General features: G+C 64.8%; 51 protein-coding genes (2 of these 51 only partly in view). 20 read left to right on the top strand and 31 right to left on the bottom strand.

The features are described from left to right. The 4 genes from hflX to trkA all read right to left on the bottom strand — a co-directional run. Positions 1-664: the 5' portion of a GTPase HflX gene (gene hflX, locus PVU19_RS09410; protein ID WP_050661586.1), read on the bottom strand. 614 nt of this gene lie to the left of the window's left edge; the window shows 664 of its 1,278 coding nt (coding positions 1-664); its start codon is at positions 662-664; its stop codon lies off the left edge, out of view. Then, the gene (gene hfq / locus PVU19_RS09405; protein ID WP_008283145.1) at positions 661-900 is read right to left on the bottom strand and encodes an RNA chaperone Hfq; all 240 of its coding nucleotides are present in this window, start codon (positions 898-900) and stop codon (positions 661-663) included. The genes hflX and hfq overlap by 4 nt, the downstream gene beginning before the upstream one ends. A 117-nt stretch (positions 901-1,017) precedes the next feature. Beyond that, entirely contained in the window at positions 1,018-2,541 is a 1,524-nt protein-coding gene (locus tag PVU19_RS09400) for a TrkH family potassium uptake protein (RefSeq protein ID WP_050661587.1), read from the bottom strand. Between the two features lie 4 nt (positions 2,542-2,545). Beyond that, complete coding sequence (trkA, locus tag PVU19_RS09395) at positions 2,546-3,925, bottom strand: Trk system potassium transporter TrkA (RefSeq protein WP_050661588.1); 1,380 nt, start codon at positions 3,923-3,925, stop codon at positions 2,546-2,548. 98 nt (positions 3,926-4,023) lie between these two features. On the opposite strand from trkA, the gene PVU19_RS09390 reads away from it, so the two are divergent. The 3 genes from PVU19_RS09390 to PVU19_RS09380 all read left to right on the top strand — a co-directional run bounded on the left by PVU19_RS09390 (position 4,024) and on the right by PVU19_RS09380 (position 6,108). Then, positions 4,024-4,500: a hypothetical protein gene (locus PVU19_RS09390; RefSeq protein ID WP_152911586.1), complete on the top strand. Its 477-nt coding sequence runs from the start codon at positions 4,024-4,026 to the stop codon at positions 4,498-4,500. Positions 4,501-4,809: 309 nt separating this feature from the next. Beyond that, positions 4,810-5,637: a LysR family transcriptional regulator gene (locus tag PVU19_RS09385; protein ID WP_050661590.1), complete on the top strand. Its 828-nt coding sequence runs from the start codon at positions 4,810-4,812 to the stop codon at positions 5,635-5,637. A 54-nt stretch (positions 5,638-5,691) separates the two neighbouring features. Next, positions 5,692-6,108, top strand: a complete 417-nt coding sequence (locus PVU19_RS09380) for a hypothetical protein (RefSeq protein ID WP_152911587.1) — start codon at positions 5,692-5,694, stop codon at positions 6,106-6,108. A 20-nt stretch (positions 6,109-6,128) separates the two neighbouring features. Here the strand turns inward: PVU19_RS09380 and phoB are convergent, their stop codons facing one another. From phoB to PVU19_RS09330, 10 genes are all read right to left on the bottom strand, one after another. Beyond that, the gene (phoB, locus tag PVU19_RS09375; RefSeq protein WP_050661592.1) at positions 6,129-6,818 is read right to left on the bottom strand and encodes a phosphate regulon transcriptional regulator PhoB; all 690 of its coding nucleotides are present in this window, start codon (positions 6,816-6,818) and stop codon (positions 6,129-6,131) included. 17 nt (positions 6,819-6,835) lie between these two features. After that, positions 6,836-7,564, bottom strand: coding sequence for a phosphate signaling complex protein PhoU (phoU, locus tag PVU19_RS09370; RefSeq protein WP_050661593.1), 729 nt, complete (start codon positions 7,562-7,564; stop codon positions 6,836-6,838). Positions 7,565-7,586: 22 nt separating this feature from the next. Then, positions 7,587-8,387, bottom strand: coding sequence for a phosphate ABC transporter ATP-binding protein PstB (pstB, locus tag PVU19_RS09365; RefSeq protein WP_050661594.1), 801 nt, complete (start codon positions 8,385-8,387; stop codon positions 7,587-7,589). Between the two features lie 15 nt (positions 8,388-8,402). Beyond that, the gene (pstA, locus tag PVU19_RS09360; RefSeq protein WP_050661595.1) at positions 8,403-9,731 is read right to left on the bottom strand and encodes a phosphate ABC transporter permease PstA; all 1,329 of its coding nucleotides are present in this window, start codon (positions 9,729-9,731) and stop codon (positions 8,403-8,405) included. Next, the gene (gene pstC / locus PVU19_RS09355) at positions 9,728-11,200 is read right to left on the bottom strand and encodes a phosphate ABC transporter permease subunit PstC (protein ID WP_050661596.1); all 1,473 of its coding nucleotides are present in this window, start codon (positions 11,198-11,200) and stop codon (positions 9,728-9,730) included. The genes pstA and pstC overlap by 4 nt, the downstream gene beginning before the upstream one ends. Before the next feature lie 92 nt (positions 11,201-11,292). Next, positions 11,293-12,333 carry a substrate-binding domain-containing protein gene (locus PVU19_RS09350; RefSeq protein WP_050661597.1) on the bottom strand — a complete coding sequence of 347 codons (1,041 nt, stop codon included), beginning with the start codon at positions 12,331-12,333 and terminating at the stop codon, positions 11,293-11,295. A 148-nt stretch (positions 12,334-12,481) separates the two neighbouring features. Then, positions 12,482-13,519 carry an ATP-binding protein gene (locus PVU19_RS09345; protein ID WP_050661598.1) on the bottom strand — a complete coding sequence of 346 codons (1,038 nt, stop codon included), beginning with the start codon at positions 13,517-13,519 and terminating at the stop codon, positions 12,482-12,484. 6 nt (positions 13,520-13,525) lie between these two features. Further along, entirely contained in the window at positions 13,526-14,047 is a 522-nt protein-coding gene (locus tag PVU19_RS09340) for a gamma carbonic anhydrase family protein (RefSeq protein ID WP_050661599.1), read from the bottom strand. Beyond that, positions 14,044-14,685, bottom strand: a complete 642-nt coding sequence (gene gmk / locus PVU19_RS09335; protein ID WP_050661600.1) for a guanylate kinase — start codon at positions 14,683-14,685, stop codon at positions 14,044-14,046. The genes PVU19_RS09340 and gmk overlap by 4 nt, the downstream gene beginning before the upstream one ends. Before the next feature lie 63 nt (positions 14,686-14,748). Next, entirely contained in the window at positions 14,749-15,639 is an 891-nt protein-coding gene (locus tag PVU19_RS09330) for a YicC/YloC family endoribonuclease (RefSeq protein ID WP_050661625.1), read from the bottom strand. Between the two features lie 273 nt (positions 15,640-15,912). Here PVU19_RS09330 and PVU19_RS09325 point away from each other — a divergent pair, with 273 nt between their 5' ends. After that, positions 15,913-16,548 (top strand): PAS domain-containing protein, encoded by a 636-nt coding sequence (locus PVU19_RS09325; RefSeq protein ID WP_050661601.1) that lies wholly within the window; start codon positions 15,913-15,915, stop codon positions 16,546-16,548. A gap of 100 nt (positions 16,549-16,648) precedes the next feature. Here PVU19_RS09325 and PVU19_RS09320 read toward each other — a convergent pair whose 3' ends face one another. Continuing rightward, on the bottom strand, positions 16,649-18,019 hold the full coding sequence (locus tag PVU19_RS09320; RefSeq protein ID WP_050661602.1) for a class II 3-deoxy-7-phosphoheptulonate synthase: 1,371 nt from the start codon (positions 18,017-18,019) through the stop codon (positions 16,649-16,651). A gap of 174 nt (positions 18,020-18,193) precedes the next feature. Between PVU19_RS09320 and PVU19_RS09315 the strand changes: the two genes are divergently transcribed. Beyond that, on the top strand, positions 18,194-19,195 hold the full coding sequence (locus PVU19_RS09315; RefSeq protein WP_050661603.1) for a GlxA family transcriptional regulator: 1,002 nt from the start codon (positions 18,194-18,196) through the stop codon (positions 19,193-19,195). A gap of 67 nt (positions 19,196-19,262) precedes the next feature. On the opposite strand, the gene PVU19_RS09310 is transcribed toward PVU19_RS09315, so the two are convergent. The 4 genes from PVU19_RS09310 to PVU19_RS09295 are packed head-to-tail and all read right to left on the bottom strand — an operon-like array spanning position 19,263 to position 23,452. After that, entirely contained in the window at positions 19,263-20,351 is a 1,089-nt protein-coding gene (locus tag PVU19_RS09310) for a PQQ-dependent sugar dehydrogenase (protein WP_050661604.1), read from the bottom strand. 33 nt (positions 20,352-20,384) lie between these two features. Further along, a complete protein-coding gene (gene dxs / locus PVU19_RS09305) occupies positions 20,385-22,313 on the bottom strand; it encodes a 1-deoxy-D-xylulose-5-phosphate synthase (protein ID WP_050661605.1) in 1,929 nt (642 codons plus the stop codon). Between the two features lie 24 nt (positions 22,314-22,337). Further along, entirely contained in the window at positions 22,338-23,204 is an 867-nt protein-coding gene (locus PVU19_RS09300) for a polyprenyl synthetase family protein (protein ID WP_050661606.1), read from the bottom strand. 5 nt (positions 23,205-23,209) lie between these two features. After that, a complete protein-coding gene (locus PVU19_RS09295; RefSeq protein ID WP_050661607.1) occupies positions 23,210-23,452 on the bottom strand; it encodes an exodeoxyribonuclease VII small subunit in 243 nt (80 codons plus the stop codon). 101 nt (positions 23,453-23,553) lie between these two features. Between PVU19_RS09295 and PVU19_RS09290 the strand changes: the two genes are divergently transcribed. After that, entirely contained in the window at positions 23,554-24,528 is a 975-nt protein-coding gene (locus PVU19_RS09290; protein ID WP_050661608.1) for a phosphotransferase, read from the top strand. A 3-nt stretch (positions 24,529-24,531) separates the two neighbouring features. Here the strand turns inward: PVU19_RS09290 and PVU19_RS09285 are convergent, their stop codons facing one another. The 4 genes from PVU19_RS09285 to PVU19_RS09270 all read right to left on the bottom strand — a co-directional run bounded on the left by PVU19_RS09285 (position 24,532) and on the right by PVU19_RS09270 (position 27,434). Next, the gene (locus tag PVU19_RS09285) at positions 24,532-25,497 is read right to left on the bottom strand and encodes a DUF3179 domain-containing protein (RefSeq protein ID WP_050661609.1); all 966 of its coding nucleotides are present in this window, start codon (positions 25,495-25,497) and stop codon (positions 24,532-24,534) included. Between the two features lie 92 nt (positions 25,498-25,589). Continuing rightward, positions 25,590-26,381, bottom strand: a complete 792-nt coding sequence (locus tag PVU19_RS09280; RefSeq protein ID WP_050661610.1) for a DUF4336 domain-containing protein — start codon at positions 26,379-26,381, stop codon at positions 25,590-25,592. 5 nt (positions 26,382-26,386) lie between these two features. Further along, positions 26,387-26,935: a peptidylprolyl isomerase gene (locus PVU19_RS09275; protein ID WP_050661611.1), complete on the bottom strand. Its 549-nt coding sequence runs from the start codon at positions 26,933-26,935 to the stop codon at positions 26,387-26,389. Beyond that, the gene (locus PVU19_RS09270) at positions 26,928-27,434 is read right to left on the bottom strand and encodes a peptidylprolyl isomerase (protein WP_050661626.1); all 507 of its coding nucleotides are present in this window, start codon (positions 27,432-27,434) and stop codon (positions 26,928-26,930) included. The genes PVU19_RS09275 and PVU19_RS09270 overlap by 8 nt, the downstream gene beginning before the upstream one ends. A gap of 133 nt (positions 27,435-27,567) precedes the next feature. On the opposite strand from PVU19_RS09270, the gene PVU19_RS09265 reads away from it, so the two are divergent. Then, positions 27,568-28,758 (top strand): phosphoglycerate kinase, encoded by a 1,191-nt coding sequence (locus PVU19_RS09265; RefSeq protein ID WP_050661612.1) that lies wholly within the window; start codon positions 27,568-27,570, stop codon positions 28,756-28,758. A gap of 363 nt (positions 28,759-29,121) precedes the next feature. Continuing rightward, positions 29,122-30,015 carry a fructose bisphosphate aldolase gene (locus PVU19_RS09260; RefSeq protein ID WP_050661613.1) on the top strand — a complete coding sequence of 298 codons (894 nt, stop codon included), beginning with the start codon at positions 29,122-29,124 and terminating at the stop codon, positions 30,013-30,015. A 12-nt stretch (positions 30,016-30,027) separates the two neighbouring features. On the opposite strand, the gene PVU19_RS09255 is transcribed toward PVU19_RS09260, so the two are convergent. Beyond that, on the bottom strand, positions 30,028-30,633 hold the full coding sequence (locus tag PVU19_RS09255) for a response regulator transcription factor (RefSeq protein WP_050661627.1): 606 nt from the start codon (positions 30,631-30,633) through the stop codon (positions 30,028-30,030). A 243-nt stretch (positions 30,634-30,876) separates the two neighbouring features. On the opposite strand from PVU19_RS09255, the gene PVU19_RS09250 reads away from it, so the two are divergent. The 6 genes from PVU19_RS09250 (at position 30,877) to PVU19_RS09225 (ending at position 42,358) form a co-directional block, all read left to right on the top strand. Beyond that, a complete protein-coding gene (locus PVU19_RS09250; protein WP_152911588.1) occupies positions 30,877-31,371 on the top strand; it encodes a putative pterin-binding protein in 495 nt (164 codons plus the stop codon). Positions 31,372-31,402: 31 nt separating this feature from the next. After that, the gene (locus tag PVU19_RS09245) at positions 31,403-33,967 is read left to right on the top strand and encodes a hybrid sensor histidine kinase/response regulator (RefSeq protein WP_050661615.1); all 2,565 of its coding nucleotides are present in this window, start codon (positions 31,403-31,405) and stop codon (positions 33,965-33,967) included. Between the two features lie 176 nt (positions 33,968-34,143). Next, positions 34,144-35,253 carry an efflux RND transporter periplasmic adaptor subunit gene (locus tag PVU19_RS09240; protein WP_050661616.1) on the top strand — a complete coding sequence of 370 codons (1,110 nt, stop codon included), beginning with the start codon at positions 34,144-34,146 and terminating at the stop codon, positions 35,251-35,253. Beyond that, positions 35,250-38,345 (top strand): efflux RND transporter permease subunit, encoded by a 3,096-nt coding sequence (locus PVU19_RS09235; protein WP_050661617.1) that lies wholly within the window; start codon positions 35,250-35,252, stop codon positions 38,343-38,345. The genes PVU19_RS09240 and PVU19_RS09235 overlap by 4 nt, the downstream gene beginning before the upstream one ends. Positions 38,346-38,444: 99 nt before the next feature. Further along, positions 38,445-40,262, top strand: a complete 1,818-nt coding sequence (locus PVU19_RS09230; RefSeq protein WP_050661618.1) for an autotransporter assembly complex protein TamA — start codon at positions 38,445-38,447, stop codon at positions 40,260-40,262. Next, positions 40,262-42,358, top strand: a complete 2,097-nt coding sequence (locus PVU19_RS09225; RefSeq protein ID WP_050661619.1) for a translocation/assembly module TamB domain-containing protein — start codon at positions 40,262-40,264, stop codon at positions 42,356-42,358. Before PVU19_RS09230 ends, PVU19_RS09225 begins: the two co-directional genes overlap by 1 nt. Positions 42,359-42,549: 191 nt before the next feature. Here PVU19_RS09225 and PVU19_RS09220 read toward each other — a convergent pair whose 3' ends face one another. Next, complete coding sequence (locus tag PVU19_RS09220; RefSeq protein ID WP_274789781.1) at positions 42,550-43,902, bottom strand: IS1380 family transposase; 1,353 nt, start codon at positions 43,900-43,902, stop codon at positions 42,550-42,552. A gap of 93 nt (positions 43,903-43,995) precedes the next feature. Here PVU19_RS09220 and PVU19_RS09215 point away from each other — a divergent pair, with 93 nt between their 5' ends. Together PVU19_RS09215 and PVU19_RS09210 are read left to right on the top strand one after the other, a co-directional pair. Then, positions 43,996-46,179 carry a translocation/assembly module TamB domain-containing protein gene (locus PVU19_RS09215; RefSeq protein WP_235575919.1) on the top strand — a complete coding sequence of 728 codons (2,184 nt, stop codon included), beginning with the start codon at positions 43,996-43,998 and terminating at the stop codon, positions 46,177-46,179. Between the two features lie 92 nt (positions 46,180-46,271). Continuing rightward, positions 46,272-47,861, top strand: a complete 1,590-nt coding sequence (locus PVU19_RS09210; protein ID WP_082238053.1) for an FMN-binding glutamate synthase family protein — start codon at positions 46,272-46,274, stop codon at positions 47,859-47,861. 288 nt (positions 47,862-48,149) lie between these two features. Here the strand turns inward: PVU19_RS09210 and PVU19_RS09205 are convergent, their stop codons facing one another. Genes PVU19_RS09205 through PVU19_RS09195 form a run of 3 tightly spaced genes read right to left on the bottom strand, consistent with a single transcriptional unit; the run spans position 48,150 to position 51,142 of the window. Beyond that, a complete protein-coding gene (locus PVU19_RS09205; RefSeq protein WP_050663271.1) occupies positions 48,150-49,292 on the bottom strand; it encodes a trans-sulfuration enzyme family protein in 1,143 nt (380 codons plus the stop codon). Further along, positions 49,293-50,042: a maleate cis-trans isomerase family protein gene (locus PVU19_RS09200; protein WP_050663272.1), complete on the bottom strand. Its 750-nt coding sequence runs from the start codon at positions 50,040-50,042 to the stop codon at positions 49,293-49,295. Beyond that, on the bottom strand, positions 50,042-51,142 hold the full coding sequence (locus tag PVU19_RS09195; RefSeq protein ID WP_050663273.1) for an anhydro-N-acetylmuramic acid kinase: 1,101 nt from the start codon (positions 51,140-51,142) through the stop codon (positions 50,042-50,044). The genes PVU19_RS09200 and PVU19_RS09195 overlap by 1 nt, the downstream gene beginning before the upstream one ends. Positions 51,143-51,205: 63 nt before the next feature. Here PVU19_RS09195 and tyrS point away from each other — a divergent pair, with 63 nt between their 5' ends. Beyond that, entirely contained in the window at positions 51,206-52,495 is a 1,290-nt protein-coding gene (tyrS, locus tag PVU19_RS09190; protein WP_050663274.1) for a tyrosine--tRNA ligase, read from the top strand. A 186-nt stretch (positions 52,496-52,681) separates the two neighbouring features. Here the strand turns inward: tyrS and aroB are convergent, their stop codons facing one another. Continuing rightward, entirely contained in the window at positions 52,682-53,800 is a 1,119-nt protein-coding gene (gene aroB / locus PVU19_RS09185) for a 3-dehydroquinate synthase (RefSeq protein WP_050663275.1), read from the bottom strand. Beyond that, on the bottom strand, positions 53,797-54,378 hold the full coding sequence (locus PVU19_RS09180; protein ID WP_050663276.1) for a shikimate kinase: 582 nt from the start codon (positions 54,376-54,378) through the stop codon (positions 53,797-53,799). Before PVU19_RS09180 ends, aroB begins: the two co-directional genes overlap by 4 nt. Before the next feature lie 90 nt (positions 54,379-54,468). Here PVU19_RS09180 and PVU19_RS09175 point away from each other — a divergent pair, with 90 nt between their 5' ends. From PVU19_RS09175 to PVU19_RS09165, 3 genes are read left to right on the top strand one after another with little or no spacing between them, the layout of a single operon-like run. Continuing rightward, positions 54,469-54,618: a hypothetical protein gene (locus PVU19_RS09175; RefSeq protein WP_162838261.1), complete on the top strand. Its 150-nt coding sequence runs from the start codon at positions 54,469-54,471 to the stop codon at positions 54,616-54,618. Beyond that, positions 54,605-56,134: a hypothetical protein gene (locus tag PVU19_RS09170; protein WP_235575852.1), complete on the top strand. Its 1,530-nt coding sequence runs from the start codon at positions 54,605-54,607 to the stop codon at positions 56,132-56,134. Before PVU19_RS09175 ends, PVU19_RS09170 begins: the two co-directional genes overlap by 14 nt. Further along, a complete protein-coding gene (locus PVU19_RS09165; protein WP_050663278.1) occupies positions 56,131-57,102 on the top strand; it encodes a tyrosine recombinase in 972 nt (323 codons plus the stop codon). Before PVU19_RS09170 ends, PVU19_RS09165 begins: the two co-directional genes overlap by 4 nt. Here the strand turns inward: PVU19_RS09165 and PVU19_RS09160 are convergent. Further along, positions 57,039-57,671, bottom strand: the 3' portion of a protein-coding gene (locus PVU19_RS09160; protein WP_050663279.1) for a metallophosphoesterase family protein. 186 nt of this gene lie beyond the right edge of the window; 633 of the gene's 819 nt are visible here — the last part of the coding sequence; its start codon lies beyond the right edge, outside the window — the gene reads right to left on this strand; the stop codon is at positions 57,039-57,041. The two genes, PVU19_RS09165 and PVU19_RS09160, sit on opposite strands and share 64 nt — an antisense overlap.

Raw genomic sequence — 57,671 nt, 5'->3', positions numbered from 1 at the left:
GATTGAAAAGCGTGGACTTTCCGGCGTTTGTATAGCCGACCAGGGCGACGATCGGAAACGGCACCTTGGCGCGCGCGGCACGGTGCAGGGTGCGGGTTTTGACGACCTTTTCCAACTGCCGCCGCAAGCGCACCAGTTGCTCGTCGATGGCGCGCCGGTCGGCCTCGATCTGCGTCTCGCCGGGGCCGCCGACAAAGCCCAAACCACCACGCTGCCGCTCGAGATGGGTCCACGCCCGCACGAGGCGCGTGCGCTGATAGCTGAGTGCGGCCATCTCGACCTGCAGCACGCCCTCGCGGGTCGCCGCCCGGTCGCTGAAAATCTCCAAAATCAACCCGGTCCGGTCGAGGATCTTGATATCCCACGCCTTTTCCAGATTGCGTTGCTGCACCGGTGTCAGGGGCCCATCGACCAGCACCAGATCAGCCTCGGCGGCGGTGATCGCCTCTTTCAACTCCTCACGCTTGCCCTTGCCAAAGAGCCGCCCGGCATCGGGCTTGCGCAGCCGCACGACCTGTGCGCCCGCGACCTCCAGATCCGGCAGTGCATGGGCGAGCGATACCGCCTCTTCGAGCGCCAGTTCAGGGTCGCGCGCCCTATCGGCGCCGACAATCTCGGGGTGGATGACCCAGGCCCGGGTGATCGGGCGAGCATGTTCCTTCAATTGGCGTCGTCACCGTCATAGAGGTTCACGGGCTGCGACGGCATGATCGTCGACACGGCATGCTTGTAGACCAGCTGCGATTGACCGTCGCGCCGCAACAGAATGCAGAAATTGTCGAACCAGGTAATCACACCTTGCAGCTTGACCCCGTTGATCAGGAATACCGTGACCGGGATCTTGGTCTTGCGCACCTGATTGAGAAACGCGTCCTGCAAATTTTGCCGATCAGAAGCCATTCAATATCCTGCCTTTTTTCTTGCGCACGCCGCGTATCGGCGCGTCTTTCAACCCTGACACGCAAGCGAGTATGTCCTGCCAGCGCGTGAGTTTCCAGCCCAAAATTGCGCGCCCGGTCAATCCCGCCAGACCGTGGGGTTGAGGAGCGCGATCAGCGCGAGCGTCTCGAGCCGACCCAGCACCATTGCCGTCGCATAGACGAGTTTCGCCCCCTCGCCCAGCTGTGCCAGCCGGATCGGCTCTTCGCTGGCGGCATGGATCAGCGGGCCGGTGGTCGACAGGCCCGACAGGGCGAGGATCAGCGCGGATTCGAAGGTCTGACCAAACAGCGCCAGCACGGCGGTCAGCGCGGTCAGCGTCAGCGCAAACAGCATGAAGAAGATCCACGCGATATAGGCGCCTTGCCGCCGGATGCGCCGTCCCGGCCCCGAGGCGCGCCCGACCGAGGAGGGATGGATGAGCCGCTCCACCTCGCGTTGGCCATGCAGGTAGAGGGCATAGACCCGCAGCAGCTTTACCCCGCCCGCCGTGGTGGCCACGCCGCCGCCGACCAGCGCCAGCCCCATCAGGATGAGCCCCGGCGTCTTGAGCCCGGACCAATCGCGGGCCGCCTGCCAGTCGGCGCTCTCGAAGCCGGTGGTCGACAGGAACGACAGCACCGTGAACACCGCCCCCCAGAGCGAGCGCAGCACGCCCTGCCAATCGGCAGGGTCGGACACCTCGAAGGCGCCGATCCAGTGCCGCAGGAACAGCAGCATCGGCACCCCCGCCACGATCATCAGGCCCAGCCGGAACTCGGGGTCGTAAAACAGCCCCTGCCGCACCGTCGGCACTGTGTCCGACGAGAATGTGAGCCGCGACAACGAGAAGATCAGGAACAGGAAGATCGCGAATTCCCCGGCAAAACCCGAAACCCCGTTCTGCAAACCACCGATCGAGGAAATACCGCTGGTCGACATCGTCGACATCGCGTGCACGGCGGCCACGAAGGCGCGCTCGCCGCCCGCCATGAGAATGATCCAGAGCGCCGCTGTCAGCCCGATATAGACCGGCCCGAGGGTCAGCGTGATCTGCGCCAATCGTCGTGCCGGGCTTGCCCGCTGGAACCGCCCCAGCAGGGCGTCATCCTGCCCCGGTTCAGCGCGTACCGTGACCTCAAAGCCCCCGAGGCTCATCGGCGCGAGCACGGCGGAGGCGGAAATCCAGATCAGCAATCCCCCCGACCAGCCGACAATGGCGCGCCACAGGTGCAGGCTGTCCATGATCCGCCCCGGCACACCAAAGAGCGTGGCCCCGGTGGTGGTGAAACTCGACACCATCTCGAAATAGGCGTTGAGATATGTGGTCGTCTCGACCCCTTCGTAGAACGGCAGCGCCAGATAGACCGGCAGCAGCAGATAGGCCAGCAGCAGCGAGGCGAGGTTTTGCGCGTCGGTCATCTCGCGCGCCGCATCGCGCCCCGACATCGCCAGCCCGATCACCACGACCAGCGCCAGCCCCAGGAGCCCCGAATTGCCAAACGCACGCGCCACGCTGCTATCGCCGCGCATCAGCGCATCGACCATCGGCAGGAACATCAACAGACCGGCAACACCGGCGAGAATGAGGATCAGGGGAAATCGCAGGAGACGCGCGGTCATCGGATCAGAAATAGTCGATTGAGACCTGCAGCAGCTTTTCGACCGCTGCCACATCCGCCGCAAGCGCGAAGATCACCACCGCGTCGCCCGCCTCGATCCGCAATCCGCCGCGCGGTTTATGGATCTTGTCACCCTTTTTAACGCCGCCGAGCAGCACCCCTTCGGGAAAGTCGATATCGCGCAGCGCCGCCCCGGCGATGGACGAGGTCGACATCACTTCGGCCTCGATCACCTCGGCCTCGGCATCGCCGATGGAATAGACGCCACGCACCCTCCCGTGCCGGATATGCCTCAGGATCGAACTGACGGTTGTGGCGCGCGGGTTGATATAGGCGTCGATGCCCAGTGGATCGAGCAACGGCACCATCGTGGGATCGTTGATCAGTGAGATCGCAAAGGGGCAGCCTTCGGACTTGGCGCGCACGGCGGCAAGCATGTTGGTCTTGTCATCATCAGTCACCGCCAGCACCGCATCCGCGCGCGCAATGCCTGCCTCAGCCAGCAGCGCCGCGTTGAGCCCGTCGCCATTCAGCACGATCGTCCGTTCCAGCGCATCCGCCGCGCGTTCGGCGCAGGCGCGGTTCTTTTCGATCACCTTGGCGCGGATACGCCCGCCGGGTCGCTTTTCCAGCGCCTGCGCCACCGCAAGACCGATATTGCCACCGCCGATGATGACCACGCGCTCCTGCTTCTTTTGCGATTTACCGAAAACCTCAAGCGTACGCGGCACGTCATCCACCGGCGCGAAGATATAACACTCGTCGCCCTCGAACAGCTGATCGCCGGATTCAGGCGCAAAAAGCCGCCCCTCGCGGCGCACCGCAAGCACCACGACCCGCAGCGTCGAGAACAGGTCACTCAGCTGCCGCAGCGGCGTGTTGAGCACCGGGCAATCCTCTTCCAGGCGGATGCCCATGAGCTGCGCGCTGTCGTCCATGAAGGTCACGGTATCGAAGGCGGCAGGGGCTGCCAGACGCTGCAGCGCGGCCTGCGCGACCTCGCGCTCGGGGCTGATCACCACGTCGATGGGCATGTGATCGCGGCGGTAGAGATCGGAGTAGATCGCGTCGAGATAGGACTGGCTGCGCAGGCGGGCGATCTTGCGCCGGATGTCAAAGACCGAATGCGCCACCTGACAGGTCACCATGTTGACCTCGTCGGAATAGGTGGCGGCGATGATCATGTCGGCGTCGCGCGCGCCTGCACGGTCCAGCACGTCCGGATAAGAGGCAAAGCCGGTAAGCCCCTGCACGTCGAGCGTGTCGGTGGCCCGGCGCACCAGATCGGGATTGTTGTCCACGACCGTGACATCGTTGCGTTCGCCCGACAGATGCCGCGCGATCTGCCAGCCCACCTGACCGGCCCCGCAGATGATGACCTTCATGTCTCTTGCCTCATCCTGTCTGACGCCGTTGCATGACAGAAGGGCCAGATGCGGTCAATTGCTTTGTCCCCGGCGCGCGGCCCGGCTATGATGCGTGCATGACCCGTATCGCTCGCCTTTCTCTCGTCTGCCTCGTGCTGCTTGGTGCCTGCGCACCGCCCGCGCTTTATCACAAGCCCGGGGCCGCCCCCGCGCAGATCGAGGCCAACCTGACCGCCTGCCTTGTCTCGGCCCTGAACCAGGTGCCGCGCGACATCCGCACGCGCTACATTCCCGCGCAATATGCGCCCTACCGCTACTGCAATTCGCATGGCCGGTGCTACACGCGCCACCGGTTGATCAGCCCGGCACGCACCGAAAGCTATGATGCCAATCAGGGCCTGCGCGCCCGCGTCACCGAGCAATGCATGGCGCAGGCGGGGTATCGTCCGGTGTCGCTGCCGCAATGCGACCCGGACCGGGTGCGCGCGGCTCAGATCGCCACGGACGCCCCGCAACCGCGCCTGGACGCCACAAGCTGCACGCTGCGCCTGCCGACGGGCGAGTGGCGGATCGTGACGCCGGGCGGCGCGTAGGCGCAACCGGCGCTTTTCCGATACAATCCGTCGCTGTGCCGCAGGCGCCTTGCGCAACCATGCGGTAATCACGTAAATGTGATTTTGTCTTCGTTCCCCGGTGCGACGCTGCATACCGGGTATGCACAGACGCCGCTTGTAGAACGAAGCGCGACCGCCATATGCGGCTCACTTTAAGTGTTTCCCAGTTCCGAACAATCTTCACATGAGGTTCCCCAAGGTTTGCCCACAACGTCCTCGCCGCCCCCTTCTTTCGCGCGCATTTACGATGACTTGCGCGTTGTCCTGACCGTTCAGCGCTGCGGGTCAATGACCAATGCCGCAAGCGAGATCGGCACCACCACCTCCACGGTGTCGCGCCAGATCGCGCGGCTACGCGAGACGCTTGGCATCTATCCGTTCGTGAAAGCCGATGGCGATTGGCACCTCAACCCCGCGCTGCGGGATCTGGTGACGGCGTTCGAACAGGCTGACGGTATGCTTGAAAGCGAACTGGCCCGCCTGCAAAGCTATCAACCGACCGCGAAACGAGACGTCAAGATCGGTGCGCCCCCCACGGTGCTGTCGCATATGCTGAGCCAGGGCATACGGGAGTTCGTGAAGACCAGCCCCGGCATTCGGCCGGTTCTGGAAAGCCGCGTGCACGAAAGCGGGCTTGGCACCACGGATATCAGCGTGGTCTTCTACCCGCCCGAATCCGGGCGCGTACGGGTCAAGCGCTGCGGCGTGCTGGATTTCGCCCTCTTCGCCCCCAAAGGCTGGCGCAATGGCGATGGATGGGTCAGTCTGGGAGAGCGCGTGGCCGGGCCTTATATCGAGGCGCGCCGGCATTTCTTCAACAGCGATCCCACCGTCCTCGTTGACAGTTTCCCACAGGCCATACGCGTCATGCGCGATATCGGTGTTGCGGGGGCATTGCCCGTCATCGTTGCCGCGCAAGAGCCCGATATTGAATTGATCGGTCCTGCGGGCCTCGACGTCACGCGCGATCTCTACGTGATCCATCATGAGACCCGAAGCACCGATCCTGACATCCGCGCAACGGTGAACTGGGTGAGCACGCAATTACTTGAAGCAAAACGAAAAACGCGCGAGTTGCGCGAAATGCAACATCGCTTTTGCGATAGCCTGGCTTGAAGCAAACACGTCTTGGTTGCACAGTTCGCTTAAAAACAAGCAATCGAGGCAGACATGATACAGGCATTCGGCACGGCTGGTCTTCTCAGCCGACTATACCTTGCGGCATTCTTCGCGTCACACGTGACCCATGCCCTGGCCCCCGGCGCGTTGAAGACGTGGACCGGGACCACGACGCAGGCTCTGCACACCGGCGATCCCTGGATGGATATCGCCGTGGCGGCACTATTGAGCCTTGTGGTGATCTGGTTGGCGCTTGGGGTGCATAGCCGGATCGTGGCACTGATCGGCTTCGTGATCTGCACCGCCACGGTTATCTTGCATGGCGACACATGGATAAATTCCGCCCGGGTCGATCTGTGGACATGGCCGCATGTCACCGCGCTGCTGGCGGTCGTGATCCTTGCCATCACCGGCGGCGGGACATGGCGGCTCTATTCCGGGGGCTGGCGGGTTCGCCATTCGATCTGATCGCCCCGACCGGTTGCGCGTCAGCCAAGCGCGTAGCCGGCCCCGCGCACGGTGCGCAACGGATCATCGCCACCATGCTGGCACAGCGCCTTGCGCAGCCGCCCGATATGCACGTCGACCGTGCGGGTATCGACATAGATGTCACGCCCCCAGACCCGGTCGAGCAATTGCTCGCGCGACCAGACGCGTCCGGGTTTTTCCATGAAGGTCGAGAGCAGCCGAAACTCGGTCGGACCCAGCTTCAGTGGCTTGTCGCAGCGGGTCACACGGTGGGTCTCGGCGTCCAGAACGATATCGTCATATTCCAGCCGCTCGCCCACCGTGGCAGGCCGCGTGCGGCGCAGTTGCGCGCGCACCCGCGCCATCAGTTCGACCAATGAATAGGGCTTGATCACGTAGTCATCGGCACCGGTTTCCAGCCCGCGCACCCGATCGACCTCTTCGGAGCGCGCCGAGAGCATGATGATCGGAATGGCGCGCGTCTCGGAGCGGGTCTTGAGCTGGCGACAGACCTCGATGCCCGACACATTGGGCATCATCCAGTCGAGCACGATGATATCGGGCGGCATTTCCGACACCATCAACAGCGCCTCCTCGCCATTGCTGGCGGTGACGACACGGAACCCGTCCGCTTCAAGGTTATAGCCCAGAACCTCGCGCTGCGCGGGCTCATCCTCGACCAGCAGCACGGTGGGTTGATCGGCGGACATCGGCGGTCTCTCCTGTGTCAGGCTTTGATATCGGGGGCGATGCTGGGATCGACCGAAGTCGTGTCGCCCTTGGGGCGTGGATCCTCGGGCATTTCGCCAGAGACCAGATAGATCACCTGCTCCGCGATGGAGGTCACCAGATCACCCATCCGTTCGGTGTTCTTGGCGATGAAGTGCAGATGCATGCAGGGCGTGATGTTGCGCGGGTCTTCCATCATGAAGGTCAGGAATTCGCGGAAGATCGCGTTATACATCTGATCGACGTCCTGATCACGGTGCATCACCTCAAGCGCCAGATCGGCATCGCGCTGGATATAGGCGTCAAGCACGTCCTTGAGCATCTCCTCGACCTCGCGCGCCATCCGGCGCAACGCGGCCGGAGAGCCGTTGACCGGGGCCATGCTCGACAGCACCGACGTGCGCTTGGCCATGTTCTTGGCATAGTCGCCGATCCGCTCGAGGCTGGCGGAAATCTTGATCACCGTTAGCACAAGGCGCAGGTCGCGCGCGGTCGGCGCGCGCAGGGCGATGACACGGGCGGCTTCCTCGTTGATCTGCTCTTCGAGCGCGTCAATGGCCTTGTCGCGGCCGCGCACCTCCTCGGCCAGTTCCTCGTCGCGGTTTTCGAGCGAGCGGGCGGCGTCGGCGATGGCGCGCTCGACCATGCCGCCCATCTTCATGATCTGCGCCTGAATGGTTTCGAGATCGCGGTCGAAGGACGAGACGATATGCTGCTGGTCTGACATTGGAATGATCCTGATCCTGGCCTCAGCCGATGCGCCCGGTGATGTAGCTTTCGGTGCGCTCATCTTCGGGGTTGGTGAAAATGGTGCCGGTGTCGCCGTATTCGACAAGGTTGCCGAGATGGAAGAACGCGGTCTTCTGGCTGACGCGTGCGGCCTGCTGCATGGAGTGGGTGACGATCACCACGGAATAGTCCTGCCGCAATTCGTCGATAAGTTCCTCGACCTGCGCGGTGGCAATCGGATCGAGCGCCGAACACGGCTCGTCCATCAGCAGCACCTCGGGCGCCGTTGCCACGGCGCGGGCGATGCAGAGACGCTGCTGCTGGCCACCCGAGAGGCCGGTGCCGGGCTGGTCGAGCCGGTCCTTGGCCTCATTCCACAGCGCGGCGCGGCGCAAGGATTTCTCGACGATCTCGTCAAGGTCTGCCTTGGTGCGGGCGAGCCCGTGAATGCGGGGGCCATAGGCGACATTATCGTAGATCGACTTGGGGAACGGGTTGGGCTTCTGGAACACCATGCCCACCTTGGCGCGCAACTGCACCGGGTCGACGCGCTTGTCATAGATATCCTGCCCGTCGAGCAGGATATCGCCCTGCACCCGGCAGATGTCGATCGTGTCGTTCATCCGGTTGATGCAGCGCAGGAAGGTGGATTTGCCGCAGCCCGAGGGGCCGATGAAGGCCGTCACCGTGTTGTCGAGGATATCCACATCCACGTCCTTGATGGCGTGGGTGTCGCCATAATAAACCTGCACCTTGCGCGCGGCGATCTTGATTTTGTCTTGGGTCACTTTGTTCTCCGCAAGATTAGGGGCGTCATACATGGTGGGATACCTTTCTTACCAGCGGCGTTCAAACCGGCGACGCAGGATGATCGCGATAATGTTCATGGTCAGCAGGAAGACGAGGAGCACGATGATGCCGCCCCAGGCCTTTTCATAAAAGCTCGGATCGGCGCGCGCGGCCCAGGTGTAGATCTGCGCGGGCATCGCCGAGTTGGGGTCCATGAAGCCCGACACCACGCCGTCCGGATAGCCGCGCGCGACAAAGCCGACCATGCCGATCAGCAGAAGCGGCGCGGTTTCTCCAAGCGCCTGCGCGAGGCCGATGATCGTGCCGGTCAGGATGCCGGGCATGGCGAGCGGCAGCACGTGGTGAAAGACCGACTGCATCTTGGACGCGCCGACGCCGAGTGCCGCATCGCGGATCGACGGCGGCACGGCGCGCAGCGAGGCGCGGGTCGAGATGATGATCGTCGGCAGGGTCATCAGCGTCAGCACAAGCCCCCCGACCAAAGGGGCAGACTGCGGCAGGTGCGCAAACTGGATGAAGACCGCGAGGCCGAGAATACCGAACACAATGGAAGGCACGGCGGCAAGGTTCGAGATATTCACCTCGATGAGGTCGGTGAACTTGTTCTGCGGTGCGAATTCCTCGAGGTAGATCGACGCCGCGACGCCGATCGGCAGCGAGAGGACCAGCACCACCAGCATCATGAAGAACGACCCCACGACCGACGCCCCGATACCGGCACCGCCGGGATTGTCCACGCCGGAATCGGTCCCGGTGATGAAGGTCCAGTTGAGACTTGAGCGCACGATACCGGCCTCTTGCAAGGCATCGACTAGATCGAGATCGGCAGCCATCAGAAAGCGGCTGTCCTTAACCGAGTCGCGGGTCAGTCGCCCGTTAAGATAGCCATCCACGCGCGAGGACGCGGCGAGCTCGAAACTGACGGGCGTGCCGATCTCACCGGGGTTGGCCTGGTAATATTCGCGCAGCGTGCTGCCGACCTTGCCGAGCAGTCGCTCGATAGAATCTTCATCGAATTCCATTTCCATGCCGCGCGCGTCAAGCTGCTGCTTGAGCGCGTCGATGAAGAGGGTCTGATAGGCCTTAGTCTTGAAAAGCTCGCCTTCCGCTGCGTCAATTTGCGGTTGCGTGATGGTGAACTCGACCCCAACAATCGTACGCGTGAAGGCCGGGCTACCGGAGCGGATGATCGACACCGCAAGCACCACGAGGAAGAAGATGCCAATCAGGATCGCGGTGAGGCCATAAGCCTTGAACCGGGCCTCGGCGCGGTTGCGGCGCTTGGTGCGCGCATCCTGAGTTGCGAGCGAGCTGCCGGGACGGTCACCGCCAGTGTTTAGCGTTGCGTCGGTCATTCATACTGCTCCCGGTATTTGCGAACGATGTAGAGGGCAAAAATGTTGAGCCCGAGCGTGATGACAAAGAGCGTCATACCGAGCGCGAAGGCCACCAGCGCCTCGGGGCTGGCGAAGTCGGCGTCGCCCGTCAGCTGGCTCACGATCTTGGCGGTGACCGTGGTCATCGCCTCGAACGGGTTGAGCGAGAGGCGCGCGGCGGCCCCCGCCCCGAGCACCACGATCATGGTCTCGCCGATGGCGCGGCTGGCGGCCAGCAGGATCGCACCCACGATGCCCGGCAGTGCTGCGGGCAGCACCACCTGCCGGATGGTTTCAGACTTGGTGGCCCCCAGCCCGTAAGAGCCGTCACGCATCGCCTGCGGCACCGAGTTGATGATATCATCGGACAAAGAACTGACAAAGGGGATGAGCATGATGCCCATCACCAGACCAGCGGTCATGACAGCCGTGCCCGCCTGCATCCAGCCCAGACCGTCCTTGCCGAAGACCGCCATCAGCAGCGGCCCCACGGTCAGCAGCGCGAAGAGACCGTAAACGATGGTCGGGATACCCGCGAGCACCTCCAGCATCGGCTTGGCGAAGGAGCGCACGCGCGGGGTGGCGTATTCCGACAGGTAGATCGCCGCAAATAGCCCGACCGGCACCGCAACCATAAGCGCCACTATGGAGATATAGAACGTGCCCCAGAGAAGCGGCAGAACCCCCAGTTCAGAGCTGCCCCCGCGCCCGGTAAAGGACGGCGACCACGTGGTGCCGAAGAAAAAGTCCCATGCCGGGTAGAGGCGGAAAAACTCGATGGTGTTGAACACCAGCGACAGCACGATGCCCAGAGTGGTCAGAATCGCGACCGAGGCGGCGGCAACCAGCACGCCACGCACCACGTATTCGACCACGTTGCGGGCGCGAAATTCGGGGCGCATCTCGCGCATGCCCCAGGCGGCCCCGGCAAGAGCCACGAGGATCACGAGCGCGCTCAGGATCAGGTTGCCGGTGTCGTTCATGATCCGATAACGCTGCGCCGCCTGCAGGATCGGCTGCGTGACCTGCGCGGTCACGATCTGCCCGGCATCCTTTAGCCGCTGAGTGACGTCGTTGAAGTCACTGCGCGCGTTGCGGGCGAAGTCCTCGGTCATCAGCCCCTGCGCCACGGCATTGTCGAGCCCTTCGGAGGTGCGGCGTACCTCTGACATGATCAGACCGCGGCTGGAGCCATCGGGGATCGCGCTTTCGGGAATATCCGCGGCGACGGTGCCGTTAACGATCATCGGCTGCGCCAGCAACCAGACCAACAGTAAAAGGAAGGACGGCAGCACAACCTTGAGAGCGACGTTATATCCGTAATAGGAGGGCAGAGAATGCAGGTCGCGGCTGTCGCCGCCAACCCGTGCCATGACACGCGCCCGTCCCAGCACATAGCCTGTGGTCGCAATGGCAAGAACGATCAAAATCAGCCAGAGAAGCGGCATGCGGGCCCCCGTATCATCAATTCATGTTGGCAAAGCAGACAAAACGGGGGGCGGCGTCAAAACCGCCCCCCGAGCATGGCAGGACGGGGCTATCAGGAGCCGCCGCCCATTACCTTTTCATTCGCAACTGCGGACTGAACTTCGCCCAGTTCGGGGTCCGAGACGAGGCCGTAGTTCGACAGCGGGCCGCCGGGGCCTGCGATCTCGTCGGCGACGAAGAACTGTGCGTATTCCTTCAGGCCGGGGATCACGCCGATATGCGCTTTCTTGACGTAGAAGTAGAGCGGACGCGACACCGGGTATTCACCCGAAGCGATAGTCTCGGTCGAGGGAGCAACGCCGCCCATGGTGGCAACCTTGAGCTTGTCGGTGTTGTTCTCGTAGAATGCGAGGCCAAACACGCCGATGCCGCTGGTGTTCGCGTCGATACGCGCCAGGGTCTCGGTGTAATCGCCGTCGATATCCACGGACTTGCCGTCGGCGCGCACGTCGAGGCAGGCATCCTCGGCGTCGTCCTCGGACATGCCGCCGTCCATCATCGCCTTCATCGCGCCGGTTTCTTCACAGCCGACCAGCAGAACCTTCTCTTCGAAGACTTCGCGGGTGCCGTGCTTGGTGCCGGGGATGAACATGGCGATTTCAGCGTCGGGCAGATCGCTGTTGAACTCGGCCCAGCTGTTGTGCGGGTTGGCAACGATCTCGCCGTCCTTGAGCACCTGCGCGCCAATGGCATTGAAGATGTCGGTCGGCTGGAATTCGGTGAAGGCGGGGCCGGACTGCTGGCTGGCGAAAACGATGCCGTCATAGCCGATGCGCACTTCGATGATGTCGGTCACGCCGTTTTCGGCGCAGGCCTTGATCTCTTTTTCGCGGATGGCGCGCGAGGCGTTGGCAACGTCGATGGTGTTTTCGCCGACGCCTTCACAGAAGCGCTTGAGGCCCGAGGACGAGCCGCCCGATTCGACGACCGGTGTCGGGAAATCGGTGTTGTCGCCAAAGAGTTCGGCAACGATCGAGGCGTAGGGCAGAACGGTCGACGAGCCGGCGACCTGTACGTTGTCGCGAGCAGCAGCGCTGCCTGCGGCCAGAGCGGCCAGAGCAGCGGCGGAAACGGTGGTTTTGAGAAGAGACATGGATTGCTCCCTGAGTTCGGTTTCACAGGGCCGCCCGGCAGGGCGACCTTGGGGGCGGTGCTAAGCACTTTCAGCGACGCTTTTGTTACACTTATGTAACCGTTTCATGACAGTCGCCGATTTGCCGGAAATCGTTGGAAAAAAGGGCTCAGGCGATCCAGCGCGGCAGGATCACGGTGAATTCGCTGCCCTCGCCGGGGGTCGAGGAGATTCGCAGCCGCCCGCGGTGGCGGTTGACGATATGCTTGACGATCGCCAGCCCCAGCCCGGTGCCCCCCATCTCGCGCGAGCGGTGCGTATCGACCCGGTAGAAGCGTTCCGTCAGGCGCGGGATATGCAGCGGGTCGATCCCCGGCCCGGTATCGCGCACCCGCGCCACGACGGCCGGCATGCGCAGCGTGGCGTCCTTGGGGTGCCGGTCGAGCGTGATGGTGATCCGATTCTCCGCCCCGCCATATTTGATCGCGTTCTCGATCAGGTTGGTGAAAACCTGCTGCAATTGATCGGCATTGCCGGGCGCCTGCATGCCCTCGCCGCCCTCGAAGATCAGTTCCGTGCCGCTCTCGCGCGCCAGCGGGCGCAGCATGTAGACGACCGAGCCGATCACCTCGGAGAGATCCACCGCCTCGCGCGGGCGCACGCGTTCCTCGCCCTCGACCCGGCTGAGTGACAGAAGATCGCGCACCAGCCGCTCCATGCGTGCGGCCTCGGTCTGCATGATGCCAAGAAACCGGTCGATCGCCTTCTCGTCGCGGCGTGCAGGCCCCTGCAGCGTCTCGATGAACCCCATGAGCGCGGTGAGCGGCGTGCGCAATTCATGGCTGACATTGGCGACGAAATCGCGGCGCATCTGTGCCGCCTGCTCGCGCTCGGTCATGTCCTCGAACGACACCAGCACACCGCGCGTGCTGTCGGTCTCGACATAGGCCACATGCACCTCGAAGCTGCTGTCGCGCCCGGCCTCGGAGATCTGGTAGCCGGTCTTGCGCCGTGCGTGGTCGCGCAGCGTGGCCTCGATCGCCTCCAGCACATCGGGCTGGCGCAGGGCGGTCAGGAAATGCCGCCCGACAATGCCCTGCCCCATCATATCGCAGGCCGCGTCATTGGCCGACGCGATGCGCGCGTCCGGGCCGATCAGCAGCGCCGCCAGCGGCATCCCCGCCAGAACCGAGGCCAGACCCTGCATGGCGCGTCAGACCTCGCTCAGCCCGGCGCGAAACCGGCGCATGTTCTGCTGGTAATGCAGCGCGCTCGCCTTCAGCCCGGCGATGGCGGCCTCATCGAGGCTGCGGATCACCTTGCCCGGCGTCCCCATCACGAGGCTCCCGTCGGGGATTTCCTTGCCCTCGGTAATGAGCGCGCCCGCCCCGATCAGGCAATCTCGCCCGATCCTTGCGCCATTGAGTACCGTGGCCCCCATCCCGATCAGGGAATTCTCGCCGATGGTGCAGCCATGCAGCATCGCCTTGTGGCCGATGGTGCATCCCGCGCTGATCACCAGCGGATACCCCATGTCGGTATGCATCACGGTGTTTTCCTGCACATTCGTGCCCGCGCCGATATGGATCACCTCGTTGTCCCCGCGCAGCGTGACGCCGAACCAGACCGAGGCCCCGTCGTCCAGAACGACCTTGCCGATCAGGTTGGCATCGGGGGCGACCCAGGTATCCTCGGCGATCTCGGGGCGGTGTCCGTCAAGGGTGTAAATGGTCATAGCGTCTCCTCGAATTCAGCTTGCAAATGGCGGACATGGTCGGTCAGCCAGGGTTGCTGGCCACGGCGCAGACGAGTGGCCTCGATGATTGTCCGCAGCCGCGCCTCGGTCGCGTCGAGATCGTCATTCACCAGCACGAAATCATAGCCATCCCAATGGCTGATCTCGTCCCAGCTTTTCTGCATGCGGCGCGCGATCACGTCGGGGCTGTCCTGTCCCCGTGTCTCCAGCCGTCGGTGCAATTCGCGGATCGAGGGGGGCAACAGAAAGATCGACAGCGTATGCGCCCCAAGCGCCGAGTTGCGGATCTGCTGCGCGCCCTGCCAGTCGATGTCGAAGAGAACATCGCGCCCGGCATTGATCGCGGTCTCGACCGGCCCCTTGGGCGAGCCGTAGAAATTGCCGAAGACATGGGCATGCTCCAGCATCTCGCCCGCCGCCACGTCGCGTTTGAACCGCTCCTCGCTCAGGAAATGGTAATCCTGCCCGTCGACCTCGCCCTCGCGCGGGGTGCGCGTGGTGGCGGATACCGAAAAGGAAATCGTCGGGTCCCAGTCCCGCAACCGCCGCGACAAGGTGGATTTGCCCGCGCCCGACGGCGAGGAGAGAATGATCAACAACCCGCGCCGGTCCGTCATCGCGCCGCTTCCCCTGTCTTCATCTTGCCAAAAAAATCCAGTCCGCCCTTTGTGGCGCGTCTCTCATTCGACATTCTGCACCTGTTCGCGCATCTGGTCGATCGCCGTCTTGAGCGCGAGGCCGATCTCGGTCAGGCCCGTATGCTGCGCCTTGGAGCACAGCGTATTAGCCTCACGGTTGAATTCCTGCGCCAGGAAATCAAGCTTGCGCCCAATTGGCCCACCCTCGGCCAGAAGCGTGCGCGCCGCGGCCACATGGGCGCGCAGGCGGTCAATCTCCTCGGTCACGTCCAGCTTCACGGCCAGCATCGCCAGTTCCTGCGCGATGCGTGCCGGGTCGGTTTCTGGCGCAGCCTCGCTCACCCGCGCGAGCGCTGCGCGATGCTGGCGGGCGATATCCTCCTGCCGGGTGGCGAGAAGATCGGCGGCAGCCTCGGTCAGCCGTGCGATCTCGTCCAGATGGCCCGCCAGCACGCTGCCAAGCGCGGCCCCCTCATCGGCCCGCATGGCGACAAAGCTTTCCAGCACCGGTTCGAAATCCGCGAGGATCGCCTGCCCGAGGGCGGCCGTATCGGGATCAGGCGGCGCAGTCTCCAGCACCCCGCGCAGCGCCAGAACATCGGCGGCGTTGGCAGGCGCCAGCGTGAGGCCCTGCGCCATGGCGCGCGCCTCGACCTCGGCCATGGCCGCCAGAACCGCATCGAACGCCGCAGAATCTAGCCCGACCGTGGCCCCCTCGGCCGCGCCCTGAACGCGCAGGCTGACGGTGACATTGCCCCGGCCAAGCGCCGATGTCAGACGCGTGCGCAACCCCGCCTCCAGCCCTTCGATCCAGTCCGGCACCCGCAGGCGCAGATCGAGCCCCTTGCCGTTGACGCCGCGCAGCTCCCAGGCCCAGGCGTGATCCGCATGGCGTCCCTGGCGGGTGGCGAAGGCGGTCATCGAGTGGATCATGGGCATCGGGCCTCTGGGCAGGAGCAGTGAATGATCCCCTCCTAGAGCGCCCGCGCCGGGCTGGCAAGCCGCTCTGCCGCTGAACCGCTCTGCACGGCGCGGCCACGAGAGGTTAACCAATCCCCGCAAATTTTAGACACTTGCGAGACAATTTGTGCCAATCTCAACGCACCGCACGCAGCCGCAGAGGCGGCTTAACGCGGCGCATGAAGGCTGAAACCGATCAGCTCAGGATGCGACACGGGCCACGAGACACGACACAAGGATGATGCCATGCGCGATGACGCAAGACCGATGGAAACCGCAGGACAAGAGCCGCGCGTAGAGGCACATCTGCGGGCATTGCACGCCTATTGGAACGAGGCGCGGCGCGGCCAGGATGTGCCCAGACGCGCCGATATCGACCCGCGCCGGATCGAGCCGCTCTTGTCCAACGCCTTCATCGCCGAACGCATCGCGCCGGGTGTCACCCGGCTGCGGGTGGCGGGGATGCACCTGAGCGAGATCATGGGCATGGAGGTGCGCGGCATGCCGTTGTCGTGCCTCATCGCCCCGCCGGCGCGCGACGCGTTCGCGCTGCACCTGGTCGATCTTTTCGAAGGTCCCACCACCTTGCGGATGGAGTTGCGCAGCCCCGGCACCCTTGGTCGGCCAGAAATGCACGCCACGCTGGTGATGCTGCCCCTGCGCAGCGATCTCGGCGATGTATCCCGCACGCTCGGCTGCCTCGTGACGCGGGGGGCCTCGGGCCGCGCACCGCGCCGGTTCGAGATCATGAGCTGCCGGGCAACCTCGGTCGCCGGAATCGAGGAGGCGGGCGACTTTCAGGTCCTTCCCGGCGGGCTCTGCGGCACGGATCGCGGTCGCAGCAAAAACCGCGGCCGCGCATATCTCCAACTGGTGACCTAAGCGGGAAGGCCCTTGCAAGGGCCTTCCACCGCGCTTTGCAAAGCGCGGGTCAAGCCGTTTGCAAACGGCTTGGAGCTGCGGTCGCGGGTGGCGCGATCGGTCAGACCGCCTGCGCCTGCTTGCGGTCGTCGCGCAATACCTTGAGTTCCTCGGCCACGAGGAACGCAAGCTCCAGCGATTGCGAGGCGTTGAGGCGCGGATCGCAGGCGGTGTGATAGCGGTCGCTGAGGTTTTCGTCCGACAGGGCCCGCATGCCACCGGTGCATTCGGTGACGTCCTGCCCGGTCATCTCGAAATGCACCCCGCCCGGGATCGTGCCCTCGGCGCGGTGAATGCCGAAGAACTCCTGCACCTCGCGCAACACCGCCTCAAACGGCCGGGTCTTGTAGCCGGTCGCCGATTTGATCGTATTGCCATGCATCGGATCGCAGACCCAGAGCACCTTGGCGCCTTCTTCCTCGACCGTGCGAATGAGGCGCGGCAGGTTGTCGGCGACCTTGCCCGCTCCGAACCGCGCGATCAGCGTCAGACGCCCGGCCTCGTTGCCCGGATTGAGCGTCGCCAGCAGGCGCTTGAGATCGTCGGAGGTCATCGTCGGGCCGCATTTGAGGCCGATGGGGTTCTGCACCCCGCGCAGAAATTCGACATGCGCGCCGTCGGGCTGCCGGGTGCGGTCGCCGATCCACAGCATGTGGCCGGAACCCGCCAGCCATTTGCCGGAGGTCGAGTCAAGACGCGTCAGCGCCTCCTCGTATTCCAGCAGGAGGCTCTCATGCGAGGTATAGAAATCCACCGTCTGCAGGGTATGCGCCTGCGCGCTGTCGATCCCCGCCGCCGTCATGAAGTCGAGCGCATCGGCGATATGATTGGCCATTTCGCGGTATTTCGCGGCCTTCTCGCTCTCGGTGAACCCGAGTGTCCACTGATGCACCTGGTGCATGTCGGCATAGCCGCCCTTGGAAAAGGCGCGCAGCAGGTTCAGCGTCGCCGCCGCCTGAGTGTAGGCCTGCAGCATCTTTTCCGGGTTCGGGATGCGTGCTTCGGGGGTGAAAGCCAGTTCGTTGATGATGTCACCCCGATAGCTGGGCAGTTCCAGCCCTTCGACCGTCTCTGTCGGCGCGCTGCGCGGCTTGGCGAATTGCCCGGCCATGCGGCCCACCTTCACCACCGGCACCTTGGCCCCGTAGGTCAGCACCATCGCCATTTGCAACATCACCTTGAACGTGTCGCGAATGGCATCAGCCGAAAACTGGTCGAACGCCTCGGCGCAATCGCCGCCCTGCAACAGAAACGCCTCGCCGCGCGAGGCCGCGCCAAGCTGCGATTTCAAACGCCGCGCCTCGCCAGCAAAGACCAGCGGCGGATACTGTGTCAGACGGGCCTCGACCGCCGCGAGGGCGGCGGCATCGGTATAGTCCGGCATCTGCACCCGCGGCTTCGCGCGCCAGCCCGATTTCTGCCAATCCGTCATGTTTCAGTCTCCGCTTTATCGAATGTCAGGCCCGGTCTATACTAAAGCCACGCCCAAGAGGCCATACAGGAGTTGCAGGAATCGCCTGCAATCGACACCTCATGTCTTGTCAATCGCGACGGTTTCGTGACACAGGCGAATGATGGCCGGACTGTCCGGGGATTCGGAAGAGCTATGAAACCTGAGACCGCGAAAATCGATGTCGATGCGCCGAAAGCGCCCAAGCGCTTTATCTTCGTGCTGCTCGACAATTTCACCCTGCTGAGCTTTGCCTCGGCGGTGGAATGCCTGCGTATCGCCAACCGCATGGCCGAGGCGGAACTTTACAGCTGGGCGCTGACCGGTGATACCGACGACATCATCACCTGCTCCAACGGCGTTCGCTTCCACGTGGACTCCCCGCTTGCGGAACTCGGCCGCGAGGATGTGGTGATCGTCTGCGGCGGGGTCGATATCCAGAAGGCAGCCACCAAGAAGATGCTCAACTGGCTGCGCCGCGAGGCGCGCCGGGGCTTGCGCATGGGCGGGCTTTGCACCGCGTCCTATGTCTTGGCCAAGGCCGGTCTGCTTGATGGCAAGCGCGCGACGATCCACTGGGAAAACCACGACGCCTTCCTCGAGGAATTCGACGAAGTGCAACTGACCAAGTCGGTTTTCGTGATTGATGGCAACCGGTTTACCACGGCGGGCGGCACCTCCTCGATAGACCTGATGCTCAACATCATCGCGGACGATCACGGCGAGAAGCTAGCCAATGCGGTGGCCGATCAGCAGATTTATTCCTCGATCCGCACCGATCAGGACACGCAGCGCCTGAGCGTGCCGACCCGGATCGGCGTGCGCCACCCCAAGCTGAGCCAGGTCATCCAGATGATGGAGGCCAATATCGAGGACCCGATCAGCCCCTCGATCCTGGCGCGCGAGGTCGGCATGTCGACCCGCCAGCTGGAACGTCTGTTCCGCCGCTACCTCAGCCGGAGCCCCAAGCGGTATTACATGGAACTGCGGTTGCAAAAGGCGCGTAACCTGTTGATGCAGACCGACATGACGGTGATCAACGTGGCGCTTGCCTGCGGCTTTGCTTCGCCCTCGCATTTCTCGAAATGCTACCGCGCGCATTACAACACAACGCCCTACCGCGAACGCGGGGCGCATACCTCGCGTCTGTCGGTCTGATTTCGGACGACGCGCCGCTTTCTTGGAAAGAAAGCGACCCCAAATCTGTTCAAGATTTCGGCCTACCTCAGCGTGTGATCCGATAGGCCGCGCCCTGCCCAACACTCAGAAACCAGATCGCACCATCAGGGGCCTCGACGATATCGCGCACGCGCGATGTCTCGGCAGAGTCCAGTCTCTCCACCTCTGCCAGCGGTGTGCCCTTGAGCCGTGAGATCATGTCGAACTTGAGCGAACCCACGAAGATATCGCCGCGCCAGTCGGGGAACATGTCGCCCTGATAGATCATCATGCCCGAGGGCGCGATGGACGGATCCCAATAGTGCGCGGGCTGCTTCATGCCCTGCTTGGACGTGCCCTCACCGATCTTCGCGCCCGAATAGTGCCGCCCGTAGGAAATCACCGGCCAGCCATAGTTTGCGCCCTTCTCGACGCGGTTCACCTCGTCGCCACCGCGTGCGCCATGCTCGACAACCCAGAGAGTGCCGGACCCATCGAGCGCCGCCCCCTGCGGATTGCGGTGCCCGTAGGACCAGATTTCCGGCTGCGCGCCGGGCGTGTCCACGAAAGGGTTGTCGGCGGGCACCGACCCGTCGCGCGCGATGCGGATCACCGAGCCGTTCTCGCGCCCCAGATCCTGCGCCGAGGGACGGTCGCCGCGCTCGCCTATGGTGGCGTAGAGATAGCCGTCGCGCCCTTCGATGAGACGCGAGCCGAAATGCCGCCCGCCGGAGGAGCCCGGCTCCATCTCAAAAATCACCGTGAGGTCACTCAGCCGATCCGCGCCGGGGGCCAGCCGCGCCCGGGCGATGGCGGTGCCCGCGCCACCGGATTGCGGCTTGGAGTAGCTGAAATAGACCTCGCGGCTCTGCGCGAAATCGCGCGGGATCAGCAGGTCGAGCAAGCCACCCTGACCGCGTGCTGCGATCTCCGGCAGGCCGTTGATCGCGCGGCTTTGGCCATCCGCGATATGCAAAAGCCGTCCGTCGCGCTCGGTGATCAACATCCCGCCATCCGGCAGGAGCTCCAACGCCCACGGCGCATCAAGGCCATCGACCACCTTGGTCACATTGAGCGGCCCGGCGCTTGAGTCGAGCGCATGGGCGGGCGCTGCGGCGACACCAATAGCGAGGATAAAAGCGGTGAAACGGGTCATGGAAATCTCCTTTCCCGTCTCAAGATAAGCACGTCAGGCGCGTTTGCCACTCACTTGCGCGATATCGAGGACATCAAGCACCCGCGCCTCGATATCCGACGCGTTGAGCCGCGCCGTGCCATACATATCCGCCGGGCTTGCCTGGTCTATGAAGATATCCGGCAGCACCATGGAACGGAACTTGAACCCGTCATCAAACACTTTAGCTTCGCTCAGAAAGTGGCTGACATGGCTTGCAAATCCGCCGATAGCGCCTTCCTCGATGGTGATCATCGCCTCATGGTTCTCGACCAGATCGAGGATCAGCGCCTCGTCCAGAGGCTTGGCAAAGCGGGCGTCGGCCACGGTCGGCGTGATCCCGCGCGCGCGCAACGCCTCGGACGCCTCCATCACCTCCTTGAGCCGCGTGCCATAAGACAGGATCGCAACGCGGCTCCCCTCCTGAATGATCCGCCCCTTGCCGATCTCCAGAGGTTCGCCGCGCTCGGGCATGGTCACGCCAGACCCCTCGCCGCGCGGATAGCGAAAGGCAATCGGCCCGTCATCATGTGCCGCCGCCGTGGCCACCATATGTACAAGCTCCGCCTCATCGGCAGCGGCCATCACGACAAATCCCGGCAAGTTGGCAAGGAAAGCGACATCGAACGCGCCCGCATGGGTCGCCCCATCTGCCCCCACCAGCCCGGCACGATCAATGGCAAAGCGCACCGGCAGGCGTTGAATGGCCACATCGTGGACAACCTGATCGTAACCGCGTTGCAGGAACGTGGAATATAGCGCGCAGAAGGGCTTCATACCGCCCGCCGCCAACCCGGCGGAAAAGGTCACGGCGTGCTGTTCGGCAATGCCCACATCAAAACAGCGCGACGGGTAGCGTTCGGAAAACAGATCGAGCCCGGTGCCATCCGGCATCGCCGCCGTGATCGCGCAGATCTTGTCGTCCCTTGCGGCCTGATCGAGCAGCGCATTGGCAAAGACCTTGGTATAACTCGGCGCGTTCGAGGGGGCCTTTTTCTGCTCGCCGGTCACCAGATCGAACTTGGCCGTCGCATGGCCGCCATCGCGGGCGCGCTCGGCGGGGGCATAGCCCTTGCCCTTCTTGGTCAGCGCGTGAATTAGGATCGGCCCCGTGGCCCGCGCCTTGACCGTGCGCAGCACCGGCAAGAGCTGCTCCATGTCGTGCCCGTCGATCGGCCCGACATAGGAAAACCCCAACTCTTCAAACAGCGTGCCGCCCACGGTCATGCCCTTGAGCATGTCCTTCGCGCGTCGCGCACCTTCCTGAAAGGGTGGCGGCAGGAGGGAAATCGCCCCTTTGGCCGCGGCCTTGAATTCCTGAAACGGCTCGCCCGCGTAAAGCCGCGAGAGATAAGACGACAGCGCACCCACAGGCGGCGCTATGGACATTTCGTTGTCATTCAGGATGACGATCAGCCGCTTGCCCAGATGGCCCGCGTTGTTCATCGCCTCAAAAGCCATGCCCGCCGACATCGCGCCGTCGCCGATGATCGCGATGGCATCCCCATGTCCGGTCGGACAGGCCCCGCCCAGATCACGCGCCACGGCAAAACCGAGCGCGGCACTGATCGAGGTGGAGCTATGCGCGGCTCCGAACGGGTCATAGGGCGATTCAGAGCGCTTGGTGAAGCCCGACAGCCCATCCTTTTGGCGGATGCTGCGCATACGGTCGCGCCGCCCGGTCAGGATCTTGTGCGGATAGCTTTGATGCGACACATCCCAGATGATCTTGTCACGCGGCGCGTCAAACACGTGATGCAGCGCCACCGTGAGTTCCACCACGCCCAACCCCGCGCCCAAATGCCCGCCGGTCTCCGATACCGCCGCAATGGTCTCGGCGCGCAGTTCATGGGCGAGGGTCTCAAGCTGCCCGTCGCTGAACCGCTTGAGATCGGCGGGGCTTTGCACCTGATCGAGGAGCGGGGTGGTCGGGCGGTCTGGCATAGGGCCCCTCCTTGGGGGAAATGGCTAGCTCTGGCGCGAGATAACGAAGCGGGCAAGCTCCCGCAAGCCGTCGGCACGCGCTTCGTATACAGATAGCGCGTCACACGCGATCTCAACAAGGGTGGCGGCGCGGGTTTTCGCCCCCTCCAGCCCCAGAAGGGACACGAAAGTGGCCTTGCCCGCTGCGGCATCCTTGCCCACGGCCTTGCCGACCTGAGCGGCATCGCCGGTCACGTCGATCACGTCATCCTGGATCTGAAAGGCGAGGCCGAGCGCCCGGGCATAGGCCAAGAGCGGTGCCGGATCGGCGCGGCCCATGCGGGCCCCCGCCGTGGCCGACCATTCGATCAGCGCGCCGGTCTTTCCCTCTTGCAAGGTGATGATCTCATCGAGGGTAAGCGGGGTCTCGGCGCTTTCTGCGGCAATATCGCGCGCCTGCCCCAACACCATCCCCTGCCCGCCTGCGGCACGCGCGAGCGTGTGGGTCAGCTCGGCGCGCACCTCGGCGCTGAGGCCGGTCTGCGGATCGCTCACCATCTCGAACGCCAGCGATTGCAGCGCGTCGCCCACCAGAACAGCCGTGGCCTCGTCCCAGCGGACATGCACCGTCGGTTGCCCGCGCCGCAGATCGTCATCATCCATCGCGGGCAGGTCGTCATGCACGAGGGAATAGGCGTGCAGCGCCTCGATGGCGCAAGCGGGCCAGAGCGCCGCCGCCGCGTCGACGCCATGCAGCCGCGCGCTCTCCATCACCAGAAATCCGCGAATGCGTTTACCGCCGCGCGTGGCATAGCCCATGCCCTCGGTCACCGGACCGGGCGGGAACAACCCGAGCACGAGATCAAGCTGCGCCTGAATGGCACCAGCATCGGCGGCGAGCCTGCGCTTCATATGCCTCAATCGTCCGAAACGGGGCGCGTGCCGGTCGGCTGGCCTTCGCTGTCGAGGGTGATCGCGGCGACCTTTTCCTCGGCCTCCTTGAGCTTGGCCTCGCAGCGCTTCTTCAACTCCGCCCCGCGCTCATAGAGCGTGATCGACTCGTCAAGTGCCACATCGCCGCGCTCCAGCCGCCCGACCACCTGTTCAAGCTCTTTCATCGCCTGTTCAAAGCTCATCTCGCTGACGGGGGTATCGGGCATGGGAGATCCTGTTGCTGAATTTGCCAGCATCACCTTAGACGGGCCATGCGGCGGGTGCAATTCGGTTGACGCCGATAGGGGGCTGGGAAAGATTGGGCGACATGTCACAGCCTGCCTATCCCACTGCTTCTCATGTGCCTGACCCCGAGGCGCTGATGGCCGTGCAGGCGCGGCTGGCCGAGGCGCGCGCGACCGAACCGGCGCTGGAGGAGGCCTGCATCGAAGAGGTGCTGCGCATCGTGCCCGGCAAGCGCGCGGTGCTGGCGGGGCTCTGGCAAGAGCGCCCCGCGATCTTTCGCATCGTCGAGCCCACCGAGATCGAGTGGCAGGCGCGCGAATGGCGCGAGGTCAGCCGCATCTGGCCGCATATGCAGGGCGTGCGCTACCGGGTGGCAGAGCCGCTCGCGTATCTGCCCGAGGTCGGCATCATGGTGGTTGAGCGCGTGCCGGGCACGCCGCTGCTGGAGCATCTTTGGTCGGCACCCGCCGAGAGCCGCGCCGCCCTGATGCCGCGCGCGGCGGCGTGGTTGCGCCGCTACACGGATGTGACCGAGGCGTGGCGCGCGACCAACCCGGCGGGCTGGCTGGCCCGCGCCGAGCGCGCGGCGGCGGCCCAGCCCTTTGCCCGGCTGCGCGGGATCGAGGCAGACATTCTCATGCAATTGCAGCGGCTGGCGGCGATGCTTGACGGTGCGGAATGGCGGATCGCCATCTGTCACGGCGATTTCCACCCTAATAACCTCGTTCTGGACGGCGAGCGCCTGACCGGTATCGATCTCGGGGCGTCGTCGCGCATGCCGGTGACCAAGGATATCGCCCGATTTCTCGCCCATATGGGACGGCGCGGCATGCTGCCCTCGGGCCAGCGTTATCTCGGGGTGGACGCGCAGGGCATTGAGGCTTTCGTCGATACCTTTGCCCTTACCGAGATGGAGCGCACCCGCACCCTGCCCTTTTTTCTGGGCATAGAGGCGCTGATCCGCGTCGAGAACCGGCAGATGAAAAACGGGCGCATCCGCCACGCGCAAGAGATGTATGCCGCCCTGCGTGACGATCTCGCCGCGTTGACAGCCTAGCAGTTACCGCACCATCCAGGTGCCATTCGGCCAGAAGGCGTGAAAGGCGAAGGCGAACATCACGTCATGCGGCACGTCGCGCCCCTGCCTGTCGCGCACCCGCACCGTCCCCACGTCGCGTCCTTTGGCGATGGTGCCGTGATCGAGCGCCGAGGCCTGACCCTTTTCCCATGAAATCGCAACGCCCGCCTCGCGCACGCCACCTTCATTGCGAATGCGGGTCAGCGGCCACGCCCGGTCGCCCACCCGCACCACGCGTTCCAGCGGCGGAATGCCGTGCGGCGGGCTCTCTCCGTTATAGAGGAACGGCCGCGCCGAGCTATCATAGCCCTGATAGGGATTGCGCCCGTAAGAGCGGTTGAAATCGGGCTCCGCCATCACCAAACCTTGCGGATTGCGAGCGCGGAACTGATCCCAGCTTTCCATCCAGCTTGGCAATTGCCGCAACTCCACCCCGGTCATCTGCCCCACGATCCCCTCGCCGATGGCCTGCTGCCACCAGCTCTGGGTTTCGCGGTCATACATCACCATGTCGGAATGGCGCAGCTTGCCCGAGACGCCGAAGCTCAGCACCTTGCCCTGCACCCGCCGGTCAAAGGTGATGCCGGAATTGCACAAGGGGCAGAAGGTCACCGCCACCGGGATGCCGCCGATCTGGTCGTTGACGATCTCGTGCCATGTCAGGTAGCGGATCGGGTAAGCGCGCGGGGTCTGGCCGTCGATCTCGACGGTGATCACCGGCTCATTGCCCGCGATGCCCCCCTTGTCGCCTGCGCGCAGGAATTTCGGATCATCAATCGCCGGGATACCGTCCTTGGGCGGCCCGCCCGACATGATCTCGGACCAGTTGTCTATACTGGTCTTCTGGAAATTCGTCTCTGGCCATTCATGTCGCCACTGGCTCGGGTTGGCAGTGGCCAGACCGGCGATCAGCAAAAGCGACGTCAGAAAGGCAAGAAAGCGGGTCATGCGGGGCCCCTCGGGCAGCGGTGAGCGATACTGCAATCATGCCGCTTGCCCGGGATTCGAGCCAGCCACCCCCACGCGATTGTGAGGGCGCGTCAGCCCTTGCCTGCCTGTTTCTTCTTGGCGCGGGTCAACTCGCGATCCCACATCCGGTCGCGGAGCAGGCGGCGAAAGGCGCGCTCCAGTTCCGCCACGCCGTTGCGATCATAACACCGCCCATGCGCGAGGATAATGCGCTCGGGGCCCCAGCCGATCATTTCCTCCACACTGTCAGCCATGGCGCGCTTGTCGCGGAACATCCAGCGGATGCCGGGCGGCGTCTTACCGTCGCTGTCGTCGATGCCCTTGATCCAGGCGAGCGGGCGATGATGCGCGGGCAGCTTGGCGGTCTCGATGGCGGTGATCAGATCGGTCAGGATCAGGCTGCGGCTGGCGTGATGAAAGAACACCGCCTCGTGAAACCGCGTGCTGCCCTGCACTATGCGTTGGTCAAGTTGGCCTGCCCATGGTCCCTCGGCCTCTTCGGATCGCAACTCGCGATCAAAGCTGAGGCTCAGCCCATTCTTGGCCGCCCGCTCCACCACGCCCGGCGCGGCCCAGCTTTTTGCCTTGGGCCAGGCGGCCTGCCACTCGGCGATATGGGCAAAATGGAACGGGTTCGGGGCCACGAGGTGGCGTACCTCCCCGAGCGCATCGAGCTCCGCGCGCAAGCCGTCCGTCAGCCGCGTCGGCGAATGCACCCAGAGGTTCCCGTTCCTGAGCCGCACCACCGTGGCACGGGTCGGATAGGGAAAGCCCCGGCTGCGGATGGCCGGGCCGTCGATCAGCCATATCCCGTCCCCCCACGGCTTGAGGGTGTCGAGCGGCTCGTATCCGGTCCCGGCCATGCGCGTTACTCGGTCACCGTGACCTTTTCCATCACGTCCGGTTGGCCGACAACGGCCCCGTTCGACCCGCGCCCGCGCTTGATCGCATCGACCACGTCCATCCCGTCGGTGACCTTGCCCACGACAGTATATTGCCCGTTCAGGAATTCGCCCGCGTCGAACATGATGAAAAACTGGCTGTTGGCCGAGTCCGGGTTCTGGCTGCGCGCCATGCCCACGACGCCGCGCAGGAACCGCTCGTCCGAGAATTCGGCGGCCAGATCGGGGCGGTCACTGCCACCCATGCCCGCGCGGCTCATGTCGCCGCCGTCGAGCTTGCCGAACTGCACGTCACCGGTCTGTGCCATGAAACCTTGGATCACCCGGTGAAAGACGACGCCGTCATAGGCCCCCTCTTCTGCCAGTGCGGTGATCTGCTCGACGTGGTTCGGGGCGATATCCTCAAAGAGGTCGATGGTGACCGTGCCGTTGGCCTCGCCAGCGATGTCGATCTGAAGGCCAGTCGCGAGCGCAGGACTGGCCAGCAGGGAAAAGGCAAAGGCTAATTTATGCATCGGCGGCCACCTTGACGCTGATCATCCGGTCGGGGTTCGCGGGCGGCTCGCCCTCGGCGATCGCATCAACATGCTCCATGCCGGAAATCACCCGGCCATAGACGGTGTATTGCCCGTTGAGGAAATGGTTGTCCTTGAAATTGATGAAGAACTGGCTGTTGGCCGAATTCGGATTCTGGCTGCGCGCCGCGCCCAATGTGCCGCGATCATGCGGAATCTTGGAGAACTCGGCCTTGAGATCGGGCAGGTCGCTGCCGCCGGTGCCAGCCATGCGCGGGTTGTAGTCCTTTTCCATATTGGCGTGCTGCACATCGCCGGTCTGCGCCATGAACCCGCCGAGCACGCGGTGAAAGGCCACGTTGTCATACTGCCCGGCGCGCGCCAGTTCCTTCATCCGGTCGCAATGGCCCGGTGCGATATCGGGCAAAAGCTCGATCATGACGGTGCCGTCCTTGAGCTCTATCAGAATGGTGTTCTCGGGGTCGTTGATCTCGGCCATCGGGCGCTCCTTCATTGAAATCTACCCGATACCTAAGACGAACGCGCGCCCTTGCCAAGCACGCAGGTTGACCTCTTGACCCTGCCGCGCCAATAGGGGCGCGACACGGGAACAACACGGAGGCCGCCGCGCCATGAGCTGGAAAACCCTCGACGACATGGATCTTGCGGGCAAGCGCGTGCTGGTGCGTGTCGATATCAACGTGCCGGTGGACAAGGGCGTGGTGACCGATGCCACACGGATCGAGCGGATCAAGCCGACGATCACCGATATCCTCGACAAGGGCGGCAAACCGATGCTGATCGCCCATTTCGGACGGCCCAAGGGCAAGGTGGTGCCCGACATGTCGCTGCGCGTCACGGTGCCCGCGCTGGAACAGGCCTTGGGGCGCAAGGTGCGGCTGATCGAGACGCTTGAGGGCGCCGAGAACCTCACCGAGGAAGCGCGCGCCGCCGATGTGCAGCTGTTGGAAAACATCCGCTTTCATCCGGGCGAAGAGGGCAACGATCCTGAGTTGGCGCAGCGTCTGGCCGCCCTTGGCGATGTCTATTGCAACGACGCGTTCTCGGCGGCGCACCGCGCGCATGCTTCGACCACCGCGCTCGCCCATCTGCTGCCCGCCTGCGCGGGCCGCCTGATGCAGGCTGAATTGCAGGCGTTGGAGGCGGCGCTCGGAAATCCCGCCCGCCCAGTGATGGCCGTGGTCGGCGGCGCCAAGGTCTCGACCAAGCTCGATCTACTCGGCAATCTCGTGGAAAAGGTCGATTGCCTCGTGATCGGTGGCGGCATGGCCAATACGTTCCTCGCCGCCATGGGCCTCGATGTGGGCAAATCGCTGTGCGAGCACGACATGGCCGCGACCGCGCGCGACATCATGCTCAAGGCGGGCGCTGCGGGCTGCGAGATCCTGCTGCCCGCCGATGTGGTCGTGGCGCGCGAATTTGCCGAAGGCGCGGCGCATGAAGTGACGGGCGCGCATGCCTGCCCGGCGGATGCTATGATCCTCGATGCCGGACCGCAAGCTGTGGCGCGCATCATTGCTGCGATTGACGCGGCCAAAACGCTGATCTGGAATGGGCCTCTCGGGGCGTTCGAGATCGTGCCCTTTGATACGGCAACCAATGCCACCGCGAAACACGCCGCCGAGCGCAGCCGCGATGGCGCTCTCATTTCGGTCGCGGGCGGCGGCGACACTGTCGCGGCGCTGAACAAGGCGGGTGCGGCGGAGGACTTCACCTATATCTCCACAGCCGGCGGCGCCTTCCTCGAATGGATGGAAGGCAAGGACCTGCCGGGCGTCGCGGCGCTCAAGGGTGAGGGGTAAGGGGCTGTTGGCCTGAAGCGGTCACTGGATTACCCGTAGAAGGTGCCGCGCGGTCGCAGGGCCGGGGACTGGCGCTGCAACGTGTGTGGCAGGTGCTTTATCCCGGCAAAATTCGTGTAACCCCAACACGTTGTACGACCCCTCAAATCGCCAGGCCGCGGGACGGCCCGGCGATCGCGCGGCACCTTCGGTGCGTATCGCGCGGTTGGCTCTTATGTCCGCTCAAGCCCATAAACACCGCTTCATCCCTGTCCCGGTGTTCAAACCGCCCCGTGCACGCTCTGTTAGCGCCACCACGATTGCAGGGCGCGCGCCCCTCGCCTAAGAGGGCGCAAAACGTATCGTGATTCAGGGGGACCAGCCATGTCGCAGGCCGAGCAAAGACAGAAACTCCGCGAAGGACAGGGCTTTATCGCAGCACTCGATCAATCGGGCGGCTCCACCCCCAAGGCACTGCGCCTCTACGGTGTCGAGGAGAGCGAATACGCCTCCGATGCCGAGATGTTCGACCTGATCCACGCCATGCGCGCCCGCATCGCACAGGCCCCGGCCTTTACCGGCGACAAGGTGCTGGGTGCGATCCTTTTCGAGATGACCATGGACCGCGAGATCGGCGGCAAACCCGCCCCCGATTTCCTCTGGCAAGAGCGCGGCGTCGTGCCCTTTCTCAAGGTCGACAAGGGACTGGCCGACAGCACCGACGGCGTCAAGCTGATGAAGCCGATGCCCGATCTCGACGTCTTGCTTGCGCGTGGGGCCAAGGCGGGCATTTTCGGCACCAAGATGCGCTCGGTCATCGACGCCGCCAATCCGGCGGGCATCGATGCCGTCGTCGCCCAGCAATTCGAAGTTGGCCGCCAAATCATCGGGCATGGCCTCGTGCCGATCATCGAGCCCGAAGTCACGATCTCCATCCACGACAAGGCCGAGGCCGAAGACATCCTGCGCGCCGCGATCCTGGCACAACTCGACGCGCTGCCCGAAGATCACGAGGTGATGCTCAAACTCACCCTTCCCGAGGCCGACAATCTCTACGAGGCGCTCGTCAATCACCCGCGTGTGTTGCGTGTCGTGGCGCTCTCGGGCGGTTACAGCCGGGAAGAGGCCAATGCGCGCCTCGCCCGGAACACGGGCGTGATCGCCAGCTTCAGCCGCGCCCTCACCGAAGGTCTTTCTGCACGGCAATCGGATGCCGAGTTCAACGCGACCATCGCCAAGTCGATCGACGATATTCACGCGGCATCTGTCGCAGGCTGACCCCTCTCGCGCTCAGGCATAGCCCATGTCACGCGCCAGCATCGCGGCATGGGTGCGGTTCTTTGCGCCCAGCTTGCGTGACAGCGTCTTGAGGTGCAGCTTTACCGTCACCTCCTGAATGTCGAGATCACGGGCGATTTCCTTGTTCGACTTGCCTTCGGACACCCCCACCAGGACATCGCGCTCGCGCGGGGTCAGGCGCGGGCCCTCACCTATCGGGGCATCCTCTTCGAGAAAGTCGAGCGGCGCGTAGATCTCGCCCACCAGCATGTAATGCACCGCCGCGATCAGCGAGTGCGGATCCAGTGTCTTGGGCAGGAATCCCGCCGCCCCCGCGCGCAGCGCACGCCGCGCCACGTCAGGCGGTGCGGTGCCTGACAGGATCGCCACCGGACAGCGCACCTGCGCCTTCATCCGTGCAAGCCCGGTCAGGCCGTCCATGCCCGGCATCTGGAAATCCAGCAAGACAAGGTCGAACGGCGTCGACTTTCCGACCACCGAAATCGCGGCATCGAAATTATCCGCCACTTCGGCGACAAAGCCTCCCTGAACCCGCAGGAAATCGGCGATGGTCTCTCGCACGAGATCGTGATCATCCGCCAATAAGAGCCTGACCATGTCGTCCCTTTCCATCCAAACGATGCGCACAGCACCTGTCACCACCGTAGCGCTTGCATTCTTTATGCCGCACGAAAATCGATGACAATCATTTGATCATACTTTGGCATCGCGCCTTTCAGAACCCTGGGTTTCGCAATCGCGCGCCACCACCGTGGGTTGTGCGGCCTCTCCATCGGCATAGGGGGATGGCCAAACCGGCATAATTGATCAGACTGGCGCAGATCTTTTCCGGAGACAACCATGTTAAAATCAGTTTTTCGCGCGGTGTCTGCCGCGATCCTTACCAGTCTGATCATCGCGATTCCGCCCGAAGCGACACAAGCCCAAACCGAACCGACCCTCACCATTACCGATCCGCAACTTGACGCCCCCGTCATCCTCAGCCGCACCGACCTGATGGCCCTGCCGCGCACCGAATATGTCACGACAACGATCTGGACAGAGGGGCCGCAGCGCTTTTCGGGTGTGTCGCTTCACGATCTCATGGATCACCTGAAGATCGAGGCGGAAATACTGGAGTTCAAGGCGATAAACGACTATTCCATTACCGTGCCGGTCTCCGAGATCGGGCAGGACAACCCGATGATCGCCTATGCGCGCAACGGCGAGCCAATGAGTCTGCGGGAAAAAGGGCCCTTCTGGCTGGTCTACAATTATGATTTCGATCCGGCCTTTCGGACCGAAACGGTATATTCGCGCAGCATCTGGCAGCTGGACCGAATCACCGCCCGCTGACCCCTGCACGCGCGGCCTGGGATGAAACCGAATGAGTGTCACGACCGCCGCAAGCATGCCCGCCCGGGATCGCCTGGCCCTCGCGATCCTGAGCGCGTTTGCGGCGGGCTGCATGCTCGCCGCCGCGTTGATGACCCTCCAGGTGCTTGGAAAACTCGATGAATATGGCAGCGCCAAGCAGGACAATCTGCAATGGACGATGTCGCAACTCGAAGTGGATCAGTTGCGCTTTCGCCTGTCGCTTGAACGCCTGAACGTATCCGACCCCGCCTCGACGGAGAATGTGCGCCGCCAGTTCGACCTGCTTTACAGCCGGGCCATGACCCTGCAGCGCGGAGAGGTCTATCGCACGGTGATCCGCGATGGCGCGATGGAGGATGATCTCGATCTGATGGTGGCGCTGCTGGCGCAGATGGTGCCGATCATCGACGCCCCGGACGCCGACCTGCACGCCACGAGCGACCGGCTTGCAGCCCTGGCCGGACGCATGACCGCACCGATCCGCGCCGTTGCCACGCAAGCGATCACCGTCGATGCGCACCGCTCGGATGCCGAGCGCGCGGTGCTGACCTCGCAGATCATCACGCTGACCATCCTGATCCTGCTGATGGTGACGGCGCTCTTTACCTTGCTGATCATGCTTTGGCGGCTTTACCGCAGCCATCGCCTACGCGCCGAGGAAAGCCGCCGCACCTCGAACCGGCTGACCACGATCCTCAACACCTCGCAGGATGCAGTGCTGGTGATCGACGCCGACGGTTGCCTGCGCGATACCAATGCCAGTGCGCAGCGTATGTTCGACCTGCCCCGCAACGCCGAGAGCGATGTGTGCCTTGACGCGCTGATCTCGGGCCCCGACGGCGACGCGCCCGGTCTCCGGCTTGACGCAGAGCGTTTGATGGCGGCCTGTCGCGACGGGCCATACCGGTCGGACAGGCTGACCGGGCACAGCCTGACGGGTCGGCATTTCGCGGTGGAACTCTCTGCCGATCTCGCGCCGCGGGGCGATACGGCGGTCTGCATCTGCTTCGTGCGGGACATCTCGGCCCGGCGCGCCGCCGAGGCCGAGATTGCCACATCCCGCGACCGTGCGCTGTCGGGTGAGCGGGCGAAAGCCCGGTTTCTCGGCATGATCAGCCATGAGATGCGCACGCCGCTGAACGGCATTCTCGGGGCACTCGATCTGTTGGGCGACACCGGCCTTGATGCCGAACAGGAGCGCTACGCCCGCATCATGCGCTCCTCCGGGCAGTTGTTGCTGACCCAGATCACCGATGCGCTCGACATGACGCAGGCCGAGGCGGGCAAGCTGCGGCTGCGGCGCGGCGCCTTTGATCTGGACCGGCTGCTCGCCGATCTGGTCGAAAGCCAGAGCGCCGCCGCCGCCGCGCGCGGCAACCGGCTGCGCCTGCTCACACCCACCCACGGGCTGGGCCCGGTCGAAGGTGACCGCGACCGTGTCCATCAGGTGCTGCTCAATCTCGTCTCGAACGCGATCAAGTTCACGCGCGACGGCGATATCACGCTCGAGGTGTCGCGCGCTCCTGCGGCCGAAATGGTCGAATTTCAGGTGTCTGACACCGGCGTCGGCATCCCCGAAGCAGACCTGCCGAATGTCTTTGACGATTTCGTGCGCGTCGAGCCGCGCGACATGGAACAGCCCGAGGGCACCGGGCTCGGGCTTGGGATCGCGCGGCAACTGGCGACGCTGATGGGTGGCAGCGTCGGGGCGGAAAGCGTGCTGGGCGAAGGCAGCCTGTTCTGGGTGCGTCTTCCGCTGCGGCCCACGGATCGTACCGCGCCACCGTCGGGCCGGATCATCCCGACGCCCGCCCCTGCCCACAAGGCAAAGGTCCTGGTGGTCGAGGACAACCCGACCAACCGGCTGGTGGTCGAGACCATGCTCACCCGTGACGGGCATCAGGTCACGCTCGCGGCCGACGGAATCGAGGGGGTGCAGGCGGCACAAGCCGCGCCCTTCGATCTCATCCTGATGGATGTGAACATGCCGCGACTGGACGGGATCGCGGCAACGCAGGCGATCCGCGCAGGTGCGGGCCTCAACGCGCACACGCGCATCGTGGCACTCACCGCCCATGCCGGGGCCGATACCGCCCGAAAGCTGATCGAGGCCGGGGCCAACGAGGTTGAGACCAAACCACTCAGCCGGGACGCCCTGCGCCGCCTGATGGCGCGCAATGCCACCGGCGTGCCCGCCGCAGAGCCGCTGCTGCACGGGCAAGAAGAGACCACGCCGCCCTGTCTCGACCATGCCTATCTCGATCAACTGGGCCACAGCCTCTCGGCTGATCGTATCGCCGAAATCCTGCGCAGCTTCGAGGCGGAGGGCGCGGCGCTGATGGGCGATCTTTCCAGCGAGCGGGCCCTGCCGGACGACGCGCTGATCTCGCGGCTGCACCGGCTGGCGGGCACCGCCGCGACCTGCGGCGCGCGCGCCTTTCAGACACGTCTTGCGGCGGCCGAGGCGGCGGTGCTCCGGCGCGATCCTGCCGCCCGCGCCGCCCGTCTGGCCGAACTGCCGCGCCTCTGGCAGGTGACACTGGCCGAAATCGACCGCTACCGCGATGCGGCCTGAGCGATTGAAGGGGCCGCACGAAAGCTGCATAGGTCCGCGTCAGGCAAAACCAACATCGGCCCCACCCTCACGAAGAGTTGCCTTTCCCTAGGCATGCGATAAGTTCGAGAAAGGTCAGGGTCCAACCGACCGCGCGCCAGGCAGACGCCTGCGCCAATAAAACAAGGTGCGAACGCATGTCGATCCTGAAACAACTCATGGTGCTCTGCGTTCTGGGCGCCCTCGCCTATGGGGGATACGAGTATTACCGCACCGAACTGGCCCCCGCCCCGCCCGCCGAAGCGGAGAGCGGCGGGCCACGCCCCGCCACCGTGGAACTCGCGCGCGCCGAAACCCGCACCCTGCGCCGCACCGTCGAGGCCGTGGGCACCACCCGTGCCCTGCGCTCCATCGAGATCGTTCCCGAGGTCGATGGACGCCTTATCGAGCTGACCATATCCCCCGGCACGCGCGTTGAGAAAGGCGATGTGCTGGCGCGGCTCGAAGACACCATCGAGCGCGCCGACCTCTCGGAGGCCGAGGCGGTGCTCACCGAACAGCGCCAGGCACTCGAGCGTGCGCGACAGCTACGCACGACAAATGCCGTCTCGCTCGCCACGCTGGAAGAGGCCATCGCCCGGCTGGCCGAGGCCGAGGCCGATGTCGAACGCGCCCGCCGCAGGCTCGAAGATCGCCGCATCACCGCGCCGTTCGGCGGTGTTGTGGGGCTGACCAATTACGACTCCGGTGCGCGCGTCGAAGAGGGGCAGGTGCTGACCCGCCTTGACGATCTGAGCGAGGTCGAGGTCGAGTTCTCGCTGCCCGAGACGGTCTTTGCGCAGGTGCGTCACGGCCAGCAGGTGATCGCGCGCAGCGCCGCCTTTCCCGAACGCGACTTCACCGGCACCATCGACGCGGTGGACAGCCGTATCGACCCTGTCAGCCGCGCCTTTCGCACCCGCGCACTGGTGCCCAACCCCGACAGCACCCTGCCTGCCGGCATGTTCCTGTCGCTCACCCTGATCCTGTCGCAGGACGAACGCGTCACCGTGCCCGAAGAAGCGATCATCTTCCAGGCCGCCGAAACCTATGTGTTTGTCGCGCAAGACAACGTCGCGCAGCGCCGCGTGGTCAGGACCGGGCAACGCCAGGACGGGCGGATCGCGATCCTCTCGGGCCTCGACGAGGGCGAGGCCGTGGTGGTGCGCGGCCTGCAGCGCGTGCGCGACGGCAGCCCGCTCAAGATCCTCGAAACCGACGACGCCGCCACCGCCTCTGCCGAGGCGGAACCGGAGCAGCCCACATGACGCTGTCGGACATCTCGGTGCGCCGTCCCGTCCTCGCGGCGGTGATGAGCCTGCTGATCGTGATCTTCGGGCTTGCCGCGCTGCGTGGCCTGCCGGTGCGCGAATTGCCCGACGTGGACAATGCCGTTGTCACCGTCACCACCACCTATCGCGGCGCCGCCCCCGAGGTGATCGACACCGACCTCACCGAGACCATCGAGGGCGCCATCGCCACCATCTCGGGCATCCGCACGATCAGTTCCGAAAGCCGTCAGGGCCGCAGCCGCGTGACCATCGAGTTTGACAGCGGCGTCGATATCGACGTCGCCGCCAACGATGTGCGCGATGCCGTGGGGCGCGTGCGCGGCGACCTGCCCGAAGAGGCGGATGAGCCCGAGGTCGTCAAATCCGACGCCGATGCCGACCCGGTGATGCGCATCGCCGTCACCTCGGACCGCATGACCACCGCCGAGATCACCGATTACGTCGACCGCCTGATCGTCGACCGCATTGCCACGCTCGACGGGGTGGCCAATGTCAATCTGGTGGGCGAACGGCCCTTCGCGGTAAGGATCTGGCTCGACCGGCGCGCGCTTGCGGCGCGCAACCTCACCGTCTCGGATGTCGAGGCGGCCCTGCGGCGCAACAATATCGAACTGCCGGCGGGCGAGGTGGAATCGTTCAACCGCCAGCTCTCCGTGCGCCTCAACAGCCGCCTCGACAGCATTGAGGATTTTCGCGCCATCGTGCTCGACCGGGTGGCGGGCTACCCGGTACGCTTGGGCGATGTGGCGCGGGTGGAGCCGGGCGTGGCGGATGACACCACCGTGGTGCGCACCAACGGCACCGACGCCGTGGGCATGTGGATCCTGCGCCAGAGCCAGTCCAACACGCTGGAAATTTCCAAGGCGGTGCGCGCCGAGATGAAGGCGATGGAACGCAGCCTGCCCGAGGGCATGAAGATCATCGTCGGCTCGGATGACGCGCTCTTTGTCGGAGCCTCGATCCGCGAGGTGGTGACGGCGCTCTTCATCTCTCTGGCGCTTGTGGTGGCGGTGATCCTGCTCTTCCTGCGCAGCATCCGCGCCACGCTCATCCCGGCCATCACCATCCCCGTCGCGCTGATCGGCAGTTTCCTTCTGATCGGCCTCTGGGGGTTTTCGCTCAACACGCTGACGCTTCTGGCACTGCTGCTGTCAATCGGGCTGGTGGTCGATGACGCCATCGTCGTGCTGGAGAACATCCAGCGCCGCATCGAAGAGGGCGAAAGCCCGCTGGTCGCGAGCCTCAAGGGCGCGCGGCAGGTGACCTTCGCTGTCATCGCCACCTCGCTCACGCTGATCGCGGTGTTCGTGCCGCTCTCGTTCATGCCGGGTCAGGTCGGGCGTCTGTTCGTGGAATTCGGCTGGGTGATGGCAGGCACCGTCGCGATCTCGACCTTCGTGGCGCTCACCGCCTGCCCGGCGCTGGCCTCCAAGGTGCTGCGCGCCCGCAGGGCGCGCAAGGACGGGCGCGCGCACCGCCCACCCCTCGTGCAGCGCGCCTATCGCGTGCTTCTGACCCGCGCCATCGGCATGCCGCTGGTGGTCTTGCCGGTCACTCTCGCGATCACCGCCGGGGCGGCGCTTTTCTACGATGGCCTCCCGCGCGAGTTGGCCCCGCGCGAAGATCGCGGCGTGGGCTTCGTGCCGCTCACCGCGCCGCAAGGCTCGACCGTGCCGCATTCCGACATGGCAGCGCGTCAGGTCGAGGAGATCATCCAGCCCTTCGTCGACAGCGGCGAAATCGAGACGGTCTTTACCTTCACCGGATGGGGCGGGCGCGCGTGGCGTTCTTTCGTGGTGTTCCGTCTCGCCCCGTGGGAGGACCGCGACCGACCGGTCTCCGCTCTCGTCGCGGAAATCGCACCAAAAATGGGTGAGGTGACCATCGCACGCGGCTTTCCGGTGACCCCGGCGGGCCTCGGGCTGCGCGGCAATTCGACTCCGGTTCGGGTGGTGATCGGCGGCCCGGATTTTGAGAGTGTCGAAGGCTGGGCGACCGAGTTTCTCAGACGCGCCGAACAGGTCGAGGGGCTGGTGAACCCCGAAATCAACTTCGAGGAAAACCTGCCCCAGCTCGATATCGAGATCGACCGCGAACGCGCCGACGATCTGGGCATCTCGGCGGATGTGATAGCCACCACGCTGCAAACCATGCTGGCCTCGCGCGAGGTCACGACCTTTGTCAGCCGGGGCCGCGAATACCCCGTGCTGGTGCAGGCCGAGGACGAGGATCGCCGCACCCCCACCGATATCGAGAACATCTTTATTCGCGCCTCCGACGGGGAAACACTGGTGCCTCTCGGCGCGCTGGTGACGCTCAAGGAAAACGCCGCCGCGCCCTCGCTGCAACGCTTCGACCGGCTGCCCTCGATCCAGCTTTCGGGTGCGCTTGCCCCCGACGCGGAACTGGGCGACGTGCTGACCCGGCTCGAAACCATCGCCGCCGAGATCCTGCCCGCCGAGGCCAAGCTTGGCTATGACGGGCAGTCGCGCACCTACAAGGACACCTCCGGCGGGCTTGGCGTGGTGTTCTTGCTGGCGCTCGTGATCGTCTACCTCGTGCTTGCCGCGCAGTTCGAGAGCTTCCTGCACCCCGTCGTGATCATGCTCACCGTACCCACCGGCGTGGCGGGCGCGATCTATGCCATGGTCGTCGGGGGGCTGTCGCTCAACGTCTATAGCCAGATCGGGATCATCCTGCTGATCGGCCTGATCTCCAAGAACGGTATCCTGATCGTCGAATTCGCCAATCAGCTGCGCGACGAAGGCCGCGAGGTGCGTGACGCGGTGATCGAGGCCTCGGTGCTGCGCCTGCGCCCGATCATGATGACGGCGATCTCGACCGTGCTGGGCGCGCTGCCGCTGGTGCTGGCCAGCGGCGCGGGCGCCGAGAGCCGGATTGCCGTGGGCACCGTGATCATCGCCGGGCTCAGCCTCGCCACGTTGCTGATGCTGTTCGTCACGCCGATCCTCTACGATCTTCTGGCACGATTCACGCGGCCAAGAGGGGCTATCGAAAAGGCGTTGGAGGCCGAACTCGCAGACCATGCGCCACAGCCTGCTGAGTGAATTCCTGCCGGTTTTCCAAGCGTTTCAAAAATTCCCCTCGTCCCGGTCTGGCAATCCGCTACCTGCGATGCGATACCAAAGGGACAAGTGCCGGGGGGTATGCGTGACGTGAAAAAGTTCTGTTTTCCAAAGGCCGCACTGGTGGCGATTGCCCTGGGCTTTGGCACTGCACCGGCCGTGGCACTCGACTTCGGCTTTGCGGCTCCGGGTGCGCCCGACAGCTTTGGGGCGCGCCTGCGCGACGCCTCGCTCAGCCTCTCGACAGCGCAGGCAGAAGGCAGCACCGCCCAGGACCTGCTCGCCGCCGCACAGGCCGATTACGGACGTCTCACCGGCGTGCTCTATGCTGCGGGCTATTACAGCGGCGTGGTGCGCATCCGCGTCAACGGGCAGGAGGCGGCCAGCATCCCGCCGCTGCGCGCGCCCGATCAGATCGACCGTATCGACATCATCGTCGAACGCGGCCCGTCTTTCACCTTCAATCGCGCGCGGGTCGCCCCGCTCACCCCCGGCACCAAGCTGCCAGAGGGTTTCGCCACCGGCCAACCCGCCAAGGGTCAGCTCATCGGTGACGCCACACGCACCAGCATCACCGCCTGGCGCGATGCCGGCCATGCCAAGGCTGACGTGGACGCCCAGACCGTCATCGCCGATCACGCGACGCAATCGCTCGATGCCGATATCACCCTCGATCCCGGACCGCGCCTGCGCTTCGGCACCCTGCGGATCGAAGAGGATGCCCGCCCCTCCCGTGTGCGCGAGGCGCGCATCCGCGAGATCGCGGGCCTGCCCACCGGCCGTGTCTACTCGCCCGCCGAACGCGAACGCGCCGCGAACCGTCTGCGCCGCACGGGGGCCTTCCGCTCGGTGGTGATGCGCGATGCCGACACCCCCAATCCCGATGGCACACTCGACATGCGCACGCAGGTCGTCGATGCCAAACCCCGCCGGATCGGCGTAGGCGCGGAACTGTCATCGCTCGAAGGCATCACGCTCTCGGGGTTTTGGCTGCACCGCAACCTGCTGGGCGGGGCCGAACGGCTGCGTCTCGACGCGATGATCGGCGGTATCGGCGGCGATTCGGGCGGCGAGGATTTCCGCCTCGGCGCGCGGCTTGACCGGCCTGCCACCTTCACCCCCGACACCGGGGCCTTTCTGCTGGCCAATATCGAGGACAACAACGAACCCGATTACAGCGAACGCAAGGCCGAGATCGGCGGCGGCCTGACCCATATCTTTTCCGACCAACTGACCGGTGAGGCGGGCATCACCTACCGCTATTCCGAGATCACAGACGATCTGGGCAACCGCGAATTGCAGCATCTTCTGTTTCCGCTGCGCGCCACATGGGATCGCCGCGACGACCCGCTCAACCCGACATCGGGGCTCTATCTCGACGTCTCGCTGACCCCGTTCATCGGGCTGGACGACGACGGCGGCGCGGGCACACGTCTTTATGTAGATCTGCGCGAACATGTCTCCTTCGGCGAGAATGACCGTTTTACACTGGCGGGGCGCGCGCAACTGGGCTCGGTCACCGGGGCAGATATCGAGGACGTGCCCGCCGACATGCTGTTCTATTCAGGGGGGGCCGGCACGGTGCGCGGCCAGCGGTATCAATCGCTCGGGGTTGATCTGTCGCCCACCGTCACCATCGGCGGGCGCTCCTTCCTCGGCTTCTCCGGCGAGGTGCGTACCATGGTCAGCGACAGCATTCAGGCCGTGGTCTTTGCCGATACAGGCTTTATCGGTCAGGACGCCTTCGGCACCGGTCGGGGCGAATGGCACAGCGGCGCGGGCATCGGCGCGCGCTACTTCACCGCCGTGGGCCCCATCCGGGTCGATCTCGCGACCCCCATCGGCGAGAATGCAGGCGAGAACATCGAACTCTATATCGGGATTGGACAGGCATTCTGATGCGCGCGCTACGGCTCATATCGCTGGCTTTCACCCTTCTGGCAGGCCCCCTGCACGCGCAGGAAGGCGAGGACGGGCGCGGCTTTCTGCAATCGCTGATCGAGGACAATCTCTCGGGGGTGGGGCGCGAAGTGCGCATCACCGGCTTTGCCGGGGCGCTGTCGTCGCAGGCCACGCTCGAGACCCTGACCATCGCCGATGACGACGGTGTCTGGCTGCGCCTCGGCGACGTGACGCTCGACTGGACGCGCTCGGCGCTTCTGGCGGGCCGCGTCGAGGTCAACAGCCTGACCGCCGCCGAGATCACGCTCTCGCGCCTGCCGGTTGGCGAGGCACCGGTCACACCGGAGGATGCCGAGGCCACGCCCTTCGCCCTGCCCGAACTGCCCGTCTCGGTCAATATCGGCGAGATTTCCGCCGAGACCCTGACCCTCGGCGCGCCCATTCTGGGCGAGGAAATCCGGCTCGAACTGTTTGGCAGCCTGTCACTTGGCAGCGGCGAGGGCTCGGTCGACATCGAGGTCAATCGTCTTGACGGGCGCGGCGAAATCTCGCTGGAGGCAGGCTTTGAAAATGACAACCGCGTGCTCGCCCTCGATCTCACCCTTGATGAGGCCCCGGGCGGGATCGCCTCGACGCTTCTGAACCTGCCTGACAGCCCGGCCATCGCCCTCACCGTTCAGGGCGAGGCCCCGCTTGATGACTACGCCGCCGATCTGCGGCTCGCCACCGACGGCACCGACCGGCTGACCGGGCGGCTGACCCTGCAAGGCACCGAGGACGGCATGCGCTTCAACGCCGGGCTCGACGGCGATCTGACCCCGCTCATGGCCGAGGAGTATCGTGCCTTTTTCGGCGGGCAAAGCACGCTAAACCTCACCGGGACGCGCGCACCCGATGGCGCACTCGACATCGACCGGCTCAGCCTTTCGGCGGCGCAGCTGGCGCTCGACGGAAATTTGGCGCTCGATGCCGCAGGCTGGCCCACGCGCTTTGATCTCGACGGCAATATCGGCGATGGCACCGTGCCGGTGCGCCTGCCTGTCGCGGGCCCGCCCGTGACACTTGAAAAGGCCACGCTCAGTGCCCGCTACAACGCGGCCCAAGGTGATCGCTGGCGCGCGACCGTGGCGGTGACAGACCTCAATCAACCCGATCTCCGGCTCGACAGCGCCACGCTTTCGGGGCGCGGCACGCTGCGGCGCATGCCGCCGCGCGGGGTGACGGCGCTTGCAGAGTTTGACCTCTCGGGCCTTGATCTCGCCGATCCGGCACTGGCAGAGGCCGCAGGCACCGCGCTCTCCGGTCATGCCAGCCTTGACTGGAGTGAAGGCGCGCCACTGCTGCTGCGCGCACTGCGCGTGGCTTCGGGGGCCGCAACCCTCGCCGCCAATGGCCGGATCGAGGCGCTGTCCGATGGCTTTCCCGTCTCCGGCACGGCCCGGATCGACGCCCCCGATCTGGCGCGCTTTGCCGCCCTTTCGGGGCAAGATCTGGCCGGGGCAGCCAATGCCACGCTTGCCGGATCCGGCAGCCTTCTGGGCGGCGATTTCGACATCAGCCTCGATGCCTCTACCGACGGTCTTGCCGTTGGCATCCCGCAGGCCGATCCGCTGATCGCGCCCGAAACCACGCTTTCGATCAAGGCCATGCGCGACACGACGGGCACCACGCTCGACCGGTTTGAGCTGGAAAATCGTCACCTCCGCACCCGCGCCTCCGGCAAACTCGACAGCACCTCCGGCAGCCTCGACGTCTCGGCGAACCTGTCCGATCTCAGCCTCGCCGACCGCCGCCTCGACGGCCCCGCCGAAACCCGCGCGCAGGTGACATGGGCTGCGGGTGACGATGTCACCCTCACCGATCTCGTGGCGCAGGCCATGGGCGCGCGCGTCACCGGCACCGCGTCGCTCTCCCCCGAGGCCCCGGGCCTGCCCGCCTCCGCCCAGATCAAGGCCGAGGTGGCCGATCTCTCGCGCTTTGCCGCGATCACCGGCCAACCACTCAAGGGCCGCATCGACGCCACCTTCGGCGGCGGCGGCACGATCGAGACGCAAACCCTGGACCCGACATTCCCCAAATGGCCTGCCGCTTGAAGCGAAAATTGCCTGACAGGGCCCAGTGGGTCAAGCGTATTGTGCTCGTGATGGCCGCGACTGCCGTGCGAGGACGCCGATTTGGGCGGATCGGGCCGTGAACCGGCGTCATCCTGCGGCAACGACTGCGTTTTTCAGCGCGGCAGGCGGACCTGTCCAGCCGCTTTCGTTCGGTTTGGGCCTGGTTTTTTTCACGCGCATGAGGGTGGCGCTCGCAATCGGTGGATCGCGGCAAGAATGGCGCGGACCATCGGGCCGGTGACCGCGACTTCGGCAAGCTGGAAGGTGATGGCGCGGGCGTGACGCACGACGCGGGCCCCCATCTTGATCAGCTTGAGCTGGAGGGATGTCAGCGACCAGTCAGCCATGGCCTCTGGGAGCTCGATGCAGCGCAGGAACGTTGCCAAGTTGTAGGCAAGGGCGTGCAGTTGCAGCCGGACCTCGTTGTCACGAAACCGCTTGCATGACAGCCGCGTCCAGCGGAAGGCGTATTTGCCTTCCTTGATATGCTGCTCGGCGGTGCCACGCTGGTTGTAGAAGCGCACCACCCAGTCCGGGTCCATCGGCATATTGGTGACGATGAAGCCGACTTTTGGGAACAGCTCGCCCGGATGCCATTCGATCTTGGCGATCACCCGGCGTGGCTTATCCCAGCTTTGCGCCTGATACTCGATGTCCTCGTAGATGCGCTTGACCTTGGTCAGCGACGGACGCCCCACAGGCCGGGCCAGTTGATGCGCGATCTTCTCCTTGAGCACTGCATTGGAGGGCAACCGGATGGTGTAGAAATAGCCCGTCTCTTCCAGCCGCGCGTAGATCGCAGGGATCGCATAGGCGGCGTCGGCACGGAAGAAGCGCATGAGGTCGCGCTTGGCATATCGGGCGATGACAGGATCGAGCACATCCTGCCAGCCGTCAGCACTGTGGACGTTGCCATTGCGCAGGGCACAGCGCTCCAGCATGCCGAACTGGTTGAACAGGAAGTTTGGGTGATAGCAGGTGCAGTCAAAATGCCCGTTCCAGGCCGAGCCCTCCTGGTCGCCATGGGTGGGGCTGACAGAGCTGTCCATGTCCAGCACGATATACTTCAGCCCGTTGCGGTCGTGGAAGCGGTCGATCCATTGGCCGTTCAGGTCTGCCAACGCCGCCCGGTTCTCAGCCAAGGCCAGCGTCTCGGTCTCGAACCGCCCCATTTGCGAGGCCGAGGCAGCCTGTGTATCGACAGCCCGACCACCGACAACCTGACGCATCACGGGATCGAGCGCGAGACGGTCGGCATCGTTGACGTCCTCGTATCCGGCCAGCCGCCCGAACACTGACTGCCGGAACAGCCCGTCGAGCCGATGGACGGTGTTCTTGCCGGTGCGGTTATCGCGTAGCGCCTCTGACGCAAGGCCCGACAGCCCGAGCGCGTCATCGAGCTCGCGCATCACCAGCAAGCCGCCGTCCGAACTGATCTGCGCACCCCGGAACTCCAGCCGCACGCGGCGGTCGAAATCGACCCGATCACCCCGATCCGAACTCGCACCCTCTGGGTGATCCATAAAACACGTCCCTCTCAGCCATCAACACTATGATTTATATAGGAAATAACGAGTTCAGGACAGCGAAATCACAGATTTACTTGGGGAATGCGGGTGGACATCACACTCGAGGCCACCACCTCCGGTCTCGCCACCGGCATCGCACAGCTTGACGGGCTTATTGCCAGCGACGGCACGCTTCTCATCGAGGCGGCGCATGACGACGGCACCGTCACCCTGCGCGACCTGCGCCTTGCCTATGACGCCGCACGCATCAACGCCTCGGGCTCAGGCGTCATCGCCGAGCAAAGCGGGCAACTTGTGTTTGACGCCGACCTTTCAGACCTCGCGCTGATTGATGCGCGCCTCAGCGGCCCCGCCGAAGCGCGCGGCATGATTGCCCGCGACGCAGACGGTGCGCTCACCGCCACCGGCCTTGCCGCGCAACTCATGGGGGCGACGCTCGACGCCACCGGCACCGTGCAACCCGACCCCGAGGCGTTCGCGGCCACCGGTAATGTCGCGGCCAAGGTGGCGGACCTCTCGCGCTTTGCCGCCCTTGCAGGCCAACCGCTGCGCGGCAGCCTTGATCTGACCGCCGAGGGCGAGACCAGCGACAGCGGCAACGCGCTCTCGCTCAGCACCACACTGGAGGGCCGCGATCTCGCCACCGGGATTGCCCAGCTCGACCAGATCATCGCCGGCCGCCTGTCGCTCAGCGCGCAGGCGGGCCGCACGCCCGAGCGGATCGAGATCCGCAACATTTCCCTTGAAACACCACAAATCAGCCTCACCGCAGCGGGTGACGGCGCGGGCGGCCCGGTCAGCATTGACGCCCGTCTCGCCAATCTGGGCCTCTTCGCGCCCGAATTTTCCGGGCCGCTCTCGGCCAATGGCACCGTCACGCTACAAGGTCCCGAGGCGCGCCGCGTCAGCCTTGACCTTGACGCGACCGGGCCGGGCGGCACCACCGCCGCAGTCTCGGGCAATGTAATAGACCACGGCGCGCGCCTCGATCTCAGCGCCTCGGGTGCCCTGCCCCTCGCGCTTGCCAACAGCTTCATCCAGCCCAACGCGATCAATGGCACGGCGCGCTACGATCTGCGTGTCAGTGGCGCGCCCGCCCTGGCCTCGGTCTCGGGCACCGTCACCACCCAAGGCACGCGCGTGGCGCTTCCCGAAACCGGGCTTGCCATCGACGATCTGAGCGGTACTGCCAATCTCGGGCAATCGCGCGTGCAGACCGACTTCACCGCCCGCATGCGCGACGGCGGACAAGTCACGGTCACCGGTCCGGTCTCACTGACGCCCGGCTTTAACGGTGATCTCAGCGTCGGTCTCGCGGGCCTCGTGCTGACCGATCAGCTGATCTACACCACCACCGCCAATGGTGACGTGACGCTGAACGGTCCGCTGACCGGCGGCGCGCGCATCGGCGGCGCAATCACTCTGGAAGAGACCAATATCCGCATTCCCTCCGGGCTTGGCCCGGCCTCGGTCTCGCTGCCCGATCTGCAGCACGTCAATGAGCCCGCCGCGGCGCGCGCCTCGCGCCAGCGCGCGGGGCTGATCAAGATCGAGGAGAGCGGCGGTTCCTCGCGCCCCTTCGCGCTCGATCTTTCGATCAGTGCGCCCAATCGCATCTTCGTGCGCGGGCGCGGTCTCGACGCCGAACTGGGCGGGCGTCTGCGCATCCGGGGCACCACAGCCGCAGTCGCGCCCGACGGGTTCTTTGAGCTGGTCCGAGGTCGCTTCGACATCCTTGGCAAACGTCTCACACTCACCGAGGGGCGCGTCACCATGCAGGGCTCGCTCGATCCATACCTGCGCTTCGTGGCCGAAACCGAGGTCGAGGACACCGTGCTTCAGGTCATCATCGACGGGCTTGCCAGCGCGCCCGAAGTCACCTTCGCCTCCAACCCCGACCTGCCGCAGGAAGAGGTTGTCTCGCGTCTCATCTTCGGCCGCGGCCTCGACAATATCTCGCCGTTTCAGGCCGCGCAGATGGCCTCGGCCGTGGCCACGCTCACGGGCAGCGGCCAGAACGACGTGGTGGGCCGGTTGCGCGGGGCCGTGGGGCTCGCCGATCTCGACGTCACCCAGACCGAAGAGGGCGACACCCAGGTCAGCGCCGGGGCCTATATCTCCGACAACATCTATACCGAGGTCACCGCCGACAGCGCTGGCAAGCAGCGCATAAACCTCAATCTCGACGTCTCTAACTCGGTGACGGTCAAGGGCGGGGCCTCGAATGATGGCGACACCGGCGTCGGTATCTTCTTCGAAAGAGACTACTGACACATCAGTTGCACGAAATTTGAGCGGAAAAGACTCGCCTCCTTGCAGCCCCATCTGCCAGAGTGAACGGAACAGGGTTCAGGGAGGGTCTCTTGCGTTATATTCCGCTGCTCATCAGTTTGCTGCTCGTGCCTTTGGGGATTGCACTCGCCCTCTGGCTGCCGTTCTGGGGCGGGGTCCTTGCGGCCCTTGCCGGCCTTGTGGCCGCCATCGGCCTCTACGATGTCTTCCAAACCAAGCGTGCGGTGCTCAAGAATTATCCGATTTCGGCCCGGCTGCGCTTTCTCTTCGAGCATTTCCGCCCCGAGATCCGCCAGTATTTCCTTGAGAGCGACCACGAAGAAACCCCCTATTCCCGCGAACAGCGCGCCCTCGTCTATCGCCGGTCCAAGGGCATCGAGGGCCTGCGCCCCTTCGGCACGCTGCGCAATGTCAACGCCGTGGGGCATGAATGGATCAACCATTCCATGGCCCCCACCCATCTCGACAGCCACGATTTCCGGCTGCGCATCGGTGGCCCGGATTGTACGCAACCCTATGACAGCTCCCCGCTCAACATCTCGGGCATGTCCTATGGCGCGCTCTCGCCCAATGCGATCGAGGCGCTCAATTGGGGGGCAAAGATCGGCGGTTTCGCCCATACCACCGGAGAAGGCTCGATCTCGAGGTTTCACCGCAAGCATGGCGGCGATCTGATTTGGCAGATCGGCTCTGGCTATTTCGGATGCCGCACGCCAGAGGGCGCGTTCAACCCCGACATGTTCGCCGAGACCGCCGCCGACGATCAGGTCAAGATGATCGAGATAAAGCTTTCACAGGGGGCCAAGCCCGGCCATGGCGGCATCCTGCCCGGCGCCAAGGTGACCGAGGCCATCGCCGAGGCGCGCGGCGTGCGGGTGGGACAGGATTGCATCAGCCCTCCCGGCCATTCCGAGTTTTCCACCCCCGAGGGGCTCTGTGCGTTCATCGCCCGCCTGCGGTCACTTGCGGGCGGCAAGCCGGTGGGCCTCAAGCTCTGCGTCGGCCACCCGTGGGAGTTTTTCGCCATGGCCAAGGCGTTTCACGAGACCGGCATAACCCCCGATTTCATCACCATCGACGGGGCTGAAGGCGGCACAGGTGCTGCGCCCGCCGAATTCGCCGACCACAAGGGCGCTCCGATCCGCGAAGGGCTGATGCTGGTGCATAACACGCTGGTGGGCATGGGGCTGCGCGACCGCATCCGCCTCATCGTCTCGGGCAAGCTGATCAGCGCTTTTGACCTTTGCCGCATGTTCGCGCTAGGCGCGGATGGCTGCAACATCGCGCGCGGCTTCATGTTCGCCGTCGGCTGCATTCAGGCACAGGTCTGCCATTCCGGCAAATGCCCGACGGGCGTGACCACGCAGGACCCGGGCCGCTACCGGGCGCTCGTGGTCACCGAGAAGTACCAGCGCGTCGCCAATTTCCACCGCAACACCATGATTGCCTTGAAAGAGGCGGTGGAATCCTCCGGTCTGCAGACCCCGCAAGAGTTCACGCCACACCACCTGATGATCCGCGTCAACAGCCGCGAAGTGCGCTCGGCGGCCAGCCAGTATCTCTGGCTGGAACCGGGTGAGTTGCTCTCGGGCACCGTCGATCATCCCGCCTTCGCCAAATACTGGGACCGCGCCCGCGCCGACACCTTCGCCTTCGCGTGAGTTGGGCGGAGGGTCGGTTCAGGTCTGGGTCGCAGGCAGGGTTTGGCCCGTTGCTGCCGTTTAGGTGCAGCTCCAATGCGCGGAATCAAGGTGCCGTAGGCACCGCCGCGCAGCGCCCGACCGCCCCCTCGGGCGGGCGCTCTTGCAACGTTTCAAGCCATTGATAACGCGGAGGTGTTTGGCTGGCATAAAGTGCGGTCCACCGAGGTTGCTGCGCCCACCCGGCGGTCGGGCACCGCACGGCTTATCTCTGAAACCGCCAAGGTCCGCACCAGGCCAAAACCGCCCCTACCCATCCAGCGCCTGCGTCAGATCGGCGATCAGGTCGCCCGCATCCTCGACCCCCACCGACAGCCGGATCAGCGTTTCGGGAATGCCGGTATGCGGCTCGATGGTATGGCGATGCTCGACAAGGCTCTCGACGCCCCCCAAAGACGTCGCCCGGTGGAACAGCTGCAACCGCCCCACAACGTCCAAGGCCCGCGTCTTGTCGCCCTTGACCAGCGCCGATAGCAGATACCCATAGCCGCCGCGCATCTGCCGCGCCGCGATTGCGTGCCCGGCATGGCCGGTCAGCCCCGGATAATACACCGCCTCGATATCGGCGCGCCCCTCCAGATACGTGGCAACTGCCATCGCGTTTTCACACATCCGCTCCATCCGCAGCGGTAATGTCCGCATCCCGCGCATCAGGAGCCACGCCTCGAACGGGCCGATGATGGCACCCGCGTCATGCCGGTCGGTGGCGATCTCCTGCCACATCGCCTGCCCCGGCTCGCGGCACGACAAAACCCCCGCCAGCACATCGGAATGCCCGTTAAGCGCCTTGGTCGCCGAATGCATCACGATATCGGCCCCCAGGTCGAGCGCGCGGGTCAGCACCGGCGTCGCCGCCGTGCCATCGACCACCAGAACCGCGCCCGCCTTGTGCGCCATGCCCGCCGCAGCCGCGATATCCACGGTCTTGAGCCACGGATTCGACGGTGTCTCGATCCAGACCATGTCCGCCGAGGATCGGCACGCCTCGGCCAACGCGCCCGGGTCCGCCGCGTCGATCTCATCGAGTATGATCGCCCGGCGCACGCAATAGTCACGCACCCATTTCAGCGTGCCCCAGTAGATGCCGTTCTGCATCACCACCCGCGCGCCCGAGGGCAGCGCCCGAAAGACCGCCGCGATGGCCGCCATGCCGCTTGGAAACAGCAGGCTCGCCGCCGCGCCTTCCAATGCGCGCAGCACCTCTTCGCACTGCCGCACCGTGTCATTCTGATCGCGGCCATAGACATTGTCGGGCCGCATCAGCCCATAATCGGCATCGCGCAAATAGGTCGTGGCCAGGCTGATGCCGGGCACCACGCCGCCTGACTGCGCCTCCACCGCGCCTGCCGCCTGTGCGGCGATGGTCGCGGGCTTGTGGTCTTTCTCGTTCATTCAGTCTTCTTTCCGTTCTTCAAGATCAAACAGCCGCCCCGGCCCCCAGCCGCGCGCGGCAATACCGGCGTGCCGCAACATGTCCCACAAAAGCGCCTGATTGGAGCTGATCACCGGCAGTCCAAGCTCTTGCTCGACCGCCTCGATGATCCCGAACGTGCGCAGATTGGTGCAGCTTGTAAAGACCGCCTGAACACCCGCCGCACGCCCCGCCTGCACCATCGCGGCCCGGGTAGAACTCTCGGCGATACGCGCCACCGTCCAATCCTCCTTCTGACCGAAACTCGCCTCGCTCACCACGGTGATCCCATGCCCGGCCAGCGCATGGCGCATCGGGCCGTTCACCTCGGCCACATAGGGCGTCACCATGGCGACACGCGTCACCCCAAGCGTCTGAAGCGCGGTGATGACCGCACTCAGCGGATTGGTGACGGGGGTGCCGGGCTGCGCCACCTGCATGCGCCGCGCCACCTCGTCAGGGCCGATCACGGCACTGGCAGAGGTGCAACCATAGCCAAGCGCCGACAGCCCCTGCGGCAAAAGCGCGGCAGTGCGTGTCATCTGCGGTGCCATCGCCTGCAGATCTTCGGGCGTGACATCGGCCTGCGCCGGAATGCGGGTGTGCAACAGATTGACGTCGCGTCCCGCAAGAATGCCGCGCGCCTCGTATTCCAGCGTCTCGTCGGTGCTCAGCACGATCAGGCCAAGCCGCCGCCCGGCCCCTGCGCCCTGATCGAGATCATAGTCCATCACATGCCCTCCGGTCGGCTGATCGTTCCGCCTGACACGGCGGCGCGTACGCCCGTCGTGCCGGCACAGGACGTGGGCAAACCGCGCGCCACCCGTACCGCCAAATGCGCGAAAGCCTGCGCTTCCAGCATGTCGCCGTCAAGCCCCACCGCCTCCACCGGCTCCACCGGGCAATCGAGCGATGCCGCCAGCATGCGCATCATCACCGGGTTGTGCCGGCCGCCCCCGGCCACCAGCAAACGCGCGGGCGGTTCCGGACAATGTTCCATGCCGCGTAACACCGCCGCTGCGGCCATGCCGGTCAGCGTCGCGACGGCATCGGCATCGCCCAGTTCCGAGACCAGCCCGATCATCTCGGAAAACGTGTCGCGATCCAGCGATTTGGGCGGCATACGCAGGAAATACGACTCGTCCAGAAAAAGCTCCAGCGCGCCCTGCGCCACCAGCCCCTGCCGCGCAAGCGCGCCATCCCGATCATAAGGTTCGCCGCGCCGCGCCATCATCAGATCGTTGATCGGCGCATTGGCGGGTCCGGTATCAAAGGCCAGCAGCGCGCCCTCGTCCTCGGGTCGCGCCCGGCGTGGATTGACGTACGTCAGATTGCCCACCCCGCCGAGGTTGAGAAACGCCAGCGGTGCCTCGGCCCCGATCCAGCGCGCGCAGGCGAAATGAAAGAACGGCGCCAGCGGCGCGCCTTCGCCCCCCAGCCGGATATCGGCGCTGCGGAAATCCCACACCACCGGCAGGCCCAAACCTTGCGCCAGCCGCGCGCCATCCCCCAGCTGGTGCGTGCCGCGCCCCTGCGGCTCATGCGCCAAGGTCTGACCGTGAAACCCGACCAGCGCGGCCCCGTTCAAACTACCCAGCACCTCCAGATGCGCGCGCTCGACCAATGCCTCGGCCTCGGCCAGATCCTCTCCGGGCCATTTTCCAAGGGCGGCGGCCAGCACCGCCTGTTCGCCCGGCAGATAGGCGCGATAGGCGCTCGGGCCAAAGCCAAAGATCACCTCGCCATCGGTCTCGACGATGGCCGCATCCACCCCGTCAAGCGAGGTGCCCGACATCGCCCCCAAAGCCCAAAGCCGCCCAGCCTTCAACATGGCCTTTTCCTTCGCCCAATGACTGCATATACATGCCGCGCAACGACAAGCAGGACAAGCCTTATGACCTACCACCCCAAATCCGATTTCATGCGCGTGATGATCGAGCGCGGCTATCTCGCGGATTGCACCGATTACCAGGGGCTGGACGAGGCGCTGACCGCAGGCACGGTCACCGCCTATATCGGCTATGACGCCACGGCGAAATCGCTGCATGTGGGGCATCTGCTGAACATCATGATGCTGCGCTGGCTGCAAAAGACCGGGCACCGGCCGATCACGCTGATGGGCGGCGGCACAACCAAGGTGGGCGACCCCTCGTTCCGCTCGGATGAAAGGCCACTGCTGTCACCTTCCGAGATTGACGAGAATATCGCCAGCATGCAGCGTGTTTTTGAGAAGTATCTAGAATTTGAAACAGGTGATGATGTCATTATCAGGACCCTCGGAGGCAGAAGTGGCAAACGCGCTCTCATGCTCGACAATGCCGAATGGCTCGACGGGCTGAACTATCTCGAATTCCTGCGCGATATCGGGCGGCATTTCTCGGTCAACCGGATGCTGTCGTTTGAATCGGTCAAATCCCGACTCGACCGCGAGCAATCGCTCAGCTTTCTCGAATTCAACTACATGATCCTGCAGGCCTACGACTTCCTCGAACTCAACCGCCGCTATGACTGCGTGTTGCAGATGGGCGGCTCGGATCAATGGGGCAATATCGTCAACGGCATCGACCTCACCCGCCGAGTGATCGACCATGAGGTGTACGGCCTGACCTCACCCCTGCTGACCACCTCGGACGGGCGCAAGATGGGCAAATCGGCGGGCGGCGCGATGTGGCTCGATGGCGAGATGCTGAGCCCTTACGAATTCTGGCAGTTCTGGCGCAACACGACCGATGCCGATACCGGGCGCTTCCTCAAGCTTTACACCGAACTGCCGGTCGAGGAGTGCGATCGCTTGGGGGCGCTTGCGGGGTCGGAAATCAACGAGGCCAAGATCATCCTAGCCAATGAGGTGACGACGCTGCTGCACGGGGCCGAGGCGGCACAGGCCGCCGAGGCCACCGCGCGCGAAGTGTTCGAAAAGGGTGGCGTGGGCGACGATCTGCCCACGGTCGACCTGACGCCTGCGGAATTGGGCGACGGGATTTCCATCGTGCAATTGATCGTGCGCAGTGGCCTCGCCAAATCCGGCAAGGAGGCGAAACGCCTGATCACCGAGAATGGTGCACGCCTCAACGATGCACCGCTGACCGATGCCGGGCTGATGATCGACGCCGCCGCCCTCGCCTCGCCGATCAAGCTCTCGGCAGGCAAGAAGCGCCACGCGCTGATCAAGCTCGCCACCTGACCGACCCCGCGCCCAAGGGATTTGCAAATCCCTTGGGCAAGCCGCTTTCAAGCGGCTTGCAACGCGGTTTCAAAACCGCGTCGAAAGGCGTTTGCAAACGCCTTCCCCGACCGGCACCCGACGCGCCTGACCCTGTGGTGCCACCCGCGATCAACACCGCGTGGCAGGCCGCGCGAATTGTGGGGCTCAGGTCCGCATGGCCAGTGCGTCCTCCAGCACCGCGCGCACCGTCTCGGGCGGGACATCCGAGGTGATGAACGCCTCGCCGATGCCACGCGCAAGGATGAAACGCAGTTTGCCATCGACGACTTTCTTGTCCTGCCCCATGAGCGAGATAAGCCCATCTGCGTCAGGCAATTCTCCTTCGATATCAGATAGATCAACCTTCATCTTCATGTCGCGAAGATGTGCACGCACACGGCTTGGGTCTTCCTGCGCACACATCCCGAGACGCGCTGACAGCTCGAACGCAAGGGCGCAGCCGATCGCCACCCCCTCGCCATGCAGCAGACGCGCCCCGTCATAGTGAGTAGCCGCCTCCAGCGCATGACAAAACGTATGGCCAAGGTTGAGCAACGCCCGGTCGCCCTGTTCAGTCTCATCGCGCATCACGATCTCGGCCTTCATCTCGACCGATCGTTTGACCGCATGAATGCGCGCCGCCATATCACCCGAGGCCGCACGTGAAGCATTGCCTTCAAGCCATTGGAAAAATTCACGATCTCCCAGCAGACCATATTTCACCACCTCGCCGTACCCCGCGAGGAAATCGCGCTCCGGCAGGCTGCCCAGGACCTCGGTATCGGCCAGCACGAGGCTCGGCTGATGAAACGCGCCGATCAGGTTCTTGCCCTGCGGGGCGTTGATCCCGGTCTTGCCGCCCACCGAACTGTCGACCTGCGCGAGCAGGCTTGTCGGCACCTGCACAAATCGCACCCCGCGCCGCAGCACGGCGGCGGCAAAGCCCACAAGATCACCGATCACGCCGCCGCCCAGGGCGACGACAACATCATTTCGCTCGACCTTCTGCTCCAGCAACCATTCCACCGCGCGCTCGAAGTGTGGCCAGGATTTCGTGGCTTCCCCCGGCGGCAAGCTTAGGGCAACCGAAGAAATGCCGTGCTCGGTCAATCCCGTGCGGAACGTCTCGAGATGCAGTGCTGCGACGGTCTCGTCGGTGATGATCGCCACGCGCGGCCGCCGCAGCAACGGGCTGATCAACGCGCCCGCGCGGACCAGCAGACCCGGACCGATGTGAATGTCATAGGCCCGCCCTTCCAGGCCCACATGCACGATCTCGCTCATTTCACTGCCTCCAGAACATCCCTGCGCGTCACCAGCGCCGCCTCGACCTCCGCCGCCATGTCGTCGATCGAATACCCCGGATCAGCGGCCACGTTCAAATCCGCCAGTGCATAGACCGGCGCACGCGTTTCATAAATCTTCCGAAGCGTTTCATAAGGATGAGCTGTGCGCAGCAAGGGCCTGGTATTCTTACCTTTTACCCGTGACCAAAGCAGGCTCAGGTCGGCATTCAGCCAGACCGAGACGCCCTTATCGGACATCATCTGCCGGTTTCTCTCGGACAAGAAGGCGCCCCCACCGGTCGACAGGATGCCACGCTGCGTGTCGAGCAGCCGCTCGATCACCTCGCTTTCGCGCGCACGAAAGAACGCCTCGCCATCCCTTTGGAATATTTCGGAAATCGTCATGTTGGCGGCTTTTTCGATCTCCGCATCCGAATCCAGAAACGGCACCGAAAGCCGGGCCGCCAAGGCCTTGCCCACGGCTGTCTTGCCGGCCCCCATCATGCCCACCAGCACGACAGTTTTCTTCAGAATCCAATGCGTTCCGCCCGACACGCTCGGCGCTCCCCTGCCAATTCACACGGTTTTTCACTCAATGACGTGATCTTGCGCAAAAGGCCAGTTATAACTTGGTCAAAACTCACATCCGAGCAGACAGAGGTTTCCATGTTTCGATTGATCAAGTGGCTGTTTTACTTGGCCATTCTGGGTTTCATCGTCCTGGTGGCCTATGCCTATATCGGGCCGTTTTTCGGGGCCGACTTCTCGCCGCCCCAAACCGAGATTCGCGAGGATGTCATTCTTGAGACGCAGTAGCCTCACGCTGCTCGCCACGCTTTGGGCAACGCTCGGCGCGGCGCAAGAGCCGCTCTCGGCGATTGGCTGGTTGAACGACGCCGAGACCGTGGCCCTCGGCAGGCCCTATACCAAGCCGGACGAGCCGCCCGCCGCCGATCGCGTCGTGGTGCCCGGTGTCACCGTCACCGCGCTCGACGCACCGCGTGCGGATGCGGTCGGGCTCTTGCCGGGCTCGACCACGGGACTGCCCTCCACGCTCTGGCAAGACAGCGCGACCGACGCGATCCTGGAACGGCTGGGCGATCTGCCGGACGTGCCACTGCCTGCGGTTCAGGCGCTCTTTTACACACTCCTTCTGGCAGAGGCGCACGCCCCTGACGATGCTGGCAGCGGTGCGCGTTTCCTCGCCGCCCGCCTCGCCGCACTGCGCCGGTTCGGCGCTGTGGAACCCGCCCTCGCCATGGTCGAGCGGGCCGGTGGCGCGACCCCGGCGCTCTTCGATCAGTGGCTCGACCTTGCGTTGCTCGATGGCAGCGAGGATCGCGCCTGCACGGCACTGAGCAAGGCGCAGCACCTGAGCCGACGGCTCGCCGCGCGCATCTATTGCACCGCGCGCGCGGGCGATTGGGACACGGCGGCGCTCACCTATCACGGGGCCACCGCCACGGACGGGCTGAACGACACCGATGCCACGCTCCTCGCCCTGTTTCTCGATCCCGGGATGATCGAGGATATCGAAACGCCCGCCCCGCCCGCACAGATCACCCCCCTGCAATTCCGACTGTTCGAGGCGATTGGCGCTCCGCTTTCTACGCGTAACCTGCCGCGCGCCTTCGCGATGGCCGATCTGCGCGGCACCGCGGGCTGGAAGGCGGAACTCGAGGCCGCCGAACGCCTCGCCCGAACCGGAGCCTTGCCCGGCGCGCAGCTTCTGGGCCTCTATACGGCGCGCAAACCGGCTGCCTCCGGCGGCGTCTGGGACCGGGTCGCGGCTGTTCAGCGTCTGGACAATGCGCTCAGCAATGGCGATCCAACCGTCGTCGCACAGGCCATCCCCGCTGCGTGGCAGGCGGCGCGCGCGGTGCGGCTTGAGACCATATTTGCCGAACTCTTCTCCGAACGTCTCCTGAAGATCGACCTGCCCCCCGAGGTCCAGGCCCAAGCCTTTGACATAGCACTCCTCTCCAGCCTCTACGAGACAGCGGCACAGACCCTGACCCCAACCAACGCCCGCCAGCGCTTTGCCGCCGGACTGGCCCGCGGTGCCCCGTCCGAGGCCGAGGCCACGCGCCCTGTCGAACAGGCGGTCGCGCGCGGTTTTGCCCGCGTGGCCCCCGCGCCCGCGCATCAGGTGCTGATCGAAGAGGGACGGCTGGGCGAAGCGATCCTGCTCGCCGCGCGAGAGTTGGACAGCAACGCCGGCAGCGGTCGCGAGACGCTCAGCGCGGCACTCGGGACACTGCGTGCCGTCGGGCTGGAGGATACCGCACGGCGTGCAGCCCTTCAGATGCTCTTGCTGGAGCGCCTCAGTTGAGTAGCGCAACACATTGGATTTCCACGTTTCTTGAGGCCCAGGCCGCAGAACTCGGCGCCGCCGCCAACACCCTGTCCGCCTATCAGCGCGACCTGCGCGATTTCGAGGAGTGGATGGGCGGGCGCACACATGATCTTTTCTCGGCCACGCAGGAGGATATCGAAGCCTACCTGATCCATTGCGATGCGCAGGGGCTTGCGCAATCGACCCGCGCGCGCAGGCTCTCGGCGATCCGTCAACTCTACCGCTTTGCCTTTGAAGAACGGTTGCGCAGCGACAATCCGGCGATCCGCATCAAGGGGCCGGGGCGCGCGCAGCGCCTACCCAAGACGCTGAGCGAGGACGAGGTCAGCCGCTTGCTCGATACCGCACCGCAATTCGGTCGCAACCCGGCAGACCGCTGCCGCAATGCCTGTCTGATGGCGCTGCTCTATGCCACCGGCATGCGGGTGAGCGAACTGGTGACGCTGCCCCTGTCGGCCGCGCGCGGCGACCCCGACATGCTTCTGGTGCGCGGCAAGGGCGGCAAGGAACGCATGGTGCCGCTGTCACCGCCTGCGCGCCAGGCGCTCGCCGACTGGCTGGCGCTGCGCAATGCGCAAGAGGATGCAAAACGCGCCGAGGGCAAGACTGCCTCGGCCTATCTCTTTGCCTCAAGCGGCAAGGCCGGGCACCTGACGCGTCACAGGTTTTATCAATTGATCAAGGGCTTGTCAGCCGAGGCTCATGTTGATCCGGACAAGGTGACACCCCACACCCTGCGCCACGCCTTCGCCACCCATCTTCTGGCCAATGGTGCCGATCTGCGGGTCATCCAGACGCTTCTGGGCCACGCAGATGTCGCAACGACCGAAATTTACACCCACGTGCTAGAGGCGCGGTTGCAGGCCCTCGTCGAGGATCATCACCCGCTGGCGACCGCCGCGCGGCGCAAGGCGGGTGGAAGCACCTCCTCCGACGGCCAATAGCCTGTGCCAAGCGCCGTGTCATAGCCTTGCGTCAGCCCCGCCGCCCGCATCGCCGCCTGCGCAGCTTCGTGCGCGTAGGGCAAACGGTGCAGTGTCGCACGCCCTCTCTCCAGAATGGCAAAGGCGGTCTCCGATCTGCCGTCATTGGGCGGCATGCCGATCGCACCTACATTGACCCAGTCCACCGGGCCGATCCGGCGGGAGAACGCAAGGCCGCAATGCCCCGCCAGTACGCATGAAATATCTCCCGTAACACTCTGTATACAGTCAATTTCCTCGATGAATTTGTCATCATGCGACATCGGCCAGAGAAAGCGGCTGATGTCGCGAGCACCACCATGAATAACTGCATGCCGCCGCCCGTCATGGGCAAAGGTGATCATGTCCGGAAGCGCCGCCATCCAGTCGCGCACCTCATCGCTGACCGCTGCCTCGGCCTGCGCATACCATCCGGCCGACAGCCTGTCACACAGCGTGCCAGCCTCGAAGCCACAGCCGCAATCTCCGGCACGGGCGGCCAGTTGCCGCTCGCAATTGCCCGCGACAACGGCGCAGCCGAGATCGCGCAT

This window comes from Roseovarius tolerans (genome assembly GCF_028885395.1).
Classification (GTDB): Bacteria; Pseudomonadota; Alphaproteobacteria; order Rhodobacterales; family Rhodobacteraceae; genus Roseovarius; species Roseovarius tolerans.
Note: the sequence above shows the minus strand (reverse complement) of the source record. Positions and strands in the feature narration are given on the sequence as shown.

Coding starts and splice junctions, on each gene's coding strand:
- hfq (WP_008283145.1), bottom strand. CDS start 900: ATGGCTTCTGATCGGCAAAATTTGCAGGACGCGTTTCTCAATCAGGTG.
- PVU19_RS09400 (WP_050661587.1), bottom strand. CDS start 2,541: ATGACCGCGCGTCTCCTGCGATTTCCCCTGATCCTCATTCTCGCCGGT.
- trkA (WP_050661588.1), bottom strand. CDS start 3,925: ATGAAGGTCATCATCTGCGGGGCCGGTCAGGTGGGCTGGCAGATCGCG.
- PVU19_RS09390 (WP_152911586.1), top strand. CDS start 4,024: ATGACCCGTATCGCTCGCCTTTCTCTCGTCTGCCTCGTGCTGCTTGGT.
- PVU19_RS09385 (WP_050661590.1), top strand. CDS start 4,810: ATGACCAATGCCGCAAGCGAGATCGGCACCACCACCTCCACGGTGTCG.
- PVU19_RS09380 (WP_152911587.1), top strand. CDS start 5,692: ATGATACAGGCATTCGGCACGGCTGGTCTTCTCAGCCGACTATACCTT.
- phoB (WP_050661592.1), bottom strand. CDS start 6,818: ATGTCCGCCGATCAACCCACCGTGCTGCTGGTCGAGGATGAGCCCGCG.
- phoU (WP_050661593.1), bottom strand. CDS start 7,564: ATGTCAGACCAGCAGCATATCGTCTCGTCCTTCGACCGCGATCTCGAA.
- pstB (WP_050661594.1), bottom strand. CDS start 8,387: ATGTATGACGCCCCTAATCTTGCGGAGAACAAAGTGACCCAAGACAAA.
- pstA (WP_050661595.1), bottom strand. CDS start 9,731: ATGACCGACGCAACGCTAAACACTGGCGGTGACCGTCCCGGCAGCTCG.
- pstC (WP_050661596.1), bottom strand. CDS start 11,200: ATGCCGCTTCTCTGGCTGATTTTGATCGTTCTTGCCATTGCGACCACA.
- PVU19_RS09350 (WP_050661597.1), bottom strand. CDS start 12,333: ATGTCTCTTCTCAAAACCACCGTTTCCGCCGCTGCTCTGGCCGCTCTG.
- PVU19_RS09345 (WP_050661598.1), bottom strand. CDS start 13,519: ATGCAGGGTCTGGCCTCGGTTCTGGCGGGGATGCCGCTGGCGGCGCTG.
- PVU19_RS09340 (WP_050661599.1), bottom strand. CDS start 14,047: ATGACCATTTACACCCTTGACGGACACCGCCCCGAGATCGCCGAGGAT.
- gmk (WP_050661600.1), bottom strand. CDS start 14,685: ATGACGGACCGGCGCGGGTTGTTGATCATTCTCTCCTCGCCGTCGGGC.
- PVU19_RS09330 (WP_050661625.1), bottom strand. CDS start 15,639: ATGATCCACTCGATGACCGCCTTCGCCACCCGCCAGGGACGCCATGCG.
- PVU19_RS09325 (WP_050661601.1), top strand. CDS start 15,913: ATGCGCGATGACGCAAGACCGATGGAAACCGCAGGACAAGAGCCGCGC.
- PVU19_RS09320 (WP_050661602.1), bottom strand. CDS start 18,019: ATGACGGATTGGCAGAAATCGGGCTGGCGCGCGAAGCCGCGGGTGCAG.
- PVU19_RS09315 (WP_050661603.1), top strand. CDS start 18,194: ATGAAACCTGAGACCGCGAAAATCGATGTCGATGCGCCGAAAGCGCCC.
- PVU19_RS09310 (WP_050661604.1), bottom strand. CDS start 20,351: ATGACCCGTTTCACCGCTTTTATCCTCGCTATTGGTGTCGCCGCAGCG.
- dxs (WP_050661605.1), bottom strand. CDS start 22,313: ATGCCAGACCGCCCGACCACCCCGCTCCTCGATCAGGTGCAAAGCCCC.
- PVU19_RS09300 (WP_050661606.1), bottom strand. CDS start 23,204: ATGAAGCGCAGGCTCGCCGCCGATGCTGGTGCCATTCAGGCGCAGCTT.
- PVU19_RS09295 (WP_050661607.1), bottom strand. CDS start 23,452: ATGCCCGATACCCCCGTCAGCGAGATGAGCTTTGAACAGGCGATGAAA.
- PVU19_RS09290 (WP_050661608.1), top strand. CDS start 23,554: ATGTCACAGCCTGCCTATCCCACTGCTTCTCATGTGCCTGACCCCGAG.
- PVU19_RS09285 (WP_050661609.1), bottom strand. CDS start 25,497: ATGACCCGCTTTCTTGCCTTTCTGACGTCGCTTTTGCTGATCGCCGGT.
- PVU19_RS09280 (WP_050661610.1), bottom strand. CDS start 26,381: ATGGCCGGGACCGGATACGAGCCGCTCGACACCCTCAAGCCGTGGGGG.
- PVU19_RS09275 (WP_050661611.1), bottom strand. CDS start 26,935: ATGCATAAATTAGCCTTTGCCTTTTCCCTGCTGGCCAGTCCTGCGCTC.
- PVU19_RS09270 (WP_050661626.1), bottom strand. CDS start 27,434: ATGGCCGAGATCAACGACCCCGAGAACACCATTCTGATAGAGCTCAAG.
- PVU19_RS09265 (WP_050661612.1), top strand. CDS start 27,568: ATGAGCTGGAAAACCCTCGACGACATGGATCTTGCGGGCAAGCGCGTG.
- PVU19_RS09260 (WP_050661613.1), top strand. CDS start 29,122: ATGTCGCAGGCCGAGCAAAGACAGAAACTCCGCGAAGGACAGGGCTTT.
- PVU19_RS09255 (WP_050661627.1), bottom strand. CDS start 30,633: ATGGTCAGGCTCTTATTGGCGGATGATCACGATCTCGTGCGAGAGACC.
- PVU19_RS09250 (WP_152911588.1), top strand. CDS start 30,877: ATGTTAAAATCAGTTTTTCGCGCGGTGTCTGCCGCGATCCTTACCAGT.
- PVU19_RS09245 (WP_050661615.1), top strand. CDS start 31,403: ATGAGTGTCACGACCGCCGCAAGCATGCCCGCCCGGGATCGCCTGGCC.
- PVU19_RS09240 (WP_050661616.1), top strand. CDS start 34,144: ATGTCGATCCTGAAACAACTCATGGTGCTCTGCGTTCTGGGCGCCCTC.
- PVU19_RS09235 (WP_050661617.1), top strand. CDS start 35,250: ATGACGCTGTCGGACATCTCGGTGCGCCGTCCCGTCCTCGCGGCGGTG.
- PVU19_RS09230 (WP_050661618.1), top strand. CDS start 38,445: ATGCGTGACGTGAAAAAGTTCTGTTTTCCAAAGGCCGCACTGGTGGCG.
- PVU19_RS09225 (WP_050661619.1), top strand. CDS start 40,262: ATGCGCGCGCTACGGCTCATATCGCTGGCTTTCACCCTTCTGGCAGGC.
- PVU19_RS09220 (WP_274789781.1), bottom strand. CDS start 43,902: ATGGATCACCCAGAGGGTGCGAGTTCGGATCGGGGTGATCGGGTCGAT.
- PVU19_RS09205 (WP_050663271.1), bottom strand. CDS start 49,292: ATGAACGAGAAAGACCACAAGCCCGCGACCATCGCCGCACAGGCGGCA.
- PVU19_RS09200 (WP_050663272.1), bottom strand. CDS start 50,042: ATGGACTATGATCTCGATCAGGGCGCAGGGGCCGGGCGGCGGCTTGGC.
- PVU19_RS09195 (WP_050663273.1), bottom strand. CDS start 51,142: ATGTTGAAGGCTGGGCGGCTTTGGGCTTTGGGGGCGATGTCGGGCACC.
- tyrS (WP_050663274.1), top strand. CDS start 51,206: ATGACCTACCACCCCAAATCCGATTTCATGCGCGTGATGATCGAGCGC.
- aroB (WP_050663275.1), bottom strand. CDS start 53,800: ATGAGCGAGATCGTGCATGTGGGCCTGGAAGGGCGGGCCTATGACATT.
- PVU19_RS09175 (WP_162838261.1), top strand. CDS start 54,469: ATGTTTCGATTGATCAAGTGGCTGTTTTACTTGGCCATTCTGGGTTTC.